Below are 57,671 nucleotides of genomic sequence, written 5' to 3'. Positions count from 1 at the left end.
AGGTATTGAAATAGCGAATTATGGTCGACCAGATATCGATTTATTTCATTAAAGTCTTGAAGCAGTGTTTGCCCCCATTTGAGAAAAGAACTGAAATCATCTTTTTGTTCCAGAGTAACCTTTGAATAAGATGAATAAAGCTCAAAGAGTAATTCAGTATTGGTTGCATATTCTAAACCTGCTATTTCAGCTATAAATTCTTCTATGCTATAAATCTTAGGTGCGAATACAGGAGTATTTAAATAAGAGGATAAGTGTTTATTTAAGAATATAACTGCCCTTTTACTAGGCACGATATAGGTTAATTCTTCTAACCTATCACCATTTTTGTTTAATTGAAAAAGAACATTTTCAAGGAAGCTTTGCATTTCTTAAAAATAAAAAAGCCTCAGCAATTGCTGAGGCTTTTTATAAATATTTGTCTTAAACTTATTTCACTAAGTTGATTTCAACTCTTCTGTTCTGAGTTCTACCAGCTCTAGTGTTGTTTGTTGCGATTGGTTTATCTTCTCCGTATCCAATTGCAGTTAATCTATCTGATCCAATTCCTTTATCGATTAAGAAATCACGAACTGAATTAGCACGTTTTTCAGATAAAGACTGGTTTAGTTTAGCGCTACCAACACTATCAGTATGACCTTCAACTGTAAATTTAGCGTTAGGATACTCACTCAAAATTTGAATGATATCTACCATTACTGAAGTAGATTCAGCTTTTATAGATGCTTTACCAGTGTCAAACAATATAGTTCTAGCGTAATCATTCAACTGCTTCTGTACTTCTTCAGTTACTTCTGGGCAACCATTATTAGCTACAGTACCAGCAACTTGAGGACATTGATCATCTTTATCAAGAACGCCATCACCATCAGCATCTGGCCAAGGACAACCTTTGTTTTCAGCAGGGCCAGCCTCACTAGGACAAGCATCGTCTTTATCAGCTACGCCATCACCATCAGCATCAGGACAACCAGCTAAAGCGGCAATACCAGCTTCATTAGGACAAGCATCATCTTTATCAGCTATACCATCTCCGTCAGAATCAGGACAACCGTTCATTTCTTTAGAACCAGCTGCATTAGGACAACTATCTTTTCCGTCTTCTATTCCATCTCCGTCAGAATCAGGACAACCATTGAATGCTTCAAGACCAGCAACTTCTGGGCAAGCATCGTCTTTGTCATATATACCGTCACCGTCAGTGTCAGTACCACCAAAACGTATATTAAGACCAGCTAAATGTTGAAGATGAGTAACCCCATAATCTTCAAAAGCGTGTTTGTATGTAGACTGGACAGTAATACCAAGATTATCGCTAAACCAATAGTTTAATCCAAGACCACCATTAACGGTACCTGCTCCAATTTCGTCTACCCAAGTATAACCACCTCCGATTTCAACAAAAGGATCTAATTTGGTATTCTTAAGTATATTATATTTAATGGTTCCATCGATAGCATAATGGGACAAATCATCGACACTTGCGTCGCCTAACTGATCTATTCTATTTAATGAACCTCTTGCTCCAAAAGAAAATCCATCACCAATATATCTTGACACAGATACATAAGATATAGAAGGCAAAATATTCCAGTGATCAGTCGCATTGAAGAATTCGTTGCCGAAAGAACTTGTTTGACCCAGGGCTTCAGAAAGTTGGCTTGCACTTGCTGGGTAAGTGTCAATTGCGTTTACTCCAAAACTAACCTGCCATGGATTATTCTCGTCTTGCGCTTGTAGGTTGTTTACTCCTACAAATAGTAAGGCAACAACTAAAAATTTGCTAAGATGTTTCATGCTCAAAATTTTAAGTTTAAGTGTTTATTAGCTGCAAATGTAAGTTGTTAAGAACTATTAACAAAATCAATTACTTATTTTTTTTAACGTATTACATAGAAAAAACCATACCGTTAAACGATGTTTAACTCTTTACCCACTTCGATAAATGCTTTTATGGCATGATCAAGATGTTCTTTTTCATGGGCAGCGGAGAGTTGAACCCTGATTCTCGCTTTGCCTTTGGGTACAACAGGGTAAAAGAAACCGATGACATAAATTCCTTTTTCAAGAAGTTTATCGGCCATTTGTTGTGATAGTTTTGCATCGTATAACATAACAGGAACTATAGCAGAGTCGCCATCAATGATATCAAAACCAGCTTTTTTCATGCCATTTTTGAAATATGCCGTGTTTTTTTCAAGTTTATCACGAAGTGATGTATCATTTTTGAGCATGTCAAAGACCTTTATTGAAGCCCCTACGATTGCCGGAGCCAAAGAATTTGAAAATAAATAGGGTCTTGAGCGTTGTCTTAGGATTTCAATAATTTCTTTTTTGCCAGTGGTATATCCGCCCATGGCTCCGCCAAGAGCTTTCCCTAAGGTTCCGGTTATGATGTCTATTTTGTCCAATACTCCTTTTTCTTCGAGTGTGCCCCGACCTGTTTCCCCAATGAAACCAGCGGAATGGCATTCGTCAATAAGTATCATGGCATCATATTTTTCTGCTAAAACACTGATTTCATCCAATGGGGCCAGTAGCCCATCCATGGAGAAGACACCATCAGTAACAATAATCTTAAATCGCGCGTTATCGTTATTGGCCTGTTGGAGCTGCTTTTCCAAATCCCTCATATCATTATTAGTGTACCGGTAGCGTTTTGCTTTGCATAAACGAACACCGTCTATAATAGAGGCGTGATTCAAAGAATCTGAAATAATGGCATCTTCTGCTGTAAGCAATGGTTCAAAAACCCCTCCGTTAGCATCAAAAGCAGCGGCATATAGAATGGTATCCTCAGTGCCGTAAAACTCAACTATTTTTTGTTCAAGCTCTTTGTGGATATCCTGAGTTCCGCAAATAAACCTTACTGAAGACATTCCAAATCCGTGGGAATCCAAAGTGTCCTTAGCTGCTTGCACAACTTCTGGGTGTGACGATAGCCCTAAATAATTATTTGCGCAAAAATTGATAACCTCTTCTCCTGTTGAGATTTTGATTACTGCCCCTTGGGGCGATGTAATAATACGCTCCTTTTTGTATAATCCTGCTTCTTCTATTTCTTTTAGTTCTTTCTGAAGATGTTCTTTTATTTTTCCGTACATGGGTATTAATTTATATAAAAATTGGCTTCACTGTTTCATTGATATATACGAGAATCATGTCTTCGACAACATAATCCATCCTTCCTAAAACACTAGCATATTCTAACAATTGATTTTTATGTGTTTCATTGGCGCTTCCCGTTTTATAATCTATTATTGAAATACGTTGGTCAGCTACAACTAATCTATCTGGGCGTAACATTTGACCTTCTGGAGTTAACAGTTCTATTTCATTATACACTAACAGATTATCCTTGAAATAAGATGTTAGTTGTGGGTGAAAAACGACTTGTTTTAAAATTTCTTTTAGTTGATGCGCATTAGAAGCCGTAACATCCCCGTCAGTTATAAGTGTTGTAATTGCCGTTTCAACATCATTATAAAAAATAACTTTAGACAAGGCCTTGTGTATAAGATTGCCTGTCTGTATGGCTTCTAGCCTTTCCGTATCCCAAAGCATATTGGCCTTAGCGACTATACCGAAGTTTGAGTTGCTTTTTTGGCTATATATATAAGGTATACTTTGTTCTTTGTTTTGAATATAGGAAGTTATTTTGTTTTCCGTAAAATCACCAAAACTATAATTCAATCTTTCAGAACTCCAAAGATGAAGATCTTTTAGATAATCAATAAATAATTCAGCATAGGTATTGCCTGTATTTTCTTCTGATGAGATTATGAACAAGGCATTTTTAGCTCTGGTCAAGGCTACATACAGTACATTAAATGAATCTAACTCAGATTTTTGAAGTTCATCATTATAAATTTTAGCAGCGGTATCACCATAATTAACCAAATCTTTATTTGAATTGATAAGTAACTCGTTAAAACCTTCATAAGTTGCAGCATCTACAGGGAGCCAAAGTTTTTTGCTTCTATGATCAATTATTTTTGCATCTGCATAAGGAAAGATCACCACTGGAAACTCCAAGCCTTTGGCCTTATGTACTGTCATTATTTGAACGGCGTTAAGACTCTCGGGGGCTTTGACACTGAGCTTATCTTTTTTGCGGTTCCAAAAATTAAGAAAAGAGAAAATACTTGAATCCTCTTTTTGAGAAAAGTCAAAAACCTCATCCATAAATTGCGTCAAGTGCGCATCTGAATTTCCTGCCAGTTGAAAATGGGTAATCGCCAGTTCCAACAAATTATAGGTTGATAATGTTTTTGCAAGCTCAACGTCAAAACCATACGCTTCTTTCAAGAACGATTTAAAGGATGAAAGGTGTTGAATTATAAAATCATGCTCGTATCCTTCATCTTTAAATAAATATACTAGCATCGCATACACCGCTTCTTTGTTTTCAAAATTTTCAATGAACTGCAGCAGCGATACTAAAAACGAGACTTCACTATTATTGGCCAATAGTAATGAATCTGGAGAGATTACGGGAATATCTTGCTTGGTCAAAAAGTCAGCAAGTAGAGTCCCTTTTTTGTTGTCTCTCACTAAAATGCAAATATCCTTTAACTGAAAGCCATTGTTCAAAACTCTTTTTAGAAGCTCTAATGTCTTTTCACAATAGGGATCATTTTCTATGGATACATCTTGTTTTACAAAATCAATTTCTACATAGCCGCCATTTTTTGAATTGGTCTTTTGGCGGTTTCCATCTTCAAATAATTTTTTATAATCTGAATTGTTCAGTTTGCTTGCTGCGAAGTTGAAGAAACTGTTATTAAAAGCAATAATTTCTTCTTGACTACGCCAATTGGTGTCAAGGCTCTCAACTTTTGGTTCGAGAACAAACGGATTTGTTTTTAAACTTAGAAGATTCAAAAATTGTTCGGCCCTTCCGCCCCTCCACCTATATATTGCCTGTTTGGCATCACCTACGAGAAGTAAAGATCCTTTTTCTCCACGTTCATTTTCACTTTCTACCGCATTGCCAATTAAAGGTATAAGGTTTTGCCATTGCATTTGAGAAGTATCTTGAAACTCATCTATAAAATAATGGCGGTATTTTTCTCCTAGTCTTTCATAGATAAAAGGTACAGGCTGATTTTTTATCTCCTCTGAAATTATGGTGTTGAATTCAGAAATAGGCAAAATGTCTTTTTCTTTTTGCAACGCTCTTACTTCTTTAGAAATTTCATTCAAGACAGTTAAGGGCACAATATTGTTATAGCAATTTTTCAAAAAACTTGACCGATGAACCTGTTCTTTTATGTTTGCGAAAAGAATTGAAAATTGAGGATGAAGGCTATCTAATTTTGCTTTTATGGTCTCAGGGCAAGTTTTATTGTAAAGCTTGTTCGAAGCGAAATTTTGTTTCCAATTTGCGGTAAAATCTACTTTAAAGTTGCCATCTGCCAATCCTTTTATGAATTTTGGAAAAGAAGACCTCGTAAAATCTGTAAACTCAAGCTGGTTGGCATTAATAAGTTCCAAAATTTCTTCAGCATATTTTTTTATGGTCTGTTCAGAGGCTTTAGTCTTATTTCTAATGGTTTTTTGTAAATGGGTAAAATCTTTTATTCCTTTATTTGCAATGGCTTTTAAATGGGAATTATGATTTTCTTGAAAAAGTAACTTTCCTATTTCGAAAAGGTCATAGGTAATATTCCAGCTTTTGTCATCTTCAATTTTTTCTAATGAAAAGTCTAGTAACACCTTTGTAAGTTCCTGGTTTTCGCCTGCCCGATTTAGCAGTTTGCCAACTGCTTCTTCAAGCAGGGCATCAGTATCAAGAACAACATCGAAACCCTGTGAAATTTTTAGGTCCCTTGCGAAAGTGCGAATAATTTTATGAGTGAATTTATCAATTGTAGATACTTCAAAGAAGGCGTAATTGTGCAGTAGTTCTTTTAAAACCTGTTTTGACTTTGAGCGCAATTCTACAGGAGCCACATTAAGGCTGTCAAGCATATCGTTAAAGAGCGCAATTTTGTTTTCAGGCACCTTTTCTTGACTAAATGCATAGAGACTTTCTAGAATTCGTTCTTTCATTTCGGCCACTGCCTTATTGGTAAAGGTAATTGCCAGTAATTCACGGTATTTTTGTTTTGAAAGAGGCGCTAGAATAAGTTTGAGATACGCCTTGGTAAGCTGGTAGGTCTTACCCGAACCAGCAGAAGCACTATATATTTTAAAGGCGTTTGTGAGCAAGTGTTTTGCTTGCAAATTACACATTCTTATAGTGTTCTTAACATAAAATTGGATGAATTTTTATGTTAAAACCCTTACTTTTGAAAGACAATAGTAATAACTTAAAAACAAACAATTATGCCTTTTGAACTACCGATTTTACCATATTCGCATGACGCTTTAGAACCACATATCGATGCCCGTACTATGGAAATACACCATGGGAAACACCATAACGGATACACTACAAAATTAAATGCTGCGATTTCAGGAACTGAGCTTGAAGGAAAATCAATAGATGATATTCTTTCTGATTTAGATATGTCTAACGGAGCAGTTAGAAATAATGGAGGAGGATTTTACAACCATTCTCTTTTTTGGAGTGTGATGTCCCCTAACGGAGGAGGAAATCCTTCAGGAGAAGTGGCAAGTGCAATAGATGATGCTTTTGGTTCTTTTGATGCCTTTAAAGAAAAATTCAGTGCAGCAGCAGGAACACGTTTTGGTTCTGGATGGGCTTGGCTTTGTGTACACCAAGGGGGCAAGTTAGAGGTATGTTCTACTCCAAATCAAGACAACCCTTTGATGCCAGGTGTTGGTTGTGGAGGACATCCAATATTAGGATTAGATGTTTGGGAGCACGCTTACTACTTAAATTACCAGAATAGAAGGCCAGATTATGTATCTGCTTTTTTTAACGTAATCAACTGGGATAAAGTGGCTGAGCTATACTCGGCGAACAAGTAAAAGAAATAAGTTTTCTAATTAAAAAAAGCGTGTCTTAGAAAGACACGCTTTTTTTATGGAGTTTCCTCAAATTGGCATAATAGAAAAGGGTGGAGAAGTCTCCACCCTTTTCGTCCCAAATCTTACCATAAACTTAACCTACTTATGCTATGGCGAAACTAAATTACTGGTATTGTGAGAAATAACAAAGGATATTTAACACTTTTTTGATTTTTAAAATAAAGTAAAGGACTGTTTTTTCGAGTAAAGAGAAGATAAAACATTGATGTTCAAATATAAAGAAGGCGGAGTTATCTCCGCCTTCTTTCCCCAAATCTTACCATGAACTTAACCTACTTATGCTATGGTTCTTCAAATGTATGATAGCGTGTTGCATATACAAAAGGTTTTAGATAAGAACCCTTTCTAATGCGTTGAAATGCCTACTTGAATATATGTAGTATAAAAGCTGAAGAAAAAGAGTACAGTGATTTAGAATGAAAGTAGTATAAATAAAAAAGGCGGAGAAGTCTCCACCTTTTTTGCCCCAAATCTTACCATGAACTTAACCTACTTATGCTATGGCAAGTACTAATTTACTTTTTGCCTGTTCCAAACCGACTAAAAAGACGGTGAATTGTTGTTTTCATCGATGAATTACACAAACTATGGGACAAAGTGTAAAAACTAATAGGCACGTTCGTTTTTCCCTTCAAAAAAGTTGATAAAAGCTCGATTTACCACACGATTTCCCCCAGGGGTAGGATAGTTTCCTGTAAAATACCAGTCACCAAGATTTTTAGGACAGGCGGTGTGCAGGTTTTCAATAGTCTGATAAATAATTTCAACTTCTGCGTTAATCGCCTCAGAACTCAAGAGCGCTCCTATTTTTTTAGAAATCTCTTCTGGTGAAAAAGGATTGTAGACCTCCTGCACATAATTTACCACATCTTTATCTTTAGAGTTTACTTGGGTCAAGCACTTTTTGTAGATGTCTTCAATTAAATTCATAGTTCCCCTTTCTTTGTGCAAAGCCAAGGCCGCTTTAAAGGCTATAAAGTCTTCTAATTTTGCCATGTCAATACCATAACAATCAGGGTAGCGAATTTGAGGTGCCGATGACACCACGATAATTTTCTTAGGAGATAACCGATCCAGCATTCTTAGAATACTCTTTTTCAAGGTTGTTCCCCTTACGATACTATCATCTATAATAACTAGGTTATCATTTTTGTTAACAGACCCGTAGGAAATATCATAAACATGCTCGACCAAATCATCTCTACTACTATCTTGGGTAATAAAGGTTCTTAGTTTGGCATCTTTAATAGCTACTTTTTCAATTCTTGGGCGGACTTCTAGAATTTCATGTAGTTGTTCTTTAGTTATACTGGCACCAATATTTAAAATCTGCTTTTCTTTTTTTCTGTTTAAATAATTCTGGGCTTCTTTCACCATACCGAAAAAGGAAGTCTCGGCGGTATTCGGAATATATGAAAAGACGGTATTTTGTATATCGTTCTTTACCGCCTTTAGAATTTGAGGAAAAACCAATTTTCCGAGCTCTTTTCTTTCTTGATAAATCTCTTTATCGCTTCCTCTAGAAAAATAGATACGCTCAAAAGAACATGCCTTACGTTCTGTAGGGGTAAGAATCTCTTCAAAAGACACGGCGCCACTTTTCTTGATAATAATGGCGTGACCTGGGTCCAATTCTTTTACATCATCATACTTTACATTAAATACGGTCTGTATAGCAGGTCTTTCTGATGCGACAACAACAACTTCATCGTCTTTATAGTAGTAACTTGGCCGTATCCCTGCCGGGTCACGCAGCATAAATGCATCACCATGACCAACTAATCCGCCCATTGCATAACCGCCATCCCAGTTTTTTGCCGCTTTGCGCAGTACCTTGGCCAATTTTAAACGTTCTGCAATTAATGGAGAAGCTTCCCTTTTGTTATAGCCTTCCTTTTTTATTTGCTTGTATATTTTGGCAACTGCATCATCTAAAAAGTGACCTATTTTTTCCATGACGGTTACTGTATCCGCCATTTCTTTTGGGTGCTGACCCAACTCCACTAAATTTCCAAAGAGCTCATCAACATTGGTCATATTAAAATTACCGGCTACAATCAGATTACGGTGCATCCAATTGTTCTGCCTTAAAAACGGGTGCACGCTTTCAATACTATTTTTTCCAAAAGTGCCGTAGCGAACATGGCCCAATAAAAGCTCACCTATGTATGGGATTTCTTTTTTCTGACGGGCAACATCCGTCGCTAGCGAAGAATCTTCTGTAATTGCAGCATTTATTCTGCCATTGATTTGCTTGAAAATATCTTGAATAGGCTGTTGCTCAATAGACCTTACGCGGCTCATATAGCGCTCCCCTGGGTTCATATCTAGTTTAATGCTTGCAAAACCGGCTCCGTCTTGACCTCGGTTGTGCTGCTTTTCCATCATCAGGTACATCTTATTTACGCCGTAAAAAGCCGTACCGTATTTTTCTTTGTAGTATTCGAGGGGTTTTAACAATCGAATTAAAGAAATTCCACATTCGTGTTTAATGGCATCACTCATGTTTCCATAAAATAAAAAAGCCCCGATTGTTCAGGGCGTGGGTTATTGTAATTCAATATTAAATTGTGTCAATGCTTTAAATTGATGCAATCTACTATCGACTTCTGTTTTATCTAAAGCCTGCATACGCTCGGTCCCAAACTTCTCTACACTAAAAGAAGCCAGATTTGAACCGTGTATTACGGCATTTTTCATATTCTCAAACGAAATATTCTCCGTTGCTGCTAAATATCCGGCAAAACCACCAGCAAAAGTATCACCTGCCCCAGTAGGATCAAAAACTTCTTCTAAGGGTAAAGCAGGTGCAAAAAAGATATGCTGGTCATGAAACAATAAAGCGCCGTGCTCTCCTTTTTTAATAACAACATATTTGGGCCCCATTGTATGTATTTTCTCTGCTGCCTTAACTAAGGAGTATTCTCCAGTTAACTGCCTAGCTTCCTCGTCATTTATGGTAATAACATCGATTTCTTTTATAACGGCCAACAATTCATCCAAAGTATTGTCCATCCAAAAATTCATGGTGTCTAAAATGATAAGCTTTGGTCGCTTTTTCATTTGATTGATCACACTAAGCTGAACACTTGGGTGTAAGTTGCCCAACATTACTACACCGGCATCTTTGTAATTTTCAGGAACTATAGGATTAAAGTCCGCTAAGGTGTTTAGCTCCGTAATCAGGGTATCACGGGTGTTCATGTCATTATGATACTTACCGCTCCAAAAGAAGGTTTTACCCCCTTTTACGATTTCTACGCCTGAAAGGTCTATGTTTCTTGAAGTAAGTAAATCAAAGTATTCTTGAGGAAAATCGTCACCGACTACGGAAACGATAGCGGCATCGACATCAAATTTTGATGCCGCAAGGCCGATAAAAGTCGCGGCACCACCTAGTATTTTATCTGTTTTCCCAAAAGGAGATTCAATGGCATCGAAGGCTAGGGAGCCTACAATTAAAAGTTTGCCCATTCAATTTGAATTTTGCTGCAAATATATGGCGATTTTCTAGAACTATTTCCTTCCAAAATCAGCAGGAATTTCACCCCAAGCTTTTGTTTCCCATTTAACGATAGGGGTGTTGTAAGAATTTGTTTTCAACCACTTTTCCGCGCGGGCCACAAGTTCAAAAACCGTTTTGTTTTTTACGTTGGGTTTTAGCTTGGTCTTACAAGTCTTTTTTCTTACCCAACCCATTGCAATACGAGAATCGGTGTAGATAATACGATCGCTTTTTTGCTCTTTAAGAAAAGCGAGACCATGTACCAAGGCCAGAAACTCACCTATATTATTAGTGCCCTCTTTAAAAGGGCCTTGCTTGAACAATTTTTTTTTGGTTTTGGTATCTACACCTTGATATTCCATTACACCAGGGTTTCCACTTGAAGCAGCGTCCACTGCAATAGAATGCATATTAGGTTCTCCAATTTTTAATAATTCTTCGGGTGTAAGCGAGGGCTTCCCTTTTTTTGTTCCTTTATATTCCAAGTAGTTTCCGTTAAAAGCTTTCTTGGCTTCGGCAAATGTGGAGAAAGATTTATACTCCGCCCCTTTTATTCCGGTTATCTGTGCTTTACAATCATCCCAAGATTCGAATATACCGGGGTGTTTTCCTTTCCAAACCACGTAAAACTTTTGTTTTTTAGCCATTTTTAAGCAGTATTTTTTCTAATACCTTCGGAAAATGCTCATACTCCAAGGCATGTACTTTTTCAGCTATCTGTTTTGGAGTATCATGAGGTGATATATTTGTTTTGGCTTGGTGAATAATGCCTCCTTCGTCATAATTCTCGTTTACATAATGAATGGTAATTCCGGTTTCGGTCTCACCATTTTCTTTTACTGCCTCATGAACTTTAGCACCGTACATTCCTTTTCCACCATATTTAGGTAGCAACGCCGGATGTATGTTTACAATCTTATTTGGGAAGGCCGCAACCAGTTCTTGAGGTATTTTCCATAGAAAACCGGCCAAAACGATTAAATCTGGGTTTTGTGCTATCAAAAAATCAAAAACAACAGAAGTATCTAAAAAAGCAGTTTTGTTAAAATAAAGCGCAGGTACCTTTAGCTTTTTGCAACGCTCCAAAACATAGGCCGTGTTTTTATTGGTAAGTACGGCCGAAACGGCTACCTGTTCATGTTTGTCGAAATATGTTATGATATTTTCAACATTAGATCCTGATCCAGAGGCGAGTAGTATAATGCGTTTCATCTAGTTCATAACGGGTTAAGGTCAGCGCTTAAAACAAACGCTAAATTAAGTTTGTTGAACTTAAAATCTGTAATTTAAGGCACATTTTATCGACAAATGAGGTATTTAATCCAAAGTTTTATATTTTTGCCCAGATTAAATTTTTTAAAACCAATATAATTATGTCAGACATTGCATCAAGAGTAAAAGCTATCATCGTTGATAAATTAGGTGTTGATGAAAATGAGGTGGTACCTGAAGCAAGTTTTACCAACGATTTAGGTGCAGATTCATTGGACACTGTGGAGCTTATTATGGAATTCGAAAAAGAATTCGATATTCAGATTCCAGATGATCAAGCGGAGAACATTGCAACCGTTGGTCAAGCAATAAGCTATATAGAAGAAGCTAAGTAATTTTATGATATCTTACTAAAGATTGTAAATTATCCATGTGGTAATACCCACATGGATAATTTTTTTTAATTTAAGGCGAAATAGGTTAAAAAAAAGTTAGTTCTATGGAATTAAAGCGAGTTGTCGTTACCGGATTAGGGGCATTAACACCCATCGGAAACAATATACAAACCTATTGGGACGGATTAATAAGCGGAAAAAGCGGTTCGGCCCCTATAACGTATTACGATACGGAAAAGTTCAAAACAAAATTTGCCTGCGAACTTAAAGATTACGACCCATTAAACTTTTTTGATAGAAAGGAAGCTAGAAAGCTAGACCGTTTTGCGCAATATGCATTGGTTTCTTCAGATGAGGCTATTGCAGACTCTGGTCTAGATTTGGACAAGGTCGATAAGTTTAAGGTCGGTGTTGTATGGGGCGCAGGAATCGGCGGACTGGAAACCTTTCAAAATGAGGTGATGAATTTTGCCGCTGGTGATGGTACACCAAGATTCAACCCCTTCTTCATACCAAAAATGATTGCGGATATTGCCCCAGGTAATATTTCAATAAAACATGGCTTCATGGGGCCAAATTATACCACGGTTTCGGCATGTGCCTCATCTGCAAATGCGATGATAGATGCTTTAAACTACATACGTCTAGGGCATTGTAACGTAGTGGTAACAGGCGGTAGTGAAGCAGCTGTAACCATTGCCGGTATGGGTGGGTTTAATGCGATGCATGCTTTATCAACAAGAAATGATAGCCCAGAAACGGCCTCAAGACCTTTTGATGCAACCAGAGATGGCTTTGTATTGGGAGAAGGAGCAGGTGCCTTGATTCTTGAAGAATATGAACATGCCAAAGCAAGAGGCGCAAAAATTTATGCCGAAGTTTTAGGCGGAGGCCTCTCAAGTGATGCCTATCATATGACCGCTCCACACCCAGAGGGTATAGGAGTAGTTAAAGTAATGGAAAACTGTTTGGAAAATGCAGGTTTAAAACCAGAGGATGTAGATGCAATTAATACCCATGGCACCTCCACACCTTTAGGTGATGTTGCCGAATTAAAAGCTATTTCTAAGGTTTTTGGTTCTCATGCACCGAGCATAAATATTAATTCTACAAAGTCTATGACCGGGCATCTATTAGGTGCTGCCGGAGCCATTGAGGCCATAGCCTCTATTTTGGCTATGAAACACAGTTTAGTGCCACCAACGATAAACCATACGACGGTCGACGAAAATATAGACCCCTCATTAAACTTAACGCTCAACAAAGCTCAAGAGAGAGAGGTCAATGTTGCTATGAGCAATACTTTTGGTTTTGGTGGACACAATGCTTGTGTTTTGTTCAAAAAACTGAGTTAATAATACGTATGAAATTTTATTCCAAAATATTTAATTCCCATCCGAATACGGATGGGGATTTTTTTTTGGGAATGAAAGCAATTTTAGGATTTGCACCTAAAAATATCGGATTTTACAAAAAAGCATTTCTCCATAGATCGGTAAATAAAAGAGATGACGATGGAAATCCGATGAATTATGAAAGGTTGGAGTTCTTAGGAGACGCCATGTTGGGAACCATAATTTCAAAACATCTTTACAATGAAGTTCCTGAAGGTGATGAGGGTTATTTGACCAAAATGCGTTCTAAAATTGTGAGCAGAAAACACCTCAACGAACTCGGCAAAGACCTAAATCTTTTAAAATTTGTGGAAAGCCGTATTCCGAAGTCCCACTTTGGCGAAAATATTCATGGAAACGTTTTTGAAGCTCTAGTCGGGGCCATCTATTTGGACAAGGGGTATACCTATTGCGAAAAGTTTATCCAAAGTAGGGTAATAGAACCTTATGTTGATATAGAGCAGTTGGAAGGTAAGGTCATAAGCTATAAAAGCTTGGTTATAGAATGGTGTCAAAAGCAGAAGAAAAATTTTAATTACGATGTGTACGAAGACACAGGTAATGATGCTTTAAAACATTTTGCGGTTAAGCTTAGCATTGGTGAAAAAATTATGGCCAAAGCTAGGGCAACATCTAAAAAGAAAGCAGAAGAAAAAGCTTCGAAAAGAGCCTATTTTGCCTTGCAAGATAAAATAGATAACCCTTAAAAAGGATAAAAAAGAGCAAACTCAAACGTTTTCGTTGGTTTTTCCACCTGTAAAGCTCCACTACAACTAGGCTGATTTATGTTTTAGTTCTATATTTACAATTCGCTTAATTTTAATGGTAACAACGCACAAGATATCGGCAGAACTGTATGACGATTCTTTTAAACTCATTGCTTTGCATTGTGGTTTAGAAAATTACGCAATGGCTTATCATTTAAATAAGTCTGCAAATCTAAAGTTGGTCAGATGCGAGAAAGACCTAGATGTGTCTTCCGCCACTTTTCCAATATATGAGTGGAAGGATAAGCTAAATGATCATTATTGGACTCTGGTATGCAATACAGTGACAGTGGAAAAAGACAGTGAATCTTTAGGTCTTTTCTCTAATGAAAAAGCGATAAATACATTTCACCTTGTAGCTGAACGTAAAGAGGTTGATTACTTTTTAAAAGTGGAAGCAGAAAATAATGCTGTAATAACGGAAGCCGTAAAAAAAATAAATTCGATACCTAAAGTAGTCACTGCCTATAGCCTTGATATTACTTCTTTAAAGTCGAAAAGAAATTTAATTTTCTAAAAAATGCCAACTAAAAAGAAAACAAAAATAGTAGCAACCCTAGGGCCTGCTACGAGCAACAGAAAGGTTTTGAAAAGCATGATGGAAGCTGGTGCAGATGTTTTTCGCATCAATTTTTCCCATGCGAATTATGATGATGTCATCGAACGCATTAAGATGATTCGAGAACTGAATGAAGAAACCGGCAAGCATACCTCTATTTTAGCGGACTTACAGGGTCCAAAACTACGTGTTGGTGTAATGGGAGGAGAAGTTGTGGTTGCACCTGGAGACGAAATTTCATTTGTTACCGGCAAGCCCTTTGAAGGTAATGCCGAGCGAGTGTATATGAACTATGAAAACTTTCCTAAAGATGTAAAGGCGGGGGAGCGGGTTTTGCTAGATGATGGTAAACTAATGTTCGAAGTGGTATCCACCAATGGGAAAGATGAGGTTAAAGCCAAAGTGATACAGGGAGGACCATTAAAATCTAAAAAGGGAGTAAACTTACCTAATACCAATATCTCTTTACCAGCACTGACGGAGAAAGACGTAAAAGATGCCATTTTTGCAATCTCTCAAGAGGTCGATTGGATAGCGCTGTCTTTTGTTCGTTTTAGTCAAGATTTGATTGATCTTCAAAATATCATTAAAGAGCATTCAGAACATAAAATTCCGATTATTGCGAAGATTGAAAAACCGGAGGCGGTTGAGAATATTGAGAAGATTGTTGCCTATTGCGATGGTTTAATGGTAGCCCGTGGAGATTTAGGGGTTGAAGTCCCTGCCCATGAAGTACCATTGATTCAGAAAAAATTGGTGTTGACAGCAAAAAGAGCGAGAATACCCGTAATCATAGCAACCCAGATGATGGAAACTATGATTACCAGTTTAACCCCTACCAGAGCCGAGGTGAACGATGTTGCCAACTCGGTCATGGATGGCGCTGATGCGGTTATGCTCTCAGGGGAAACTTCGGTAGGCAATTATCCAGTGCAGGTTATTGAGAAAATGACCAGTATTTTAAAGAGTGTTGAAGCATCTGATTTAATATCTGTACCACAGAGTCCTCCGCACATTAGAACAAAAAGGTATATTACAAAATCTATTTGTTATCATGCTTCGTTAATGGCCAATGAAATTCAGGCAGAAGCTATTTCTACATTAACAAATAGCGGTTATACAGCTTTTCAGATATCAGCCTGGAGACCTAGTGCACATATTTTGGTTTTTACCTCTAATCGGAGAATTTTGACCCAGTTAAACTTACTTTGGGGTGTTAAAGCGTTTTTCTATGACAAGTTTGTGTCAACAGATGATACTATAGAAGATGTGAACAAGATTGCTATGGACCGCGGGTTTTTGGCTGCAGGTGATATGGTCGTTAGTCTTGCTGCAATGCCAATAAAGGCCAAAGGTATGGTTAATACCTTAAGGGTTACAGAAATAGAGTAGTTTAAGCCACTTCTCTTTCAAAGGCGATGAAGTTTACAACCTTGCCATTAACATCTTTAATGGGAGCTCCCTTTATCCAACAGTTATAGGTTGAACCGTCTTTTCTATAGTTAAGAATAGTAGCTTCAAAAGGTATTTTATTTTGAACGGCTTCTCCAATTTTCCGAGAGGTTTCTTTGCAAGTAAGTGCACCTTGAAACAGTTTTGGCTTTTTGCCAACCAACTCTTTCGTTGTGTACCCATTCATTTTATGAATATTTTGAGAAGTATGCACAATATTCAAAGCCTCATCAGTAACTACGACAACATGGTTTTTGTCTAAAATTTCATTTTTAAATGAAATCGAAGTTTTCCATTTATTCGCCTCGGCTAACTTTGTGAATTGCGTAATGTCGTTCAACCCTTCGCAGGTAGTTTTAAATTGCTCGGCAAACAAATCCCATGTAGTTAAAGGTAGCGCCGTAAAAGTCTGTTTTTGATAAAAATCATGCGCCGCTCTGTCGTAATGTTGTATCTCTTGCATGCTCAATACTATGAAAACTTGGAAACTTGTTAAAATTTAAAGCAATGATTAACGTTTCTGTTCAATTTTTGGCCTGTAAATAGGCATAAACCTGCTGTAAGAATCAACAGAAAAAATGGACTAAAGAGGTAATTCAAAGAGAAAATCAACTATGAAACTGGAGTTTAGGGAAAATAAATTGGATGCTATACTAGGTTTGACCGATGATATAAAAAACAATGAAAAGCGATTTTCTTCGACCGAAAATACTATTAAGTTACTTTGGAATAGAAATGAGGAAGCTGTTCAACTTCAGGTAGATGGTATAAGTTTTGATCTATTGCCGAATCAGATTGTGACAACTACTTATTTACAGCATATTTCCTTTTCACAATCTGAACTACCTATCACCGCTTTTTTATTCAATAGAGAATTTTACTGTATATCTGATCATGACGCCGAAGTTTCTTGTAATGGCATCTTGTTCTTTGGAACTCAAGACCTACCCATAATTACCATTCCAAAAGAACAGCAAAAAAGATTTGATGCCCTGTATGAGATTTTTGTAGAAGAATTTTCTACACCAGATAAGATACAGGGCGATATGCTTCAGATGATGCTTAAAAGACTTATTATTATGAGTACTCGCCTTGCTAAAGAACAGCTTATTGTAAAAGAGCTCAATAATGATCAAATCGATGTTATTCGTAAGTTCAATTATTTAGTAGATATTCATTATAAGACTAAAAGAAAAGTTAGTGATTATGCAGAACTGCTTTTTAAATCGCCTAAAACACTTTCTAATCTCTTTTCCATCTATAACCATAAATCTCCACAACAGATTATTTTAGACCGATTGGCGTTAGAGGCTAAACGGCTTATACATTTTACCGACAAACAAAATCAAGAGATTGCATACGATTTGGGGTTTAATGACCCTGCGCATTTTAGTCGTTTTTTTAAGAAAATGACACTTTTGACTCCCTCTCAATACCGCGAAAAGGCTGAAATAAGCTCTTAAGGGAAATTTGGGCAAGCAGTCGGGAAATACCTGCTAACACCTACCTCTTCATTTGCTACATCTTTGCTGTGTAATTAAAAATCAATAGCGATGAATATAGCACAGAAATCGATTTTCAATCTAATTGAAATATTTAGAAGCTCAAAAAGAGCTGTAATACAAATCGTTTCAAATGAAGCGCATTGTGAACAAAAACATCATCACGATTTTTATTGTGATGCCGAAAAACCATTTGTAGAACAATTTAAATAAATAGTATTATGAGCACATTTAATGTACCTAAAAGAGAAGAAGTAACACGAAATAATCAAGACATTTTTGACAACCTAGAAAAAGCGGTTGGGTTTGTACCCAACTTATTTGCTACCTATGCGCATTCTGAAAATGCCTTAGCGAACTACCTTAACCTTTCAAACGCGAAAACATCATTAAAAACAAAAGAAAAGGAGGTAGTCAATTTAGCTGTAAGTGAAGTAAATAACTGTGTTTATTGTCTTTCTGCACATACAGCGATTAGTAAAATGAACGGATTTACCGATGAGCAAATACTAGAACTAAGAGCGGGCCATGCATCATTTGATGCTAAGTTGGACGCCTTGGCAAAGTTGGCTAAAAACATTACTGAAAATAGAGGAGCCACTGATACAGCCGTATTGGAAAACTTCTTTGAAGCTGGTTGGACAAAAGAAAATCTTATAGACACTATAGTATTGGTCGGTGATAAAACCATATCTAACTACATCAACAATACAACTGAAGTACCAGTTGATTTTCCCGTAGCACAACCCTTGGAAACCGTAATAGCATAATTAAATAACAATAGTAAAAACAAAAAAGATGAAAAAAGTAATAGCAATTTTAGTTCTAGCTGTAGGAAGCGTATTTACAGTAAATGCCCAAGACAAAATGATGAAAGATAAAATGGTTGACAAAGCTGTTAAAACCATTGCCTTAGAACAAACGGAGGGTGAATTTACCCAAAAACAAGTGACAGTATCTGCAGGTACTTATGTGTTCGAAATTGCCAATAATGGCGTTGACCACAATGTAGGTTTTGTATTGGTTGAGAAAGGTAAAGATATAAGCAAGCCCGAAAATCACATTCAAACTGCCTATGTTACGGCGCCGGTGGGGACAAACTCTTCACAGACATCAAAACCTACTACCTTAAGCAAAGGGGAGTATGTTTATTTCTGTCCGTTGAACCCAACAGCTACAGACAATACCTTGATTGTAAAATAAGTAAGTGTTTATTATTTTAAAAAGCCCTATAACCATTAAAGTTATAGGGCTTTTTTAGTTGACCAGCTGCGCTTCGGCAAATAAAGAAGGTGCAAGGCTTTTTGCCAAATGTATAGGCCAATCGTTTTTATGGAGATGAGTTTCAGTTATAGCACTTTCATAAAGTAAATAAATACCGCCAGATATCTTTTCTGTTTCCGCAATAGAGATGTTGGCAATATTATCACCCACAACTTCCCCTAAAAACAACAGTAATTCTTTTTTCTGTCTTTGAATAACGGTAAGAATTTTTTGGTTTTGAGGAGGCAATTCCGAAAGGATTTTAATAGCCCAGCAACCATGAAATTCACCTTCTCGATAACTGTTTCTTAGATAATCGAAAATACTTATCAATTGCGGTCTTCCTTTGTTGGCTTTGTCGGTAAATTCTTTTAGGGCGCCCAAGAATATTTTATGCCTTTGCTCTAAATAAGCAATGCAAATATCTTCTTTAGATTTAAAATGATGGTAAAGTGTCGCTTTTGCAATCTCTGATTTTGCTATGATTTCATTGATACCAGTGGCATTGTAACCTTGGGTATAAAAGAGTTTACTGGCAACATTGACGATATGTTGTTTGATATTGGTTTTTTGCATGATATAAAGATAATAAAGACTAGTCTGTCTAGGAAGAGAATGAATGAATTTACTTATGAAAGAGGGTTTTATAGTATGGTTTAGCGCCTTTAAAACTTTAATCAATTTTTAGGATATTAATTAGCAACTAATGCCATTTTCAAGCGTAGCTTAGCAATAAATTCTTGCTGTGTTTGTAGACCTATTAATGGCCGTGCTTTGGAGTATTTCTCCTTTCGGGGAATCTAAAGTTGGTATTCCCTTTGGTATTGCGAAGGGGGTCAATAGCTATTTGGTTTTAGTGGCATGCTTTCTGGCCAATCTTTTGGTATTTCCCATAATGATGTTCTTTTTAGACTACATCAACCAAATTCTGGTCAAATGGCGGCCCTACAAGAGAGCTGCGGTATGGGTAGCCCAAAGAGCGAAACTGGGGACAAAGGACAAAATCAAAAAATATGGTTTTTTTGGGCTTGTACTTTTTGTAATGATTCCATTGCCGGGCACAGGGGTTTATGCTGGCACCATAGCTTCATATCTATTTAAAATAGAGCGTAAAAAAGCGTTCATGGCCAATGCTCTGGGTATTTTTCTTTCTTCAGTGATTATTTGGTTTTTAACAGTATCGGTAAAAAGCATGTAGCTTTAAAAATCAAACTTCAATTGTACCGATAGCTGCTCCGTTTCTACCTCTTTTTCGGTCTTTTTTTTATCGGTATTTAAATTGGCCAATGAAATGCCTAACAAGCGTACAGAATTTTCAAGACTATCTTGGTACAACAACTCTTTGGCGGTTTCAAGAATAAGTTCTTTATCAGCAATAAAATAAGGTAGGGTTTTGCTTCTGGTCTGTAAGGTAAAATCACTGTACTTGATTTTTAAGGTAATGGTTTTGCCCGCAATCTTTGATTTTAGAAGTCTTCGCTCAAGCTCTATAGCAATATGCTCAAGGCGCTCCAACATAAAAATTTCGCTACTCAGGTTTTCTCTAAAAGTACGTTCTGCTCCGACCGATTTCGGAATGCGGTGCGGTTTTACCTCACTCAGATGAATACCTCTAACAACATTGTAATAGTAACTACCACTTTTACCAAAATTGGCATCAAGAAATTCCAGGGATTTTTGCTTCAAATCCTTGCCGGTGAAAATGCCGAGTTTATACATTTTTTCAGCGGTAACTTTTCCAACACCATAAAATTTACGTATTTCCAGATCTTCTAAAAATGCAAGTACTTCTTCCGGATTTACGGTCTTCTGCCCGTTGGGTTTATTATAATCGCTGGCAACTTTGGCAATGAACTTATTTATTGATATTCCGGCCGAGGCGGTTAATCCGGTTTTAGCTAAAATTTTTTGCCGAATCTCTTGAGCGACTAAGGTCGCCGAAGGGTTTCCGGTTTTGTTTTTGGTGACATCCAAATAAGCTTCATCTAAAGAAAGTGGCTCGACCAAATCTGTATATTCAAAGAAGACAGCTCGTACCTGTTGTGAGACTTCTTTATAACGGTCAAATCTGGGTTTTACAAAAATCAAATCGGGGCAATTACGTTGGGCAATATAACTGCTCATGGCACTCCGAACCCCAAATTTACGGGCTTCATAGCTTGCAGCTGAAACTACACCTCGTTTAGAGCCTCCGCCAACTGCAACAGGTTTTCCCTTTAAATCTGGATTGTCGTGCTGTTCTACCGATGCATAAAAAGCATCCATATCTACATGAATAATCTTTCGAAGTGGAAAATCGAACTCCATACTTCAAATTTAGGCTATATTTAGGTGGATGAAAACAGCAGAAAAAACGGCAATTGTATTAGGTGCTACGGGCTTGGTCGGAGGTATTTTGTTAGACCTTCTTTTGGCCGATACACGCTATAAAAAAGTTATTCTTTTTTCAAGGCGTTCGGTAAATAAAGACAATCCCAAGATAACGGAACATATTTGTGATTTATTAGCCTTAAAAACCAAGAAAGAACACTTTAAGGCCGATGAAGTTTTTTGCTGTTTAGGAAGTACCAATGCAAAAACCCCCAATAAGAAACTTTATAAAGAAATTGATTATGGTATTCCCATAGCTGCTGCGGAACTTTGTAAATCAAATAGAATACCTACTCTAATTGTGGTATCTGCTTTAGGGGCCGATGCTACAAGCAATATTTTTTATAGCCGTATCAAAGGTGAAATGGAAGATGAAGTTTTAGAGATTGATATACCGAAAACCCATATTGTTCAGCCCTCGATGATAGGGGGGCACAGAGATGAAAAAAGACCTCGCGAGTATGTTTCAAAAAAATTGATGTCTGCCTTAAACTTTTTGTTTTTAGGCCCATTAAAAAAGTATCGTGTCATACACCCGAAGACTATCGCGCTTGCAATGCAATGGTTGGCCAATAATGATTTTGATAAAAAGAGGATTCTTTCTGACGAACTTAAAGAAATTGTCAAAATGGATGATACAGAAATAGAAAGGAAGTTTTTGGTCAGCTCCAGCACCTATAAAAATGAGGCTTCTTTACATACTCGAATTGTTCAAGGGTTTTTAAACACGCATCCCGAAAGAACCGTTCGCGTTCGTCTTAAAGGTGACAAAGGCTACCTAACTGTAAAAGGCAAAGGGAATGCTAGCGGAACAACTCGTTTTGAATGGGAACATGAGATGAGCAAAAATGAAGCGGATAATTTATTGAAGTTGTGTGAGCCTGGCATTGTCGAAAAGATACGGTATGAAATACCTGTCGGCAATCATCTTTTTGAAGTTGATGAGTTTTTGGGTGACAATCAAGGTTTGGTAGTCGCAGAAATTGAGTTGCAACATGAAAATGAAACTTTTGAAAAACCAGATTGGTTGGGCGATGAGGTGACAGGTGACGTCAACTATTACAATTCGAGACTAGCGAAACATCCTTTTAAAACGTGGAAATAAAAGGCAATCAAAAAAGTTAATATTTTAATTTTTCGGCAATTAAAGAATCTACCCTTTTGGCCTGATTGTAGGTTTGATCAAATTGTCTTGTAATTTCTTCTTCAACACTTGTAATGAGTATAATATTATTTTTGAATTCAAGTGATTTAAAAATATCGTAGCTAGCAATTTGTAAGCTATTAAAGTCTATTTCTGATTTTAAAGGGGTTATAAAATTTTCAATTTTAATTTCAGCACCTTTCTCTGAGATTTGCTCTAAACTTTTTTGATAATCGTTCAATATAGTGAGCTCTTTGGTAAAGTCAGAATAGTATGAATTGGACAAATTTATGTAATTCGTTAAATTTATTCTAGGGTAAGAGTATGTTGAGGTTTGTAAAGTTTCATCAAGAAAATCTACTAAGAGGTCATTTTTTTCTTCAACGGGTTGACTTGCTAAAAATTGGCTAAAATCCTCCAGAATAGATGGCAGTTCTGTTCTATATTCAATATTGGTTTTCATGGTGTTAAGGTTCACTTTGTTTTCTTCCTCAAGTTTTTGAATTAGAATTTTTTCATTGTCAAGTGCCTTTGCATTCTCACTTTTGTTATTTATCCACAATGCGATAAGAATACCTATAACCACCAAAAGAATTTCGCCTAGTGCATAGAGTAAATAGCTTGTTACTTTTCCTTCTTTAAGCATGTTCTTCCGAATTTTACGAAAAAAGTTAATCATTGCTTTTGAGTTTAATTTCCTCTTCGATGCGAAGAATCATTTTTTCTACATTGTTCTTGGTCTGGTCCATTAAATTTAAACGTTCTTCAATGATTCTCTTTAATTGTAGCAGTGTATTTATATACTGATTATTATCAGATAATGATTCAAAATTTAAAGGGGTAAAAACATCCGTAGCGGCCCCATCAAGTGATTCGAACTTTATACTCATAGGCTTAGTTTTAAACAGCCTATTAGTAAGTGGATAAACACGGTTGTCAATGGTCGTGTTCATTAGATTTTGTCTTGTAATAATATTGGCAAAATCTTTTTCGTACAATTGTAAAACACCATTTAAGATACTGTCATTTGATAGTATTGACGCCAAGCCGTTGCCAATAAGTTTGTAACCAGAATTTGCATTGTTAAAATAACTTTTACGGTGTACTAGGGTTACCAATAAATCAAAAGTAGAATTGTATTCTTTTTTTCGAAGTTTCACCACAACGGTATCCATCGCAGAGCGATTGATTTCAATACGTTCTTTTAGTTCTTCAATCTCTCTTTGATTTTCAACCAAGTCGGACTTCAACTGTTTTAAAAGTGTTATTTCTTGAACTTTCTCTTTTTTATGCTCGTTCCAATTATTGATTTGTAGCGCGATTAGAATACCGATTACAACCAGCAAAATTTCCCCAAAAGCATAAAGTAGATATTTAGAAAATTTGTTTTGCGAAAGTAGATTTTGACGAATTTTTCTGAAGAAATTAATCATACTTTTTAGTTTTCTGCGCCTTGTAGAAATCGAAGGGTCTTAATTATGCTTTAACTCAGCAAGATTCCTCCTTTTGTTGTTATCAAAAGGAGGAAACCTGTTTGAGACTATAAAATTTAGCTTTTGGTCTTATCCGGATAGGCAGGTCTAACCATTTTTTTAGGTGGATTTTCCTTTAATTGTTTCACTACGATTTCTATAGCTTTTTCTAGTTGTGGGTCATGCCCTTTAATTACCATTTCCGGCAGCTGTTCTACTTCAACATCAGGGTGTACTCCTTCGTTTTCGACCCTGAATCCGTTTTCGGTATAAAAAGCAATGTTGGGTGCGGTAACAACTCCACCATCGATAAATTCTGGATAGCCTAAAACACCGACTAGACCACCCCAGGTTCTTTTCCCTACAATGGTGCCCATTTTAAATTTACGGAACATCCAAGGCAAATAATCTCCACCAGAGCCGGCTGTTTCGTCAACAATCATCACTTTTGGACCCTGAATAGATGCGCTTGGTGATTTTAAATCGTTACCATATCTAAAGTTCCAATACGCTTGTTCTGGGCGTTTGAGAATATCAATATAATAATCGGCCAATGAGCCACCGCCATTAAAGCGTTCGTCAATAATGATAGCCTTTTTATTTGCCTGTGGATAAAAATAACGCTTAAAATACTCAAAGCCGGCCACTGAGGTGTTTGGCACATATACGTAAGCAACATCACCGTTTGTAGCTTTATGTACCTTTCTCATATTGCCTTCTACCCAATCTCTGTTTCTAATGGCCCATTCCGTTCTTAGGGGAGTTACCTCATAAGTTCTAGAATTACTTCCGTCTGCAGATGTACTTACTTTTAAATCGACTAATTTTTCTGCCGTATTTTCAAAGAAACTATAAAGATTGTCTGACCCAGATACATTTTTACCATTAACTGAAATAATATAATCACCTTCATTAACCGCAACACCGGGTTCGGTTAAAGGGGACCTTAAACCTGGGGTCCAGTTTAACCCGCCGTAGATTTTGCTTATTTGATAAAGGTCGTTCTCTATTTTATAATCGGCACCTAATAGACCGCCTGAGACTCTATCGGGGTTATTTAATTGATCTCCATCACTCCCGAAACGATGATGCCCAACGGCAAGTTCACTGAACATCCATTGCATCACCCGATATAAATCGTCTTTACAGGAAGCGTGGGCAATGAGCGGTTGGTATTTGACTTTCATGGCATCCCAATCAACACCATGCATGCCAGGATCGTAAAAATAGTCTCTGTTGACCCGCCAAGCTTCATTGAATATATTCTTCCATTCTTCTTTAGGGTCAATTTTAATGGAGATACTGCTTAAATCTAAAGGACTTCCATCAGCCTTTTTGCCTAAATCGGAAACATACCAAGACCTACCGCTATTGTAAAACATTTTTTTACCTCCTGCGGCAATTTCATAGTAATTCAATGGGAATAACTCCTCTGCTTCCTTTTTCTCAAAAGTGAACTTATACATTTTTGCATCACTGGAATGAAAGGAGGAAGAAACATAATATAATTCTCCTTCTTTTACCGATGACAGATTATCAAAAACTCCTTCTTCTACGGGCAAGGCAAGCATTCTATTTTGAATACCTTGCCAATCTATTTTTAGCAGTTTAGGGGCTTCAGGTGTTTTATTTTTGGAATTGTCTTTTTTATCGTCGTCATCTTTTTTCTCAGCGGTACCCTCTTCAACATTGTTCTCTTTTTTTAGGGGAGAAACTACATCTTTTTGAAGGGTAATGGCATATAAAGCAGTAGTCAATTCTTTATCTATGTTAGATTGATCAAACCAATTTACAAGTGGACCAGCATCTGTTGAAGCGGTCAGATAAATGTATTTTCCGCTTGGGTCAAACGTGGGCTGTGTAACATTAGATAGACCATCGGTAAGCTCGTAAGACTTATTTTCTGAAATAGAATACAAAAAGGCTTTCTCAAAATTGGTATCTATTATTTTAGTGTAGGCAATCCAATTAGAATCAAAAGACCAATCACTGAATAAATCCCTAAGGTCACCAGGAAAGAACTGGTCGTCTTGAGCAATCTTAACCGTTTTTTTTGAGCTTACATTGGTCAGATATAGGTTACGACCATTATCTACATAACTTACTTTTTTACTATCGGGTGACCAATGAATATTTCCATAGAAACCTGTTCCACCTGGCTTTATTTGGCGAACGATACCATTGGCAGTTGTTTTCACATGAAGCTGATATTCTCCTGAAGCATCCGAAAAGTAGGCAATGTGTTTTCCGTCAGGCGACCATGATGGAAATTTTTCGTGCACTCCAGTAGTCTGGGTCAGGTTGGCGGCATCACCTTTTTTTGCTGGTAGGGTAACAATATCTCCCCTAAAATCAAGCACCACTCTAGCCCCCGAAGGAGAGATATTGCCCGAGCGCACATACTGTTGCCCAGATACGTAGCGCTCACGCAGTTCTAACAAATCCGTATTAATAGTAAGGGTCAGTTTTTTATCGGTCTCAGAAGTAGTATCATAAATATGTAAGGTGCCGGCATGCTCATAAATGATTGAATTTTTATGTGTTTTAGCATTGATTACCGGAAAATCTTTGTAATCGGTATGCTTTTTAATGGTCTTAGATACTGTGTTATAGCTGAAAAGATTAAACTCACCATCTCTGTCACTTCTAAAAAAGACGTCTTCACCTATCCACTGAGGCTGTGTATCATTACTGCCTCCTTGCGGTTTTGGCACTTCTACAACCTTGTGGTCATCGGTGTTATACACCCAAATGCGGGAGGTACGCCCACCACGATAATGCTTCCACTGGGTAAAAGCGTCAAAAATTGTGGTATAGGCCACATATTGCTTATCACTAGAGTACGCTGCCCAAAAAGCATTGGGTATTGGCAATTGCGTGGTTGCACCACCATTAATGGGAACGGTATACAGCTGAAAATATCTATTGGTATGTGAATTACGCCTTGAAGCGAATAAGATATTTTTTCCATCTGGGGTGAAATCACGGACCAAATCGTTATATGGGTGCCAGGTCAGTCTCTTCGGAATTCCTCCTTTGGTCGGTATTATATAAACGTCTGAATTGCCATCGTACTCCGCATTAAAAGCGATCATACTTCCATCTGGCGAGAATATTGGGCTAGACTCTACTCCTTCATCAATAGTAAGACGTTTTGGGTTAGACCCATCTCTATTGGCCACCCAAAGATCTTGGGCATATACAAAAGCAATGTGTGAGTCGCTCAATGCGGGTTGGTGCATAAGCTTAGTTTCCTTTTGAGCTTTACTACTAAAGCTAAAAAATAATGTAAGTACTATTGTTAAAACAGTAAATAGGGCCTTTTTGAAATTGTGTTCCTTCATTTTTGATTGATGTTTAATACGTTGTTGTAACTAGGTTTATGAAGATACGATTTTAGTATTCTTTTTTTAAGTTTGGATTGTATTTTACTTTTAATGCCCGAGAAGATTTTGGGTGTGGTTTGATCACGGTCAGTTGACATGAGCCATAAACCAAGAAAGGTTTATGACAGTCATATCTTACCGAATAATTGATTTTAGTTTTCAGAATACTACCTGATTAGTTGGTTAATTCAAGTAGAAACGCTGTAAGCTACGCCTTTTATACAGCAAAAACACCTTCCATTTCTAGTAACGGAATGTTTACTAAGTTATTAACTGTAACAGCGCCTTTTTTGAAAACAAAGCGTTTTTCGTACAACTTATTATCGGCATAATAGGTGACATAGAATTCATTGGTCAGACCCAGCACATCTTCTGTTACCATTTCTATTTTCTCGTACCCTTTGGCTTTTACAAGACCAAAAGCATAGCGCATGGTAGATGTCTTTTTATCACCGTCATAACCTTTAGAGACAACAAGTGCCATTTCAATTGGTGTCTTTCTGTTATTGATGATATAGGCATTCCAATCTTTAGAAAGAAATTCTTTGTTCCATTCATGAACAATAACTACGTAAACGTCTTTTGCAACAGGAATTTCAATATCTTTTTTCATAAAGTGGCACTATAATGCACTTTTAAACTGCTCTAGAAAACGCACATCATTTTCGCTTAACAGTCTAATATCTGAAATTTGATGAAGTAATAGGGCAATACGGTCTATACCCATACCAAAGGCAAAACCAGAATAAACCTCAGAATCAATTCCACAATTTTGCAGAACGTTGGGGTCTACCATTCCGCAGCCCATAATCTCTAACCAACCTGTTCCCTTGGTCATTTTATAGTCGGTTTCGGTTTCTAGGCCCCAGTAGACATCTACTTCTGCACTTGGTTCGGTAAATGGAAAGTATGAAGGGCGAAGTCTGATTTTAGATTTTCCAAATAGTTCCGTAGTAAAATATTGTAAAGTCTGTTTTAAATCGGCAAACGAAACATCTTTATCTACATATAAACCCTCTACTTGGTGAAAAAAGCAATGTGATCGAGCCGAAATAGCTTCGTTTCGATACACTCTGCCAGGAGAAATTGTTCGAATAGGAGGTTGGTTATTTTCCATGTAGCGCACTTGTACTGATGAGGTGTGGGTGCGAAGCAAAATATCTGGATCTTTTTGTATAAAGAAGGTATCTTGCATATCACGTGCAGGGTGATATTCTGGTAGATTTAGTGCCGTAAAGTTGTGCCAATCATCTTCAATTTCAGGACCTTCAGAAACATTAAAACCTATTCTTGAAAAGATATCTATAATCTGATTTTTTACAATTGAAATAGGATGTCTTGCTCCAATTTCTACAGGCTCCCCCGGTCGGGTTAAATCACCATACTTGCCCTTTGTCTCAGTTTGATTTTCTAAAGCTGCTTTCAAAGAATTTACCTTATCTGTAGCTGTAGTTTTTAATTGATTGATGACCTGACCAAATTCCTTTTTTTGATCATTAGGAACATTTTTGAATTCGGCAAAGAAATCATTAAGCAAGCCTTTTTTTCCTAAATACTTTATCCGGAAGTTTTCTATTTCATCTTTTGAAGTTGAAGTGAAATTTTCAACTTGGGCCAAATGTTCTTTTATGGTCTCAATCATGGTTGATGGCACTATTAGCGGACAAATTTAGTGAATTGGTTATTTGTTTTGATCTAAAACAATTACTTTTTCAAAATCCCCACATTTTATAACATAATGACTTTTACCCCAACCAAGTGATTGAATTTTATGTTCGTTTTTAAAACTAAAATCAATTACATCACCCGCGTTATAAGAGTTATTCTTTTTAGTATCAACAATAGGAGTTATTTCTATTATAACCTGCGGATTAGATGCACCCCATGATTCTTTAGTTTTGGATATAGATTTATCCGTTGCTATATGCCCCTCTGAACTTAACTGTACATTTCTTTCACTAATATGTACTTCTTCAATATAAGGTTGCCAAGTATCTCTTGGCAAACTGAGTTTTCCTTGTATTTCATACGATATAATGGAGTGACTATTGAACATACTTAACTTACTTTCTACAATAGTTACTTTCAAATCTGTGATGCTTAAAGCTTTTTGATTGCTCCACCAACCTACTTTAAAAGTTACGGGAACTTCTGTTCTTACTTGTCTTGTATTAAAACCTAAACCAATACCTAAAAAGTATATTACACCTATAATTGCTGTTATACTTAAAATTAGACCAAATATTAATCTTTTCTTCATAAGCTTTAAAAATCGATATAATTCAAAAGCTATGCTATCGGTTTTATTTTTAAAGTTGCAATTTCATAAAAACCTATACAAAACTTAAAGAAGATTAAAAGTTAGAAAATACCATCCACTACTCCCTTGTTTTACTAAAATCCATGAAGCTAGTTTTCATCTCTAATATTTTCTTGTACCCATTGCAGGCAAGTGTGAAAGTTTTTAAAAATATGTTCTTCTGGAATAAGGTCTGGAATAATATCTATACGCTCCATCATAAGTCTTGGCTGTTCTAAAACAGCAACAAACAATACTTTAATGCCTTTTTTAACAAGATCTTGAAGCACATCATCCATAGTGTAAAGCCCAGATTGGTCTAAATACTCCATTTTATCTATTCTAATAATAACGGTGTTTGCGGTATCAGGAATTTGTGCTGCCAGAATTTGAAATTCATTATTAGAACCAAAAAACAAGGGACCGTTTACGTGTTTAATAAAAACTTCTTCTTTTAATTTAGAAGGAAATTCTTTTTCATCTGCCCATGGAATTTCTTTCAGTAATTTTAAGCCAGATTGTTTTGCCGTAAGGTCTCCAATTTTTTTCATAAACAATAAGGAAGCTAATATCAACCCTATTCCCACAGCGTAAACCAAATTCCAAACCGAAGAAAGTACCATTACAACAAGCATAATAATTACTTCTGAACTTAACTTTAGTGGACCCAATTTTATGTCTTTTGGCATGTAGGGGATTGCTTTTAGCCCCTTATAATCCATAACACCGATACCTACAGTGATTAGAATACCTGCTAAAACTGCCGCAGGTATTTGCGAGGCAATAGGGCCTAAAGCCAATAGCACTATCAGTAGTAATACACCTGCTATCATCCCTGAAAGTTTTGTTTTACCCCCAGAATTTATATTTACCACTGTACGTATAGTGGCACCAGCACCTGGAATTCCTCCAAAAAGCGCAGCAATGCTATTACCAATACCTTGCCCTACCAGTTCTTTATTCGGTTTGTGTTTGGTTTGTGTCATATTATCAGCAATTACCGAGGTTAATAAAGAGTCTATAGCTCCTAATAGCGCAAGGGTTAGTGCAGTAAAAAAATAGGGTGTAATGGCACCTAGACTAAAAGAAGTAAATATTTGCAAATTAGGTACGGGTAGTCCACTGGGAATTTCTTCTATAGGGCGGTAATTTAAACCAAAACCATATGCAATTGCTGATACCAAAACCAGTGCCACCAAAGTGCTTGGTACTGCGGTGGTAATACGTTTAAATCCGTAAATGATAATAATAGTGGCAAGCGCCAAGGCAAATTCTAACCAATTAATATTTTTTAATGCACGGCCTAGTACTTTAAAAGTACCCAAAACCCCTGAAGCATTATTTGCTGCTATGGTTTTGGCTTCTTTAAGAACATCAGCTTCTGTAGTACTTTCTGCTCGGATTATGGTTTTTTCAAAATTCTCTAAAACTAAAGCACCCTCTTTACGCTCATCACTTAAAATATTTTCTAGAATTTTTTCTTCGGCAACAGCGCTATACTGTGAAACATAGTCCATATCCTCTTTTGGATAATATCCTACAGCCGGTAGTATTTGAGTGACCAATATAATGATGCCAATAGCGGTCATAAAACCAGATACAACAGGGTAAGGAATGTATTTAATATACGTTCCTAAGCCTAAAATTCCAAGACCTATTTGCATTAGTCCCGCTAATAAAAAAACAGTTAGAATTGCGGGTAAAGCAGTAGCCACATCACCATCGTTTGCGGCGATAATCCCTGCAATGACTAACATACTTACAGCTGTCATTGGGGCTGTTGGACCAGATATTTGTGTATTTGTACCCCCGAATAAAGCCGCGAAAAATGCTATGAATATGGCTCCATACAATCCAGCACTTGGCCCTAGACCAGAGCTTACCCCAAAGGCTAAGGCCAATGGTAATGCAACAATTCCTGCAGTTATTCCTCCGAAAAGATCTCCTTTTAAATGTTTGAACATGAGTAAGTTTTTGTAAGAAATATGTTTTATGCTACTAATTTAGAAAAAAACAAAGGGCAATGATAATCAAACCAATGCCCCTAAATTTTAAGTGATGAATCTTTTACATAAAATGCACTTTGCCATCGGCAATATCGTACATAGCACCAACAATGGCAATTTCACCGTTGTCTTCCATATCTTTTAAAACAGGGCTTAAGCTTCGTATATCTTCAATGGTGAGCTGAACATTTTTCTCGGCGACCTTATTTACAAATTCAATATTTTTTGAGTTTCTTGACTCCTCATCAGTTGGGTTGCTTACCGCGCGGACCGCAGCTTTAATTTTATGTAGTAAAATAGTAAGATTACCTAATTTCGCATCATCACAAGCCCCTTTTACTGCCCCACAGCTTGTATGGCCTAGTACGACAATAACCTTTGTGCCCGCTAATTTACAGGCAAACTCCATACTGCCTAAAATATCTTCATTAACGATATTCCCGGCAACCCGTGCACTGAAAATGTCTCCTACACCTTGGTCAAAAACCAATTCAGCCGACACACGTGAATCAATGCAACTTAAAATGGTAGCAAATGGATATTGACCAGAAGTAGTCTGTTTAACCTGTGCTAGCAAATCTCTATCTGCTTTTTTGTTTTCGATAAAACGACTATTGCCTTCTTTTAATAATGCGATAGCATTATTTGGGCTTAATGCATCTTGTGTTTCTTTTGTTTGTGTTATCATAATCTATACGGATGTTTTTGGTCTTAGTTTAAAAAATTCAATATAACTAGGTGGATTTTCCACAATACCTCGCTCAGAAATCAACTTTATGTTGATATTCTTGTTTTTGGCTTTGGTCGAAAAATCTTCCAAAATTTCAATGATGTCATTATCAAGGTATCTTGTTTTTGTCACATCAAGTTCGAGATATGAATTTTCTGGAAGTTTATCCAATTCTTTTAAAATTGCACCTTTGTTAAAAAAGGTTACTTCTTCGGCCAATGTCATTTTAATTTTCCCATCATCAACATCCTCTCCTTCAATATGTAAGAAATGAGAGTTTTGGTAGCTTTTTATTAATATTACAGCTATGCCAACGGCAAGGCCAATACCGATTCCCCAAAGCAAATCTTTGAATACAATGACCAATACGGTTGTAATAAATGGTAAAAATTGTTTCCAACCAAGCTGGTACATTGTTTTAAAAAGTTTTGGTTTTGCAAGTTTATAACCTACTATAAACAGTATTGCGGCCAAAACAGAAAGAGGAATCATATTCAGTAATCTTGGAATGAGCATTACTGAAATCAATAAAAAGAATCCATGAATAATTGCGGAAGCTTTTGTTTTACCTCCAGATTGAATGTTTGCTGAACTGCGCACAATTACCTGTGTTATAGGAATGCCTCCTATAAGACCAGAAACGATGTTTCCGGTACCTTGTGCTAAAAGTTCTCGATTTGTTGGTGTTACCCGTTTTTCCGGATCTAATTTATCCGTTGCCTCCACACAAAGTAATGTCTCTAAACTGGCCACTAAAGCAATTGTGAATGCCGTTAACCAGACAGCTGGGTTTGTGATTGCCGCAAAATTTGGAAAACTAAATTGGGCTAGAAAGGAACTTGCATCTTCTGGAACTGGAACATTCACTAAATGATCTGCAGATATCGCAAGTGTTTCATTGTTTTTAGTGAAAACATAAAACAATATTCCAATTACTACGGCTACAAGTGGCCCTTGAACAAGCTGGAAAAATTTACCTTTTTTTGATAGTACATTGCTCCATAATAATAGAATGCCCAGTCCGATTAAAGCTATTAAGGTTGCCCCAGGACTTATATTGTTTACAGTTTCTAAAATTTCAGAGAATGTATTTTTTCCATCCACTTGAAAAAAGGCAAAATCACCTTCTGGATCAGGATCGTAACCAAAAAAATGTGGGATTTGTTTCAGTATTATAATGATACCAATACCTGTCAACATACCTTTAATCACTGATGAAGGAAAATAGTAACCAATAATACCCAAGCGCAGTATTCCAAATAGTAATTGGATGGCACCGCCCAAAACTACTGCCACTAAAAAATTTTCATAACCTAAGGTAGCTATTGCGGCCAATACAATAGCGGCAAGTCCAGCAGCAGGGCCACTGACCCCAATTTGTGAACCACTTAAAGCACCGACCATAATACCGCCTACAATACCGGCAATTAAACCAGAAAATAGTGGGGCACCACTGGCCAAGGCAATACCCAGACAGAGCGGTAAAGCCACAAAAAAGACTACAATACTTGCAGGCAAGTCGTTTTTAATATACTTAAACATAAAAAATGGTTTTTAGCCTTCTAAGTTGTTTTGGTTTTCGAAGACAATTTAAAAATAGATTTAAAAAAGGGATGATTTAAATCAAATCTTGTGGAGGAGGGAGGACTATCTCAACCGAGAAATCGGAATAAGATACCAATGTTGTTTGAATAATGGCAATTTCTTGTGAGAAATTGATACTTCTACTCTCAATAGAATCTGTGAAGAAAAGTTCTTTTTGATCAAACTTTTGCTCGGTTTCTTGTTTGTTATTTTCTTCTTCATTTAAATCCATTACCAGAAAGTTGTCATAACTAGATTTGCATAAAACCTCAATGGAGGGAGCAAGAATAGAAATAACCAACATTATCGAAAGCAATGAAAATGTGAACGATTTAAGCATCTAATAACTTCAGAAAATTAAAGATAATAGTAAAGCTATTGAAATTTTGTTAATACTGCGCTAAAAAATCTTTAGCAGTTTTAAATTTTCTGAAGGAACCCATCCGGTTTGTCCGTCTGCAATCTTAATTTTCATCCAGTCGTTGAGCTCTTCTAGCACATTTACTTTAGTGCCTTCATGCAGGGTGAATATGCGTTCACTTCGTTGATTGGGCTCTGAGGTAATGGCCACCTCGCGTTCAAAAATAATTGCCGGATTGTTCGAGTTAAAAGCGTCATACTGCATGTAAGCAAAGCTTATAGAAACAACACATAGTAATATCGCTGCCATGCTTACGATAAAAGAGATTCGTTTTTTAAGTGCACTATTAAAGAGATAATAGGCCAAATAGGCCAGTACAAATAGGATAGTCATACTTACCCCAAAATAAGCCCATTGGTCAAAAGAAAACTTACCGATTATAGCATTATAAAAACGCTCCATGGCACTCTCGGGCATTTTATCAATAGCGTCTAACCTCATATTTTGAGCGTAGCCAAGGTTGTTGAGTATTTCAGGGTCATTGGGTTTCAGTAATAGGGCCTTTTCGTAGTAATAAATACTTGGGCCAATTTCATCGCGTTTATAGTGGGCATTGGCCATATTAAAATAGAGTTCGGCAGAATGCTTGCCGTTATCTATGATCTTTTGGTAGTACTCGATAGCTTTTCCAAAATCCCCATCATTATACGAATCCGTGGCACGGCTAAATAAGACTTCGTTCTGCGCGTTTAGGGCGGTAACAAACAAAAAAACTAAAATGACAATGCAATCTTTTATCATAACTGTTTGTCTATTTGAGAAATTACTTCGCTAGCCCTATCATAATCTTGTTGCATTTGCACGTTCGTGAAAGGACTATAACGTGCTAGTTCACAGTTTTTAAGTAAATCGATAAAATTATTTGTAGTATCCAAATCTACTTTTTTACTTGTTAGCAAAGAAGTGATTTTCTCCTTACTAAACTCTGAAGTTTCAATTTTAAGTTTGGCCTTTAAATAGTTGTGCAAAGCTTTTTCCAATGCGATATAAAAATTGGCTTCGTTGCCTAATTCTTTTTTGGCCGTTGACAAATACTTTCTAGCAAGCCTATTCGCTTTTTTAACTTTATTGCCAACTACGTCTTGTTCTTTTTCTTTTCGCTTTCTGTACAATAAAATTACTAAAGGAATTAGAAGAAGAGGTCCAAAAAGCAAAAGGTAAAATGTATTGGAACCAAGAAAATAGTTTGCTCTAATTGCGCTTAAATTGGGGTTTACCTTAATAAAATGAAATTGTTTCCCGGTTGGTACAATTAGTTTTTTATTAGAGGAGTTGGCAGCAATACCGGCATTTGCATCCTCAGGACCTTCCATAACGTTTATGGTTATCTCATCAGAATTGAGGGTGTTGTATTTTCCTGTTTTGGGATTAAAATAACTAAACGAAATACTTGGTATTGGATACTTGCCGCGATAAGAGGGCACTACGGTATAATTGTTGGCAACCTTACCCTCCATTCCAGTAGTAGTCGTTCTTACGCTCTCATCAAATTCAGGTTCATAAACCTCAAGTGCGCTGGGCAGTTCAGGTTTAGGAAGTTGAAAGAGCTTTAAATTTCCTTTTCCGGTAACTTCGACGCGCGCCTGTAAAGATTCTGAAGCGTTCAAGGAGCTTTTGCTTGTTGTTACAGAGAAGTCAAAATCGCCAACTGCGCCACCGAAACCTTCTGGTTTTCCTGCCTCAGGTAAGTTCTTCACATTTAATGTTCTTCTACCGGCAGAGACTGTTTTTTTAGCTTGTTTGAAGATTTTTCCACCAAAAAAGTCTCTTCTGTTGGTCGGTACATCAACATAAATCTCAAGGGCTAATGGTTCTATAGTTAATTTACCGGCTTTTTGAGGGTAAAGTACCACTCGTTTTAAAATTACGCTTCTGAAAGGTTTACCATCATAAGTAGCATTTTGAGTGTCATAACGTTTAACCGGAATGTCTTGACTCCAGAAATTATTATACTTAGGGCTATCAATAGGCCTAAAATTGGTTACACTTACAGATGGGCTTATATAGAGCTTATAAACTACCGTGACCGCCTCATTTAAAAATGGACTGGTTTTGGATACCTCCGCCACCAAATGTAAATTTTCATCTGCAATATCGTTGGCAGTTTTAGGAGCATTAGGATTTGCTACGGCTGCTGTTATCTGAACTTTTTTCGGAACCGTTTTAAAGGTTTTACCATCTATTTCTATCGTAGCTTGACCTATTTCAAAATTACCAGTTGCCGTTGGGGTAAGAATATAACCATATGATTTTGAAAAACTTCTTTTGCCGTTTACCCAAGAAGAACTTATTGATTGCGATGGCCCCATGACCACTTTAAAACCTTTAAAGTTTGGAGGGTTAAAATTATCGCCATCTTTATTCATGATAAACTCTACACGTAGACGCTCGTTGACACCGAGCTTATCTTTACTGAGTTTCATTTCAAAAGTTATCTCTTCTTGAGCATGCAAAAGGTTACCAATTAGAAAAACTGGTAGTAGTAAAAATAGATATGTGAAGAATAGCCTTCGCATTACCAATCTTTTTCGTTCTTAATTTTAGCGCCCCTTACTTTTTTGGCATCGATTTTTTCCTGCACCTTTTTTTCTTCGTTTTGCATAGCTTCTAACAGGTTTTGAACCTGTTGTTTGGAGAGCTGATTTGGTCGGGGTTTCTTTTTCTGTTCCGGCTTATCACCTTCATTAGGTTTCTGCTTTTGTTCTTTTTTTTCATCGCCGTCACCTTCTTTGTTTTCTTCAGGCTTTTTCTCGCCTTTATCTCCATCATCACCTTCATCTTTATTTTTATCGTCTTTCTGGTCGCCTTCCTGATCTTCTTTATTATCTCCCTCTTTGTTTTCGTCTTTATTTTCTTCCTCTTTTTTGTCCTTATCGTTTTTATCGTCCTTGTTTTGGTCGTTTTTCTGTTCGTCTTGCTGTTTTTTAAGCATTTCTTTTGCTAGTGCAAGGTTATATCGGGTTTCTTCATCAGTAGGGTTTGCACGTAGAGCTTCTTTGTAAGCTTCAACAGCTTTTTCGTATTCTTTGTTGTTCATAAACACATTGCCCATATTGTGATAGGCCTTGTGTTTTTCGCTTTTAGAAGAGGCCTTTTCACCTGCTTGTTTAAACTTTCCAAAAGCTTCTGAATAACTTTCCCTATTGTAGTATGCACGCCCTAAATTATAGGGTGCAGCAATATTTTCAGGACTTTTAGATATCGCTCTTCTGTAGTCTGCTTCTGCATTTATAAAATCGTTTTGGGTTAGATTTTCGTTTGCCTCGTAGGTGATATTTTTTGATTCGCGTAGAGCCTTTTCTGCTTCACGTTGTGCTTTTTTGTCTTCTTCTTGGGCTTGAACTGCATAGAAAGACAACAGTGTAATTGTCAAAACTAGTTTTATCCTACTCATCGTCATGTTCATTAAAAAGATTCAATTTTTTCAGCCACTTAGTTTTTCTATCCAAAAGAAAAATATCTAAAAATAAAAATAAAAGTCCGATAGCAAGAAACCATTGAAATTGGTCTTTGTATTCTGCAAATTGCTTGGCCTCGAATTCTTTTTTATCCATTTGGTTCAGCTGTTCCTTGATAAATTCTACGGCTTCTTCGGTATTCGATCCGTTGATATATTGTCCGTTACCTTCTTGGGCTATTGCATCAAGAACAGTTTCATTCAATTTTGTAATAACCACTTCGCCTTGCGAATTTTTCTTTAGACTTTCAACAACTCCTCTTCTTTTAATGGGAATAGGAGCACCTTTGGGCTTACCAACACCAATAGTGAAAATTCGAATACCATTTTCCGTTGCTTTTTCAACGGCATCTATTGTTGTGCCCTCAGAGTGGTCTTCACCATCAGAAATGATAAATAGCACCCGATTGGTCTGTTCTGCATCGTCATAAAAAGTAGTCGCCAGTTCTATGGCAGAATTTATTGCGGTGCCCTGTGAAGAAAGCATATCGGTATTCATGCTCTGCAAAAACATTTTTGCGGCCCCATAATCTGTTGTAATGGGTAATTGCGGGTAGGCTTGACCAGCATAAGCAATAATACCAATGCGGTCACTGGCCAATTGGTTAATGATTTCTGAAACCAATCGCTTTGATTTTTCAATACGATTTGGTGCGATATCTTCGGCCAACATACTTTTAGAAACATCTACGGCGAAAACGATATCTACCCCCTCGCGTTTTACGGTCTCTAATTTTGTGCCGATTTTTGGATTTACCAAACCAAGGGTCAAGAAGGTTAGCCCCAGTAAAAGAAAAATAAGCTTTAAGGTGGATTTAAAAGTAGATTTTTCAGGTGCTAAGCGCTTAAGGAGCTGGGTATCTGCAAACTCTCGTTGCTTACTTTTTTTCCATACCTGCAACATAAGAAAAAGCAATACCAATACCGGAACAATGCCCAGTAAATAGAAGTATAATTTTTCGTCGAATTGCACCATTTTTAAATAAAACTTTTAAATATTGTTGCTCTTAAAATCCATTCTAATAGTAACAAAATTCCGGCCAAAAACACCCATGGCCTGAACTTTTCTTCGTATTTCGTATACTTGAATTCTTCTATTTCGGTCTTTTCTAACTTATTTATTTCATCATAAATTTCTTCAAGCTTGTCATTGTCGGTTGCCCTAAAGTACTTTCCGCCCGTGAGGTCCGCAATATCTTGCAACAAACCTTCATCGATTTCTACTTGTCGCATTCCGAACTGGAACGTACCATCACGTTTATAAGCGATAGGTGTAAGTGCGTTTCCGTTAGTTCCTAGCCCTATCGTATACGTCTTAATATCGTATTCGACAGCTAGGTCTGCAGCAGTTTGGGGTTCTATAAAACCAGCATTGTTTACACCATCGGTCAAAAGAATAATCACTTTACTTATTGCCTTACTCTCTTTGAGTCTATTGACCGAAGTAGCTAGACCCATACCAATTGCAGTGCCGTCTTCAAGCTGACCATAATCGATATCTCTTAACGCGGCTAAAACAATGGATTTATCACTTGTGATGGGTGTTTTTGTATAGCTTTCGCCCGCATAGGCCACAAGACCTATTCTATCGTTTGGGCGTTTTCTGATAAAGTCTTCCGCAACATCTTTAAGGGCATCTAACCTATTAGGCTTTAAATCTCTGGCCAGCATACTTGAAGAAACATCTATAGCCATTACAATGTCAATACCCTTTGTAGTTTTCGTTCTAGTAGAAACTTCTTTGGTTTGAGGCCTGGCCAAGGCGGTAATCACCGCGGCAAGCGCTAAAAGTCGCAGCACGAAAAGCAAGGGTTTGAGCTTGGAAAGAAAATTTGAAGTTCTAAATCCTTTGGTACTTGATATTTTTAAGGAAGCTACTTGACTTTTGCGTGTAAGAACGTACCACAATATTGCTAAAGGCAGCAGTAACAGCAGCCAAAACAATCCGGGATTTGCAAACTCTATATTCTCTAACATTAAGCCTGCGTTTTTACATCGACCGAAGCCAATATTCGTTCAACAATTTTTTCCGCATAGTCATCACCATCTTCCCAAGTCATTAGTACTTGTTGCATGAAACCCTTACCGCCGAAAAGTACAATGGCGTATTTAATTTTCTTTTTGTCTTTTGATAAGGGGTCTTGGTATTGCCCAGAGCCATAAGTCTTTATGCCCTGTACACCAGATTTTGAAACAAATTCTTCTTGTTTTGGAATGATATTTCTAATTCCCTGAGCTTCAAAAGTAGCCAGTGCGTTCCCGATAGCTCCTTCAAAATTGGCCTCTTTTTGTTCTTTGAAAGTGGCTGAACTGGCGGTAACGGAAAAGACACCGAGTGTACTGCCAGAAGAGAATATCTGAATGCTTTGTAAGGCCTCACGAACTTCATCGGGCAACTCTTGGTCTTGTCTTATTAAAACTTCTGGGGTTTTTATATCTATTGGGGGATAGCCATAAGAACTATTTACCCATTCTCCCTCTAATAAATCTTTTGTGGGATAGCCGAAAACAGTGTCTTTAACAGTTTTAAAACCATAGTAAGCAAGGGAAGCTCCACCACCAAGTAATACTAAACCACCAAAAACGGCCGCAGCAATATAGATGCGCTTGCGTTGTTTTTTCTTTTCGAGTTCTTCTAAATACGCTTCATTTTGAAGCAATTCTTCTTCTGTGGGTTCAGGGAGTGCTTCTTTGGTTTTAACAACAATATTTTCAACTAAAATGCGGTCTTGTTCGGCTACCGATGTAGGCGGCTTTGATTTCGCGAACTTTACCAAATCTGCTGTTTGTAAAACTTTTTTGAATTGCGTTAAAGTTTCATCTTCAATGGCCAGTTCTCCAGCATCTTTTAAAAGTTCTAACTTTTCAATAAGTTGGTCGGTAGTACTTTCTAGGGCCGATACGTGGGCATCTTCCTCTAAGTAAGAACGCACGATATCGGTAAGTTCCGAATAGTATTTTTTGTATTCATCTTGAATTAAATACCGCGAATTTTCTAACTCTTTCAACTGTAAAAGTGCACGATCAAATGGCGGTAGCAGGGCTACTTTTTCTTCTTCTGTTAATGGTTTTTTTCTCAAGAAAAACCAGTAGACCAAAGCACCGAGCATAAACACTCCCAATAAAATAAAAAAGGCAATTATCCAGAGTTTGGCGTTGCTTTTCTCCACTTCAATGAGCGGTTTAATATCGTATAACTTCTGCTTAGTGGTATCTACTGCTACGTCTCCGACCCTAATTCTAAAAGAATCGGTAAAAAATGGTTCTTCGTTTATGGCAATACGTTGGGGTGGAATAGTATAGGCTCCGCTGTCAAATTGTGTAAGGGCATAAATTCGTTGCAAAGTAACCCTGTCTTTATTTTTTGTGGTATCTATTTTCAGTGCCTCAACCATTTCTACAGGAGAAAAAGTTTGGTCTTCGGGGAAATAAACAAGGTTTAAAGAGTCTGTTTCTACAGTTATTTTGTACTGTATCTGTTCTCCTATCTTAATTGTGGTAGTATCTATCTCAGCTGAAACTCTTGAGTCTTGGGCATAATTAGAAAGAGAAGAAATTAAAAAGCAAAACGTAATAGCCTTGCAAACGACCCTTGCAAAACATTGAACATTAAACTTTAAATTTTGAACTCTCATGTATTAACCTCTTCGTTTAAAATAGCCCAACAACTTTTTCACATAGCTTTCATCTACGCGGCAATCAATAACACCGCTTCCAGACTTTGTAAATGCAGTATTAAAATAATCCACTTTTTCTAAATGGTAACGCCAATATTCATGGCGCACTTTTTTTGAGCTAGTATTTACTAATTTGACCCCACCAGTTTCGGTGTCCTGCACCTGAATCATTCCTAGATTCGGGATATATTCTTCTTTCTCATCGTAAACTCGTATGCCCGTAACATCATGTTTATTTCCTACAATGCGAAGTGTATTGTCGTAAGCATCAGCAATAAAATCTGAGAGAACAAAAACGATTGCCTTTTTCTTCATCACATTGGTAAGAAACTTAAGTGCTTCGGCTATATTGGTTTCTTTACTTTGAGGCTTAAACTCTAGTAGTTCACGAATAATTCTAAGCACATGACTTTTTCCTTTTTTTGGAGGAATAAAAAGCTCTACTTCGTTGGAGAATAAAATAAGACCTACTTTATCATTGTTCTGCATTGCCGAGAAAGCCAGGGTGGCCGATATTTCGGTAAGCACGTCTTTCTTAAACTGATTGGTAGTTGCAAAAAGTTCAGAGCCACTAACATCTACCATGAGCATCATGGTCAGCTCACGCTCTTCTTCAAATACTTTAACGTATGGTTCGTTATAGCGTGCGGTAACATTCCAGTCTATCGAACGCACATCATCGCCAAATTGGTACTGCCTAACCTCACTAAACGTCATACCCCGCCCCTTAAAGGTAGAGTGGTACTCTCCTCCAAAGATATGATCGGACAACCGTCGTGTCTTGATCTCAATCTTCCGTACTTTCTTAAGTAACTCTTTTGTATTCATTTAGTTCAGTAAACAGGGATTAGTATGCAGCGGTCAATGCTTGTAATGCAGCTTTAAGCACTTTTTGCCGTTTCACTGACAACTGATTTAAGGCACTTCAACCTCGTTTACAATCTTGTTTATGATTTCTTCTGAAGTAATATTCTCTGCTTCGGCCTCGTATGTAATTCCAATTCTATGACGAAGAACGTCATGTACGACGGCACGAACATCTTCGGGTATTACATATCCTCTTCGTTTAATAAATGCATAGCACTTAGAAGCATTGGCAAGGTTGATACTTCCTCTCGGGGAAGCCCCAAAACTAATTAGGGGTTTTAAATTTTCAAGGTTATATTTTTCTGGATATCGAGTAGCAAAAACAATATCAAGAATATATTTTTCAATTTTCTCATCCATATAAACCTCGCGAACTGCCTTTTGGGCACTAAGAATCTGTTTAACGGTAATTACCGGCTTAATGGCCTCACCTCCTCCGTTGAGGTTTTGGCGTATGATCAATTGTTCTTCGTTCAGTTTTGGATAATCTATTACCGTTTTCAGCATAAAACGGTCGACCTGGGCTTCTGGCAAAGGGTAAGTTCCTTCTTGTTCAACAGGGTTTTGCGTGGCCATTACCAAGAATGGAGGCGTTAGTTTAAAAGTTTCATCACCAATGGTAACCTGCTTTTCTTGCATCGCCTCTAGTAGCGCAGATTGTACTTTTGCGGGCGCACGGTTGATTTCATCTGCCAATACAAAGTTGGCAAAAATGGGTCCTTTTTTAATCGAGAAATCGTTCTCTTTTATATTGTAGATCATCGTACCTACAACATCTGCAGGTAAAAGATCAGGGGTAAACTGAATTCTACTAAAACTACCTTTGACAGCCTTTGCCAAGGTATTAATGGCCAATGTTTTTGCTAAACCCGGCACACCTTCCAGTAAAATATGACCTTGCCCTAACAGCCCTATGAGCAGTCGCTCGATCATATGGTTTTGCCCAACAATGGCTTTATTCATTTCCAGTGTAAGTAGGTCTATAAAAGCACTTTCTTGAGCAATTTTCTCGTTTACGGCGCTTATGTCTATCGTAGTATTTTCTTCCATAGGAAATTATGTGATTGCTTATATTTTAATTCAGAATTTTAACAGAGTGCAAAATGAAAATTTATTTAAAATTCACCTGTTAATTATTGGTTAAAAAAACTTTGAAACCCCAAGTTTTATGAAGAGTTTAAGGGATTAATTTTATAAATTCACTGCATATGCAAGAAACTAATTTATACTCAAAAATTATTGCCGGAACCATGACCTGGGGAAGTTGGGGAAAACGGCTTTCAATATCCGAAATAACAGATGTGATGAATTACTGTGTCGAAGTTGGAATTACCACTTTTGACCATGCCGATATTTATGGCGATTATGAAAATGAAACGGGCTTTGGAAAGGCTTATGCCAAAAGCGGCTTAGACCGGTCAAAAATTCAATTGATAAGTAAGTGTGGTATACAAATGACAAGCGGTCGAAACAACAAAGTAGCCCATTACCAATATGATGCCGATTATATTATTTGGTCAGCGGAACAATCATTAAAAAAGTTACAAACAGATTACCTAGACTTATTACTCTTGCATAGACCAAGCCCGTTAATGCAACCCGATGAAATCGCCGAGGGTATTCAAAAACTTATGGCGGATGGTAAGATAAAAGCTTTTGGGGTTTCTAATTTCTCACCTTCACAGATAGCAATGCTAGAAACCAGATTATCGGTTACGGGCAATCAAGTGGAATTCTCGTTGACCCATGACCAACCCATGTATGATGGCACTTTTGATGATTGTATTGCTAAAAATAGAATGGCAATGTCTTGGAGTCCACTGGGAAACTATTTTAGAGAAGAAAATGAGCAGAACTCCCGCATAAAAGCAGTGATGGAAGCCTTAAAGGAAAAGTATAACGCAGATGAAAGTCAGTTGCTTTTGGCCTTTATTTTAAAACATCCTGTAGGAATTTATCCCGTAGTGGGCACGGCAACAAAGGAACGTTTAAAAGCTTCAATGGAAGCGGTTTCCATAGCACTAGAATTAGAAGATTGGTTCGTATTGCTTGAAGCGAGCAAGGGGGAACAAGTACCATAAAAAATTACACATAATGAAAACTTCATTGATTACTGGGGCTACAAGTGGAATAGGAAAAGCTACCGCTGAACTTTTTGCCAAAAACGGCTTTCGATTGATTCTCTGCGGACGTCGACAAGAACGGCTTGACCAATTAAAAAAGAAACTGGGAAACCTTACGGAAGTAACAACATTGAATTTTGATGTTCGTGATAAAAATCTTGTATTCAAACAGATAGAATCTTTAAAAGAACCATTTTCCAAAATAGACATTTTAATTAACAATGCCGGAAACGCTCATGGCTTGGATAAAGTTGATGAAGGAAGCCTTGATGATTGGGATGCTATGTTAGACATCAACGTTAAGGGGCTTTTGTATGTGTCAAAGGCTGTTATGCCGCAGATGGTTGCACGTAAAGCGGGGCATATCATAAACATCGGTTCTACGGCCGGCAAAGAAGTTTACCCTAAAGGTAATGTGTATTGTGCCTCAAAACATGCCGTTGACGCCATCAACCAAGGTATGCGATTAGATTTAAATGATTACGGCATTCGGGTAGGAGCCATAAACCCTGGTTTGGTAGAAACCGAATTTAGTGAAGTTCGGTTTAAGGGAGATTCAGAAAGGGCAGAAAAAGTGTATCAAGGCTTTGAAGCACTAAGACCTGAAGATATTGCCGATATTATACACTTTGTGGTTACAAGGCCATACCACGTGAACATTGCCGATTTGGTTGTTATGTGTACCGCTCAGGCAAGTAGCATTATCGTGAAAAGAAAATAGTTTCGAGTTGGGAGGAACAAACGAATCAGGGATAGTGGTCAAAATATAGTTATATGTCAGTTCGAGTGATTTTGAGGTACGAAAAATAGTATCGAGAACTAGTTTAGGTGGAAAATTCTTGTTCTCGATACAAAATTTACTCATTTACTATCGCAAATTTCACTCGAACTGACGAATATCATCAAATTAAATAACAGTTTTGTTTTAGCTATGATCAACAAACGTCTTCTTGTAAAAAACCTTCTCGCTCATAACGATGAGAATAGTTTTTATGACAAGAAACGTTTTATCGCTATAGGCGAAAAAGAAGGCAAGGCTAAATTCTTAAAGCATGTCTGTGCCTTGGCAAACAGTAACCCTAAAAACAATTCGTTTATTGTAATTGGAGTTGAGGATGAAGACAACAAGATTGTAGGGGTAGACTTTTTTGATGATAGCAAAATTCAGAATCTGGTCAACGCATATCTAGATAATCCTCCAAAAATTGCCTACGAGAATATTCCTTTTCCGCATTTGCCCGAAGGTAAGGTGGTAGGTTTGGTTACCATTACCTCGAGCGGTAAAGTTTGTGCACTACGAAAGAATATATGGAAGTATTATGGTGGTGCGGTTTTTTTTAGGGAAGGTAGTATCAGCTTACCAAAAGCCTTTGATGTCAAGCTAGAGGACATTAATTCTGAAAAAGTAGCGACCATTGAGCAGCACGCGCGTAATAATATTGAACTGACGCTAGACGGAGTTATCGATTTTATAAATAATCGCCATGCCGATTTAACGAGCAATTACAAGGTTTTTAAGGAACAATTTGTGGTCTGTTGGGCTGGAAATCAAAAAAAGGTGGGAGACGATATGTACTATTCCCGGGTTGACATCGAGCTTATTAATGAACAGGTAAAACTATTTTACTCCGCTCTTGATGAGATTACCATTTCTTATGATGAAGACTCCTTTACAACACTAGAATATGTGCAGCTAGGTCTGGGAAAGCAACAAAAATATTACCCTTTGGAAGAGGTGACAATAACTTTTTCGGAAAATGGAAAATATACAATAAATAGCAACTTAGTTTTTGATCCACCACAATATGATAAAAAGACGCTCCATCATATTTTAAATACGAATAATGCCTTAATAAAAAAATTGGAAAAGGGAATTCAACTAAATTCCTCTGAACTTGAGGATTTAAACCACTTGCCAGACACGTATTTAATTTGCTATTTAAATGGCTTTGAAGAAGCCAAAGATCAAATGGAAAAAGCTAGGGTTATTTTAAAGAAGATTGATAAAAGGGTACACCTATCATTAAAAGAGGCCCTGCGTGTGTTAAGAAAAGTGAGGTATAGTTAGTTAAATAGTTACACGTCTTAAGTTTGATTTTGATTATTTTACTTGTATAAATCAGAAATAACAAAAGACTTGTTTTTTACCTCTGTTCTTTGTTGGCGGTAGTTATTTATTTCGTTCAATTAGTTTTCTAAGTTTATAGGGTTTAATTTTTTAATTACTTCTGAGCTTACCCAATAAAAATTTGATAATTCATTTTCTTCGTTATATCTACTAAATAATAAATATTTACCGTCGGGAGTTAAACTTGGACAAGTCTCGTCATAAGTTGTATTTATTCTTGTCCCTAAATTTATTGGAATTGTCCATTTACCGTTCTCCTCCTTAAAGCAAACATAAATGTCATTGTCCTTTCTGCCTTTGTTTTCTTTATTTCGAGCATTTAACAATAAGTAATCTTGTTCTGGTGAAATGAATCCGTGAATACCAAATTCAATCCGACTATCTTTAACTTCATCGAGTTTTTCATTCCCCTTAGACGCATAGAATATTTTAAATTTCGAAATGTTCGTATAAAAGAAATCTCCATTATTGGACTGATTTAAGTAAAAGACTTCATCATCATTAATTGGAGAATTTAATTTTTCGGCATCACTCCATGAATTTTCTAAACGATTCACGTACCAAATTTTTGTGTCGGTATAGTCCGTATTGTGAGCTGTGAAGTATATTTTATCATTTTTCAAGTCAACAAATGGATGCATTTCGGCATCTTTTATTCCTTTTGTGAAACTTATTTTCGCGGGCGATGTCCATTTTCCATTTTCGAGTTCAGAGAAGTAGATAACAGGTAAAGAATCATTTTTACTTGCCGAGAAATAGAGTTCATCTAAACTTGGTGAAAAGGAAATTCCATATTCGTTTCTTCCATTTATTGAAACAATATTAGGTGCAAAAATCACAGGTTCCATATTAGGAGGACTTTGGCCAAAGTATGAAACAACATTCGTTTGGATTTCAGATTTCTTTGACTTTTCCTTTTTCAAATTACAAGAACTAAAAAGGATTAAAAGTAAGATGTATGTTATGAAATTAATTCGCATGTTTAATTATTAACTCTAATTACCGCCAACGCTCGGGCTAAGCGTAGTGCGGTTTTAGAGATGCGATTCCTTTTGCGCCATACTCCGAAGCTAAAGCTTATTGTTTAGTTTTATTTTTTCTTGTCCAAAGCTAAATCCATAAGATTTAGCGACTTCATAAATATACACAGACCTTTCGGTTTTGCCCTAAAGTCCGCATTACGTTTAGGTTTTGTTGTGCTTTCGTTATTCTTTTGTAGTTTTTAATTCAGAGTCAATTAATTTTATTAGAGCATTGACCTTTTCATTAAGACCCATCTGACTTTCTTCAATCTCCCAATAAAATTGGTTTCTAAGACTTCGAAGAAAATACATAAACTCTTTATCCATTTTTAGTTGACTATAATTATTGGGTATCATTTCAATCTCTAAGTCGTCAAAGATTTTTGTCTCTCGATACTTTTCGTAATTCCCATTCCACATAGCGTTAAATCGCGAATTAAAAAGAGTTGAATTTGCATCTTCAATTCTTTGAACGTATTGAGCTATTTGTTTATCAAATGCATTGTTCGACCATGAATAATAACTGACTAATCCATCCCTTAAATCATCATTAGATATTAGATTTAAATCATTTGATTTTAGAGCTTCAAAGACTTCAGTATTTATTTTAGGTATCCAAGTCTGTGTAGTGTTTGCAAAATGGTAATTCAAGGAATCATGATATGGTAAATCTTGCTCAAGATGATTTAATAAAATGGAAATGGATTCTTTATTGGACATATATTTGTTAAATCTGAAATCATTGTATTTTATATCCTCATTTAGACTTTGTTTGAAGTTTTTTAGAAACTTGATTTCTTCCACTTTTAGCTTTTCCCTTTCGTTCCAATTACTAATACTTAGAGCAATTAATATTCCGATTACAACAAGTACTATTTCTCCAATCGCATATATCAGATACTTGCTGAATTTATTTTCAGAGAGTAGTTTTTGTCTAATTTTTCTAAAGAATTTTATCATTGTTTAGTGGTTTCTGATAATGAAGCACAACGACCTGCTAAACGCAGTTCGGTGATTTCTACGGAAATATAGCAAAATCAAATCAACTATGTAGCGGATATTAGTCATCCTTATAGATTCGCTATATAGTTCGTCAAGTAGTTCGCGTTAGCGAACGTACCCTTGTTGATTTTGCGTTATTGGGAGTATAAATTACCGTGCCAAATTGCTTTTAGCTTATGTTATTGCACGTTAGCCGCTTGAGCGGACAGCTAGGAGCTGTTTGTAGTAAAAGTGATTAAGCAATTTGGTTTAGCAGGTCGTTAGAGCACATTTCTTTTTGGGCGGGAGTGCCATGGCACGGAGCAAAAAAAGTCAGCTTCAGCTGAATGTGCTCTAACGGTTCGGCTATGGCAAGTAGGGCAGGCAAGGAAACTTTTCGTTTCCGTCTGGTCTGCGAGCCAGAGCTTTTTGTTTTGTAATTAATTTTTCTTTTTTAATTGCCAAATCCAAAAGATTTGGCGGACTTAGTAAACAAGCCCAAACCTTTAAATATGGCACTTTATGCCCTATTTGCTATAGCATCTATGAAAAAGCAGTAAGTCGAGTATCTTAAAGGTTAGCAAAAAACTTAAGATATGGACACTCAAATTACTGCAACACCTAAGTTATACATTGGCATTGACATCCACAAACGGAGCTGGAAGGTACATTGTGCCACTGATATCGGAATGGGCAAGACCTTTTCCATGGTTCCGGACGCTTATCAATTGGAGAGCTACGTGAACAAGTACTATGGTGGCCACCATGTCAGCACTGTCTATGAGGCGGGCTGCTGCGGTTATTCCGCCCACCGTTGTTTTGAGTCCTATGGTTGGGATTCAATGGTAGTGAACCCGGCGGATGTTTTCCGCCGTGGCAAGGAGCGCCATACCAAGACCGATAGCATAGATGCGCAACTATTGGCAAGGGAGCTCAAGGACGGCAGGTTGGCCGGTATCGAGGTACCGGATCCCAAGCGTGAGCAGCTTCGCAGCCTGTTCCGAAGGAGGAACGACCTTGTGAAGGACATGCGCCAGATAAAGAGCTACATCAAGATGCAGTTGCTCTATTATGGTATCAAGGTGCCCGAACAGTACGACAACGACCACTGGAGCCATGGTTTCAGGCATTGGTTGGATGCCCTGGACTTTGAGTTCCAAACGGGCAAGGAGTCATTGGAGAGCCGCATGCGGAGCTTTAGGTTCATCGACCGGGAGTTCAGGGACGTTTCCACACAACTGCGCAAATGGACCAAGAAACATTACAAAGAAGATTATATGCTCCTGCGCAGTATCCCGGGAATCGGCCCCATAGTTGCCAGTGGCATCTTGAGCGAGCTGGGGGACCTGCGAAGGTTCAGGAACATCAAACAGCTGGCGGGCTATGTTGGTCTCTCCCCTGGCATTTACCAAAGCGGGGACACTCTAAAACATACGGGAATGGCCATGCGTGCGCACCGTTTGGTGCGCAGTTATTTCATTGAGGCATCATGGCAGGCGATACGTGCCGACCCCATTATGCAGCGGTATTACAGGAAACACCAAGGAAAGAACGTTAAAAAAGTAATCGTTAAAGTGGCCAGAAAGCTATTGAGCCGGACATTGGCCGTTATCAAAACAAGGACGCCCTATGAAATAGGGGTAGTAGAATAAAAACAATGATAGCCAAGCTCATTTAAAGGCAAACGTTCAAAGCACATAACAATGTAGGTGAGGCCCGTATTCAGGTCATCACATCGGTTAGCAAGTGATTGAACGTATTATAGCTTATAATCATACAGATGCTGGTGACGACTTTAAAGACGATCACATATAGGATGCTGAGCAAGTTATACTAAAAAGAAAAAAGTGGTTTAAGATAAAAATTACATATTAACTATCTTTGGGACACTGGACTATGGCTTTTCATAGGAGCCATTGTTATGCTCTGTTTTTTTCATTTCTATTCATCAAAAAGGTCTGATTTAGAAATCTGTCTTGAAATATCTTCTAATTCATTCCAAACTCCATTTTCATCTGCAGTTCCAAAAAATGCTATTACTAAATTTCGCGAAGGTGAAATGAAAAGTCCTTGACCACTAAAACCACCTTTATAAAAATCTCCATCTTCCATTACTTTGTCCCATTGATAGGTGTTGTGATGTACTTTCTCATTGTTAAGCATATATTTATCCGAACCGTATGCAGTTATTAATTGAGGACGACCTTGATTTTGAATTTTATCAAAATATTCTTTGGAAACGAAAGCGTTTTCTTTTGTACGATTGTCGGTTAAAAACATATATCCAAAACGAGCTAAATCTCGAAGTGTAGAACTGATTCCAGCGTGAGAAACACTTGTACCATTGGTTTGCGTAATAAACGCATCAGATTCCGCACCAATTTTTTGCCAAATTTCACGTTCAATATTTTCCGCATATGAAAGTCCAGTTAATCTCTCAATTAAGCAAGAAAGGACAAACGTGTTTGCTGAAGTGTATTCAAATATCTTTCCCGAAGCTTTTGCAGACGACAAGGATTTAATGTGTGCAAAAGCATTTTCTGCGGTCTTTTCAGTGCGTTTTAAAAATCCAAGAGAAGCTTCAAATTGATAATAACAAGTTTCTGGATTCTCGAAAGCACCATCAACCCATTCACGACAATCAATTCCAGAAGCCATATCAAGAATATCAATAATAGGCACGTTTTCCCATCCTGAACCTTTAAGTTCCGTCAGGTAAAGGTCAATTGGTTTTGTTACATCAAGTTGCTTTCTGTCTTCCAGAATTGCAATAATAGTTGAAGCAAATACTTTAGATACTGACCAATAAAGATGTCTGTCATTTGGAAGCATTCTTGGGTAGGCTTCATATATAATTCCGTCACCTTGTAATATAATCATACCATCCACTTTCTCACTATTTTTCACATAGTCTTGAAGTGTCATTTCGCCCAATTGAGAATTAATCTTAAGTTCTGCAATTTCTTTTCGATAATCTTCTTTTAAACTTTTAATATACCCAGTTCCCCTGATTGTAGCGTGAGTCCAAAATTCAGGCATATTTAAAAATATGTAACGAGAAATTTCACCACCATCATCCCAATTATCCAAATTCCATTTATTTATTATAGACTGTCTTTCTTCATTAGAGAAATCCTTATATGTTTGTGCTAACGCACTAGAAAATGGAAAAATTAATAAAAGAAGCAGTAGTCTGTAATAGTTCATCTTTAATACGTTCGGTTTTTAGAAATTGAGCATAACGCACGAATAAACAAACTAGTTTGTTTATTTCTATTTTATAGTAATTTAATGAAATCCATTGAAATAGTATTGTTTATAGGGTTTTAGAAGTATAGTATGCATTTACAAACGACTTTTATACTCCTAATCCATTTTTCTAGCCCATACTAATTGATAAGGCTTAATTTCTAGAAACCCACTATTCAATTTGGTCTTTTTAGCAGTTATCAAATCTTTAAATTCTTTGTTTTTAAGATAACCTAGTTTTTCTAGAAACCCTCCATCTATTACTTCTCTGGTATTATTAAAATTACAAATGACTAAAACCCCGTCTTTTTTCTCTCCTTTTCTTTCAAAAATTAGAATATGATTGTTATTGGTACGGTGAAGTTCAATATTGTTCTCATCAGCAAAGAATGGATGCTTTTTACGCAGCGCAATCATGTTTTTTAAAGCAAAAAACACTTTAGTCTGTGGCGTGTCTTTTTTATCTAAATCAGCAATAATATTCCAATTTTGATAGGGGCGATTTACCCATCTATTATCATCTTTTCTATCTTTATCTTTTAGAAAAGAATAATCATTTAACGTAGCAATTTCATCACCTGCATAAATTAATGGGATTCCACCAAAAGCTAAAATAATACCATGCAGCATAATAATTTTAGCTACAGATTCCCTTATCAAAGTAGTATCATTCTCTTCAATACCTTTTTCTAAGCCTAACAATGACGCGGCACTACCTGTAATTCTGCCATCGCCCGTTTTTGGGTTGTACATAAAGAGCAATCCTTTTGCGGGTGACCAATCTAGTTTTTGGCAATAATAGTCGAGCAGAAATTTTCGATGATCTTGCGGATTCCAACCCATTTCATGTATAAAGCGGTCATCTAAGCCAAGCCCTATATCGTCATGACATCGTATATAATTTATCCAAGTGCAGTATTTGGGCTTTTGCGGAATAGTGGTCAAACTTTTTTGTAAAAGAACTGTTTCTTTTGTAGCAATGGAATTCCATAATAAAGCCATTAATGAAGCATTATAGGCAACTTCACATTCGTTGCCAGTTTTGTTACCCTCACCAAAGTATTTAATGATATCGGTTGGGGCTACAATAGCTTCTGCCAATAGAATACTTCCTGGGGCAACAATCTGCAAACACATTCTAAAAAGTGAAGTAAGTACATGTGCTTCAGGAAGGTTTTGAGAGATGGTTCCCTTTTTTTTCCAAAGAAAGGCCAAAGCATCGAACCGAACGACGTCAACACCAAGATTTACTAGGTTTACCAAATTAGTTAGCATTTCTAGAAAAACTTCAGGATTGGTATAATTTAAATCCCATTGGTAATTATTGAAGCAAGTCATGACCCACTTATTCATCTCTGGCACGAAAGTGTAATTGCCAGGTGCGGTTTCAGGAAAGATTTCTGGTAGGTTGTGTTCGAACTCATCAGGAACTTCACGATCCGTATAAGTGTAATAATATTCTTGATATTTTTTATTACCGGCCATTGCCTTTTTGGCCCAAGGATATTCGTTAGAAGTATGGTTTACCACGAAATCTAGCATTAGGTACATTTCTTTATCTCGTAGCGCTGCAGTTAGTTTTTCGAAATCTTTTTGGGTTCCGTACTTTTTATCGATTTGGTCATAACTATTTACGGCATAACCTCCATCATTTTCTCCCTCAGGTCTTGTGGTAAGGGGCATAAGATGCAAAAAGTTTATGCCTAATTCTTCAAAATAAGAAAGCTTTTTGTGCAGGCCTTTAATGTCTTTGTTAAAGTGGTCCACATAGAGTTGTGTGCCAACCAATTTTTCAGATTGATACCAATTGCCTTTTTTTAAACGAACAATATCAAGCTGTTTTAGATTTTCTGGTCTGGTTTTAAAAAGCTCGTGGAGCTGTTTTAAGAGTTTTTCAAATGTTGGCCTGTAATGTTCTTCTGGATATAGGGAAAAAAATAAGTCTTTTATTAAAGTAAGGTTAGTGCTAAAACGTAATTCGAATAGCTCATTTAAACTTTGACCTTCTTTTTTAGAAGAAAGTAGTTTGTGTAATGCGGCTTGATTCATTTAGGCCTCTAGTTGGGTTAAACTGGGTAGCGCTACAATGGCGCCAAACTTGGTTGCGGTAATAGCTCCGGCTTTATTGGCTTTCTCGACCATTTTCAATAGTGCTTGATCATCATTGAACAGAGCTTCGATACTGGGTAAAAGGCTAATTTGATAAAGAAGGCAGCCAATAAATGCATCTCCCGCGCCAGTGGTATCTACTGCTGAAACAGCTATGCTTGGTACGGTTTTTTGAAGTGTTTTGGTGCTGACAAAAGTTCCTTCCTTTCCTAAGGTAACTGTGATTATTTCTGCCCCTATCTCATGTAAAAAAGCGCAGGCTTCTTCAACGGTATCTTTGCCTGATAATAGCAAGGCCTCCTCCAAACTAAATTTACACAGGTGCGATTTTTCAATATAGGGCATACACTTTTTTGTAAATGTAGCTTCATCATCGCCCCAAAGGTCACTTCTAAAATTTGGGTCAAAAGCGATAAAAGATTCATTGCAAAGCCCATCAAAAAGATAATGTCCGTAAGCTTTTTCAAGAGGCCCGCCAAGTAAGGCAGTAGCCGCGCCAAAGTGCAATATATTTTTTTTGAATTCAGTTTTTATAGAAGAATCGTATTTCAATTGCTCATCGGCACCTCTATTAAAAACAAAATCACGTTCGCCGTCTTCTGCAATAGAGACAAAGGCCAAAGTCGTAAAGATATTTGAACGTTGGGCCATAGAAATATCCACACCTTCATTTTTCAAAACATCCAATAAAAAACTTCCAAAGGAATCTTTGCCCACACAGCCTATAAAAGAACTTTTTCCGCCGAGTTTGGCAATGGCACAAGCCACATTGGCCGGTGCACCACCCGCTTTTTTGGTAAAATTCATTGCTTTTGAAAGATTACTGCCTTGGTTTTCGGCCACAAAATCAATCAATAATTCACCTATACAAAAGACTCGAGTCATGCCTTCATGATATTTTAATAACACAAGGTACACAGAAAACGTACTTATGACCAAAAAAACAGGGGAAGAGGTGTTTTTTGCGGACAAATTTTACCTTAAGTTTTCAGCACTAAATTTATTTGTGGCTATTATTGTCTAAATATTTGAATATGCGAAGACTTGTAATCGGGGATGTACATTCAGGTAAAAAAGCAATACCCCAACTATTACAGCGGGCCAAGGTGACCAAAAAAGATCACTTGATTTTTTTGGGAGATTATGTAGACTCGTGGAGTGAGGCCTTTGAAACTGTTGCGTATTTAATCGAACTACAGCAAACCCATAACTGTCTTTTTATACGAGGAAACCATGATGAACTTTGCTATGAGTGGATGCTAAGCGGGGAAGAAAATCCGCAGTGGCTTGCCCATGGCGGAACCGCAACAAGAGATTCGTATCTAAAAGCTGGGAAGGAAAATTGGGGTCCGCACCTTAACTTTTACAAGAATTTGAGAAACAACTATTTAGATAAGGATCAGCGCCTCTATCTTCATGCCGGTTTTACAAATTTGAAAGGAATAGAATATGAATATTTTGATCAATTGTTCTATTGGGATAGAACGCTCTGGGAATTGGCACGCGCCCTAAACCCTAAATTAAAACAAACTGATAAAGACTTTCCAAAACGATTAACGCATTATAAAGAGATATTTATTGGGCATACCCCAATTTCAAAAACAGGCGTTGCCGTGCCCCAACAAGGAGGAAATGTGTGGAATGTTGACACCGGGGCTGCTTTTAAAGGACCATTGACCATTATGGATGTTGAAACAAAAGCTTTCTGGCAAAGTGACCCTGTTCATTTGCTCTATCCAAACGAAAAAGGAAGAAACTAGAAACTTCAACATATTTTTCAAATAATTATAGAGACCTTTGTAAAAATTCCAAAGATGTCCGAAAAGAATATAAGGTTAGAGGTGATGCAAGCTGTAGAGCCACAGGTTGAAGGTTTTATGGAAGATTTTTTGGTAGCCCCAGAAAAAATATGGCAACCGACCGATTTCTTGCCCGATTCTCAAAAAGACACTTTTTTTGATGAGGTCGAGCAAATTAGGGAAGAATCTAAGGAGTTGGGATATGACTTTTGGGTAACCTTAGTCGCCGACACAATTACAGAAGAAGCATTGCCGACCTATGAATCTTGGTTAATGGATGTAGAAGGAGTAGACCAACATTCTGGCAAGCAAAATGGATGGTCAAAATGGGTTAGGGCATGGACTGCTGAAGAAAATAGGCATGGAGACGTGCTTAATAAATATTTATACTTGTCTGGTAGGGTAAATATGCGCGAAATTGAGATTACTACGCAACACTTGATTGCTGATGGTTTTGATATCGGTACAGATAGAGACCCCTATAAAAACTTCGTCTACACTACTTTTCAAGAATTGGCAACAAATATCTCCCACAAACGTGTTGGTAAAATGGCCAAACAAAAAGGGAACAGTTTGTTAGGTAAAATGTGTACCATAATCGCGGGCGATGAAATGCGACATCATTTGGCTTACAGAGAATTCGTTAAAACGATTTTAGGCCAAGACCCAAATGGAATGTTGTTGGCTTTTGCAGATATGATGAAAAAGAAGATTGTTATGCCGGCCCATTTTTTAAGGGAATCGGGGGGTGAAATAGGTACGGCTTTTGAGCTTTTTTCAAATTGTGCACAACGACTAGGGGTGTATACCGCACAAGATTATATAGATATTCTCAAAAAACTGAATGACTATTGGGCTATTGGTAACCTAGGACAACTTTCAGATCAAGCTGAAAAAGCCAGGGACTACTTGATGAAATTGCCCGACCGATTACAAAGAATATCTGAACGTATGATTTTTGAACAAGATCAATACAAGTTCAAGTGGGTAGAAGCTAACGGAATGTTATAAAAAAACCGGTCTTGTTAAAGACCGGTTTTTTTGTTGATTATTTAGTATTTGGATAATTATAACTTACCTCCTTTATGTTCATCTTGCCATTTAGCAAGTTTTTTCCAGTCTCCTTTGTAGGCCATTTTCGCTTGCAGCGGCCATGAAGCTGGGTCATGAATGCGATAGCGCTCACCGCCAGAATTTAAAACCTCTTGACATTTAGCGACAGAAGCTTCCGATAAGGCCTTCCAGGTCTTAATATCAAAATTGTGGAAAAGACCTTCTATTTTCGGTCCGATACCTTCAACAACTTTAAGGTCGTCTTGCTTAACGCGCTTGCCAAAGGCGGCTTTGGCGGCATTTGCATCAAAAGCGGCGGCCGCAATGGAAGCTGGCGCAACTTTAGCTTTAGGGGTAGCCTTTTTCTTAGGGGCTACTGCGGCAGGAGCTACGGTCAACTTCTTGTTGCAGGCATCTAAGTCTGCTTTTAATTGTGCATTTTTATCCTCTAAGACTTTAAGTTCTGCAGAGTTATCTATTACTTCACTGTTTCCCTTGCCCCAGTAATAGCCTATAATTCCACAAATTAAACCAGTTAAAAGCGGAATTAACCAGCACCAGATGTTCATATTTTCAAAATCCATTTTTATATGTTTTAGTATTGTGTTATTTAATTTAGTGTTACAACAGTTCTTCTGTTTTTAGACCTGCCTTCTTCGGTTGCATTGGTCGCAATAGGAGAATCAGGGCCTTTTGAACTAGTCTTGATTTTTGATGCGGTGATTCCGTTTTTTATAAGGTATGCC

At 37.1% G+C, this 57,671-nt stretch carries 54 protein-coding genes and 1 pseudogene (2 of these 55 cut by a window edge); 19 read left to right on the top strand and 36 right to left on the bottom strand.

The genetic code is table 11. From position 1 onward, the window contains the following. The 4 genes from ACZ1GR_RS09295 to ACZ1GR_RS09280 form a co-directional block, all read right to left on the bottom strand. A protein-coding gene (locus ACZ1GR_RS09295; protein WP_472608719.1) for a PD-(D/E)XK nuclease family protein crosses the window boundary here: on the bottom strand, positions 1-368 show its start. It extends 2,377 nt beyond the left edge of the window; only the first 368 of its 2,745 coding nucleotides appear in the window; its start codon is at positions 366-368; the stop codon falls past the left edge of the window. A 61-nt stretch (positions 369-429) separates the two neighbouring features. Beyond that, a complete protein-coding gene (locus ACZ1GR_RS09290) occupies positions 430-1,797 on the bottom strand; it encodes an OmpA family protein (protein ID WP_472608718.1) in 1,368 nt (455 codons plus the stop codon). A gap of 113 nt (positions 1,798-1,910) precedes the next feature. Beyond that, positions 1,911-3,104: a glycine C-acetyltransferase gene (gene kbl, locus ACZ1GR_RS09285; RefSeq protein WP_472608717.1), complete on the bottom strand. Its 1,194-nt coding sequence runs from the start codon at positions 3,102-3,104 to the stop codon at positions 1,911-1,913. Positions 3,105-3,114: 10 nt separating this feature from the next. Beyond that, positions 3,115-6,237, bottom strand: coding sequence for a UvrD-helicase domain-containing protein (locus tag ACZ1GR_RS09280; protein ID WP_472608716.1), 3,123 nt, complete (start codon positions 6,235-6,237; stop codon positions 3,115-3,117). 93 nt (positions 6,238-6,330) lie between these two features. Here ACZ1GR_RS09280 and ACZ1GR_RS09275 point away from each other — a divergent pair, with 93 nt between their 5' ends. Beyond that, complete coding sequence (locus tag ACZ1GR_RS09275; protein WP_472608715.1) at positions 6,331-6,939, top strand: superoxide dismutase; 609 nt, start codon at positions 6,331-6,333, stop codon at positions 6,937-6,939. A gap of 666 nt (positions 6,940-7,605) precedes the next feature. Here ACZ1GR_RS09275 and ACZ1GR_RS09270 read toward each other — a convergent pair. The 4 genes from ACZ1GR_RS09270 to purN are packed head-to-tail and all read right to left on the bottom strand — an operon-like array spanning position 7,606 to position 11,716. Continuing rightward, on the bottom strand, positions 7,606-9,504 hold the full coding sequence (locus ACZ1GR_RS09270; protein ID WP_472608714.1) for an amidophosphoribosyltransferase: 1,899 nt from the start codon (positions 9,502-9,504) through the stop codon (positions 7,606-7,608). 42 nt (positions 9,505-9,546) lie between these two features. Further along, the gene (locus ACZ1GR_RS09265) at positions 9,547-10,473 is read right to left on the bottom strand and encodes a PfkB family carbohydrate kinase (protein ID WP_472608713.1); all 927 of its coding nucleotides are present in this window, start codon (positions 10,471-10,473) and stop codon (positions 9,547-9,549) included. A 42-nt stretch (positions 10,474-10,515) separates the two neighbouring features. After that, entirely contained in the window at positions 10,516-11,151 is a 636-nt protein-coding gene (locus ACZ1GR_RS09260; RefSeq protein ID WP_472608712.1) for a ribonuclease H1 domain-containing protein, read from the bottom strand. Beyond that, positions 11,144-11,716: a phosphoribosylglycinamide formyltransferase gene (gene purN / locus ACZ1GR_RS09255; RefSeq protein WP_472608711.1), complete on the bottom strand. Its 573-nt coding sequence runs from the start codon at positions 11,714-11,716 to the stop codon at positions 11,144-11,146. Before purN ends, ACZ1GR_RS09260 begins: the two co-directional genes overlap by 8 nt. Positions 11,717-11,877: 161 nt before the next feature. Here purN and ACZ1GR_RS09250 point away from each other — a divergent pair, with 161 nt between their 5' ends. From ACZ1GR_RS09250 to pyk, 5 genes are all read left to right on the top strand, one after another. Further along, positions 11,878-12,111, top strand: coding sequence for an acyl carrier protein (locus tag ACZ1GR_RS09250; RefSeq protein ID WP_010519573.1), 234 nt, complete (start codon positions 11,878-11,880; stop codon positions 12,109-12,111). Between the two features lie 104 nt (positions 12,112-12,215). Beyond that, positions 12,216-13,466, top strand: coding sequence for a beta-ketoacyl-ACP synthase II (gene fabF, locus ACZ1GR_RS09245; RefSeq protein WP_472608710.1), 1,251 nt, complete (start codon positions 12,216-12,218; stop codon positions 13,464-13,466). An 8-nt stretch (positions 13,467-13,474) separates the two neighbouring features. Beyond that, on the top strand, positions 13,475-14,212 hold the full coding sequence (rnc, locus tag ACZ1GR_RS09240; RefSeq protein ID WP_472608709.1) for a ribonuclease III: 738 nt from the start codon (positions 13,475-13,477) through the stop codon (positions 14,210-14,212). Positions 14,213-14,327: 115 nt separating this feature from the next. After that, on the top strand, positions 14,328-14,789 hold the full coding sequence (locus ACZ1GR_RS09235) for an IPExxxVDY family protein (RefSeq protein ID WP_472608708.1): 462 nt from the start codon (positions 14,328-14,330) through the stop codon (positions 14,787-14,789). A gap of 3 nt (positions 14,790-14,792) precedes the next feature. Further along, complete coding sequence (gene pyk, locus ACZ1GR_RS09230) at positions 14,793-16,223, top strand: pyruvate kinase (RefSeq protein ID WP_377767095.1); 1,431 nt, start codon at positions 14,793-14,795, stop codon at positions 16,221-16,223. Position 16,224: 1 nt separating this feature from the next. Here pyk and ACZ1GR_RS09225 read toward each other — a convergent pair whose 3' ends face one another. Beyond that, a complete protein-coding gene (locus ACZ1GR_RS09225; RefSeq protein WP_472608707.1) occupies positions 16,225-16,746 on the bottom strand; it encodes a PAS domain-containing protein in 522 nt (173 codons plus the stop codon). Between the two features lie 151 nt (positions 16,747-16,897). On the opposite strand from ACZ1GR_RS09225, the gene ACZ1GR_RS09220 reads away from it, so the two are divergent. The 4 genes from ACZ1GR_RS09220 to ACZ1GR_RS09205 all read left to right on the top strand — a co-directional run bounded on the left by ACZ1GR_RS09220 (position 16,898) and on the right by ACZ1GR_RS09205 (position 18,988). After that, positions 16,898-17,746 carry a helix-turn-helix domain-containing protein gene (locus ACZ1GR_RS09220; RefSeq protein WP_472608706.1) on the top strand — a complete coding sequence of 283 codons (849 nt, stop codon included), beginning with the start codon at positions 16,898-16,900 and terminating at the stop codon, positions 17,744-17,746. A gap of 90 nt (positions 17,747-17,836) precedes the next feature. Continuing rightward, positions 17,837-17,998, top strand: coding sequence for a hypothetical protein (locus ACZ1GR_RS09215; RefSeq protein WP_472608705.1), 162 nt, complete (start codon positions 17,837-17,839; stop codon positions 17,996-17,998). Between the two features lie 8 nt (positions 17,999-18,006). Next, positions 18,007-18,555, top strand: coding sequence for a carboxymuconolactone decarboxylase family protein (locus ACZ1GR_RS09210; RefSeq protein ID WP_472608704.1), 549 nt, complete (start codon positions 18,007-18,009; stop codon positions 18,553-18,555). Between the two features lie 28 nt (positions 18,556-18,583). After that, positions 18,584-18,988 carry a plastocyanin/azurin family copper-binding protein gene (locus ACZ1GR_RS09205; protein ID WP_377766239.1) on the top strand — a complete coding sequence of 135 codons (405 nt, stop codon included), beginning with the start codon at positions 18,584-18,586 and terminating at the stop codon, positions 18,986-18,988. A gap of 54 nt (positions 18,989-19,042) precedes the next feature. Here the strand turns inward: ACZ1GR_RS09205 and ACZ1GR_RS09200 are convergent, their stop codons facing one another. After that, positions 19,043-19,624, bottom strand: a complete 582-nt coding sequence (locus ACZ1GR_RS09200) for a TetR/AcrR family transcriptional regulator (RefSeq protein ID WP_472608703.1) — start codon at positions 19,622-19,624, stop codon at positions 19,043-19,045. 169 nt (positions 19,625-19,793) lie between these two features. Here ACZ1GR_RS09200 and ACZ1GR_RS09195 point away from each other — a divergent pair, with 169 nt between their 5' ends. Continuing rightward, a complete protein-coding gene (locus ACZ1GR_RS09195; protein ID WP_472608702.1) occupies positions 19,794-20,246 on the top strand; it encodes a COG2426 family protein in 453 nt (150 codons plus the stop codon). A gap of 2 nt (positions 20,247-20,248) precedes the next feature. Here the strand turns inward: ACZ1GR_RS09195 and dinB are convergent, their stop codons facing one another. Then, complete coding sequence (gene dinB, locus ACZ1GR_RS09190; protein ID WP_472608701.1) at positions 20,249-21,355, bottom strand: DNA polymerase IV; 1,107 nt, start codon at positions 21,353-21,355, stop codon at positions 20,249-20,251. Between the two features lie 28 nt (positions 21,356-21,383). Here dinB and ACZ1GR_RS09185 point away from each other — a divergent pair. Both ACZ1GR_RS09185 and ACZ1GR_RS09180 read left to right on the top strand, forming a co-directional pair. Then, positions 21,384-21,719, top strand: a pseudogene (locus ACZ1GR_RS09185) (NAD-dependent epimerase/dehydratase family protein); the annotation flags it as partial. Positions 21,720-22,046: 327 nt separating this feature from the next. Then, complete coding sequence (locus ACZ1GR_RS09180; RefSeq protein WP_377766234.1) at positions 22,047-22,523, top strand: CYTH domain-containing protein; 477 nt, start codon at positions 22,047-22,049, stop codon at positions 22,521-22,523. Between the two features lie 16 nt (positions 22,524-22,539). On the opposite strand, the gene ACZ1GR_RS09175 is transcribed toward ACZ1GR_RS09180, so the two are convergent. The 18 genes from ACZ1GR_RS09175 to ACZ1GR_RS09090 all read right to left on the bottom strand — a co-directional run bounded on the left by ACZ1GR_RS09175 (position 22,540) and on the right by ACZ1GR_RS09090 (position 43,511). Next, positions 22,540-23,241, bottom strand: a complete 702-nt coding sequence (locus tag ACZ1GR_RS09175; protein WP_472608700.1) for a hypothetical protein — start codon at positions 23,239-23,241, stop codon at positions 22,540-22,542. After that, on the bottom strand, positions 23,234-23,995 hold the full coding sequence (locus ACZ1GR_RS09170) for a DUF6090 family protein (protein WP_472608699.1): 762 nt from the start codon (positions 23,993-23,995) through the stop codon (positions 23,234-23,236). Before ACZ1GR_RS09170 ends, ACZ1GR_RS09175 begins: the two co-directional genes overlap by 8 nt. A 116-nt stretch (positions 23,996-24,111) precedes the next feature. Continuing rightward, on the bottom strand, positions 24,112-27,378 hold the full coding sequence (locus ACZ1GR_RS09165; protein WP_472608698.1) for a S41 family peptidase: 3,267 nt from the start codon (positions 27,376-27,378) through the stop codon (positions 24,112-24,114). Between the two features lie 259 nt (positions 27,379-27,637). Beyond that, positions 27,638-28,033 (bottom strand): hypothetical protein, encoded by a 396-nt coding sequence (locus ACZ1GR_RS09160; protein ID WP_472608697.1) that lies wholly within the window; start codon positions 28,031-28,033, stop codon positions 27,638-27,640. 9 nt (positions 28,034-28,042) lie between these two features. Then, positions 28,043-29,062, bottom strand: coding sequence for a phenylalanine--tRNA ligase subunit alpha (pheS, locus tag ACZ1GR_RS09155; protein ID WP_472608696.1), 1,020 nt, complete (start codon positions 29,060-29,062; stop codon positions 28,043-28,045). A gap of 39 nt (positions 29,063-29,101) precedes the next feature. After that, complete coding sequence (locus tag ACZ1GR_RS09150; protein WP_472608695.1) at positions 29,102-29,680, bottom strand: hypothetical protein; 579 nt, start codon at positions 29,678-29,680, stop codon at positions 29,102-29,104. 149 nt (positions 29,681-29,829) lie between these two features. Then, the gene (locus ACZ1GR_RS09145) at positions 29,830-31,683 is read right to left on the bottom strand and encodes a SulP family inorganic anion transporter (protein ID WP_472608694.1); all 1,854 of its coding nucleotides are present in this window, start codon (positions 31,681-31,683) and stop codon (positions 29,830-29,832) included. Between the two features lie 103 nt (positions 31,684-31,786). Continuing rightward, positions 31,787-32,413 (bottom strand): carbonic anhydrase family protein, encoded by a 627-nt coding sequence (locus tag ACZ1GR_RS09140; protein ID WP_472608693.1) that lies wholly within the window; start codon positions 32,411-32,413, stop codon positions 31,787-31,789. Positions 32,414-32,416: 3 nt separating this feature from the next. Continuing rightward, positions 32,417-33,997, bottom strand: coding sequence for a SulP family inorganic anion transporter (locus ACZ1GR_RS09135; protein ID WP_377766226.1), 1,581 nt, complete (start codon positions 33,995-33,997; stop codon positions 32,417-32,419). Between the two features lie 76 nt (positions 33,998-34,073). Then, positions 34,074-34,379: a hypothetical protein gene (locus ACZ1GR_RS09130; RefSeq protein ID WP_472608692.1), complete on the bottom strand. Its 306-nt coding sequence runs from the start codon at positions 34,377-34,379 to the stop codon at positions 34,074-34,076. A 60-nt stretch (positions 34,380-34,439) separates the two neighbouring features. Next, positions 34,440-35,201, bottom strand: a complete 762-nt coding sequence (locus ACZ1GR_RS09125) for an SH3 domain-containing protein (protein ID WP_472608691.1) — start codon at positions 35,199-35,201, stop codon at positions 34,440-34,442. Beyond that, entirely contained in the window at positions 35,198-36,976 is a 1,779-nt protein-coding gene (locus ACZ1GR_RS09120; protein ID WP_472608690.1) for a BatD family protein, read from the bottom strand. Before ACZ1GR_RS09120 ends, ACZ1GR_RS09125 begins: the two co-directional genes overlap by 4 nt. Then, the gene (locus tag ACZ1GR_RS09115) at positions 36,976-37,854 is read right to left on the bottom strand and encodes a tetratricopeptide repeat protein (protein WP_472608689.1); all 879 of its coding nucleotides are present in this window, start codon (positions 37,852-37,854) and stop codon (positions 36,976-36,978) included. Before ACZ1GR_RS09115 ends, ACZ1GR_RS09120 begins: the two co-directional genes overlap by 1 nt. Further along, complete coding sequence (locus tag ACZ1GR_RS09110) at positions 37,847-38,893, bottom strand: VWA domain-containing protein (RefSeq protein WP_472608688.1); 1,047 nt, start codon at positions 38,891-38,893, stop codon at positions 37,847-37,849. Before ACZ1GR_RS09110 ends, ACZ1GR_RS09115 begins: the two co-directional genes overlap by 8 nt. A gap of 2 nt (positions 38,894-38,895) precedes the next feature. Beyond that, positions 38,896-39,894 (bottom strand): vWA domain-containing protein, encoded by a 999-nt coding sequence (locus ACZ1GR_RS09105; RefSeq protein ID WP_472608687.1) that lies wholly within the window; start codon positions 39,892-39,894, stop codon positions 38,896-38,898. Continuing rightward, a complete protein-coding gene (locus ACZ1GR_RS09100) occupies positions 39,894-41,552 on the bottom strand; it encodes a hypothetical protein (RefSeq protein ID WP_472608686.1) in 1,659 nt (552 codons plus the stop codon). Before ACZ1GR_RS09100 ends, ACZ1GR_RS09105 begins: the two co-directional genes overlap by 1 nt. Before the next feature lie 3 nt (positions 41,553-41,555). Next, on the bottom strand, positions 41,556-42,422 hold the full coding sequence (locus tag ACZ1GR_RS09095; protein ID WP_472608685.1) for a DUF58 domain-containing protein: 867 nt from the start codon (positions 42,420-42,422) through the stop codon (positions 41,556-41,558). 87 nt (positions 42,423-42,509) lie between these two features. Continuing rightward, positions 42,510-43,511, bottom strand: coding sequence for an AAA family ATPase (locus ACZ1GR_RS09090; RefSeq protein ID WP_377766218.1), 1,002 nt, complete (start codon positions 43,509-43,511; stop codon positions 42,510-42,512). 158 nt (positions 43,512-43,669) lie between these two features. Between ACZ1GR_RS09090 and ACZ1GR_RS09085 the strand changes: the two genes are divergently transcribed. The 3 genes from ACZ1GR_RS09085 to ACZ1GR_RS09075 all read left to right on the top strand — a co-directional run bounded on the left by ACZ1GR_RS09085 (position 43,670) and on the right by ACZ1GR_RS09075 (position 46,652). Continuing rightward, the gene (locus ACZ1GR_RS09085) at positions 43,670-44,542 is read left to right on the top strand and encodes an aldo/keto reductase (RefSeq protein WP_472608684.1); all 873 of its coding nucleotides are present in this window, start codon (positions 43,670-43,672) and stop codon (positions 44,540-44,542) included. Positions 44,543-44,555: 13 nt separating this feature from the next. Then, entirely contained in the window at positions 44,556-45,305 is a 750-nt protein-coding gene (locus ACZ1GR_RS09080; protein WP_472608683.1) for an SDR family NAD(P)-dependent oxidoreductase, read from the top strand. 210 nt (positions 45,306-45,515) lie between these two features. Continuing rightward, positions 45,516-46,652 (top strand): DUF5929 domain-containing protein, encoded by a 1,137-nt coding sequence (locus ACZ1GR_RS09075; RefSeq protein ID WP_472608682.1) that lies wholly within the window; start codon positions 45,516-45,518, stop codon positions 46,650-46,652. A 119-nt stretch (positions 46,653-46,771) separates the two neighbouring features. On the opposite strand, the gene ACZ1GR_RS09070 is transcribed toward ACZ1GR_RS09075, so the two are convergent. Then, the gene (locus ACZ1GR_RS09070) at positions 46,772-47,635 is read right to left on the bottom strand and encodes a hypothetical protein (protein WP_472608681.1); all 864 of its coding nucleotides are present in this window, start codon (positions 47,633-47,635) and stop codon (positions 46,772-46,774) included. 282 nt (positions 47,636-47,917) lie between these two features. Beyond that, complete coding sequence (locus tag ACZ1GR_RS09065; RefSeq protein ID WP_472608680.1) at positions 47,918-48,694, bottom strand: DUF6090 family protein; 777 nt, start codon at positions 48,692-48,694, stop codon at positions 47,918-47,920. A 617-nt stretch (positions 48,695-49,311) separates the two neighbouring features. Here ACZ1GR_RS09065 and ACZ1GR_RS09060 point away from each other — a divergent pair. After that, positions 49,312-50,367 carry an IS110 family RNA-guided transposase gene (locus ACZ1GR_RS09060; protein ID WP_472608679.1) on the top strand — a complete coding sequence of 352 codons (1,056 nt, stop codon included), beginning with the start codon at positions 49,312-49,314 and terminating at the stop codon, positions 50,365-50,367. Positions 50,368-50,656: 289 nt separating this feature from the next. Here ACZ1GR_RS09060 and ACZ1GR_RS09055 read toward each other — a convergent pair whose 3' ends face one another. The 3 genes from ACZ1GR_RS09055 to ACZ1GR_RS09045 form a co-directional block, all read right to left on the bottom strand. Beyond that, on the bottom strand, positions 50,657-51,922 hold the full coding sequence (locus ACZ1GR_RS09055) for a serine hydrolase domain-containing protein (protein WP_472608678.1): 1,266 nt from the start codon (positions 51,920-51,922) through the stop codon (positions 50,657-50,659). 159 nt (positions 51,923-52,081) lie between these two features. Further along, positions 52,082-54,013, bottom strand: a complete 1,932-nt coding sequence (locus ACZ1GR_RS09050) for an alpha-amylase family protein (protein ID WP_472608677.1) — start codon at positions 54,011-54,013, stop codon at positions 52,082-52,084. Beyond that, entirely contained in the window at positions 54,014-54,958 is a 945-nt protein-coding gene (locus ACZ1GR_RS09045) for a carbohydrate kinase family protein (RefSeq protein WP_472608676.1), read from the bottom strand. 149 nt (positions 54,959-55,107) lie between these two features. Here ACZ1GR_RS09045 and ACZ1GR_RS09040 point away from each other — a divergent pair, with 149 nt between their 5' ends. Next, positions 55,108-55,833, top strand: coding sequence for a metallophosphoesterase (locus ACZ1GR_RS09040; RefSeq protein WP_472608675.1), 726 nt, complete (start codon positions 55,108-55,110; stop codon positions 55,831-55,833). 54 nt (positions 55,834-55,887) lie between these two features. Next, the gene (locus ACZ1GR_RS09035) at positions 55,888-56,883 is read left to right on the top strand and encodes an acyl-ACP desaturase (protein ID WP_377766211.1); all 996 of its coding nucleotides are present in this window, start codon (positions 55,888-55,890) and stop codon (positions 56,881-56,883) included. Positions 56,884-56,939: 56 nt separating this feature from the next. Here the strand turns inward: ACZ1GR_RS09035 and ACZ1GR_RS09030 are convergent, their stop codons facing one another. Together ACZ1GR_RS09030 and ACZ1GR_RS09025 are read right to left on the bottom strand one after the other, a co-directional pair. Next, entirely contained in the window at positions 56,940-57,509 is a 570-nt protein-coding gene (locus ACZ1GR_RS09030) for a hypothetical protein (protein ID WP_472608674.1), read from the bottom strand. A 26-nt stretch (positions 57,510-57,535) separates the two neighbouring features. Continuing rightward, positions 57,536-57,671, bottom strand: the 3' portion of a protein-coding gene (locus tag ACZ1GR_RS09025; protein WP_472608673.1) for an OmpA family protein. The gene runs 752 nt beyond the window's last position; 136 of the gene's 888 nt are visible here — the last part of the coding sequence; the start codon falls outside the window, past its right edge; its stop codon occupies positions 57,536-57,538.

This window comes from Croceitalea sp. W27, from assembly GCF_055693185.1.
Note: the sequence above shows the minus strand (reverse complement) of the source record. Positions and strands in the feature narration are given on the sequence as shown.

What these genes read in the sequence shown, in the direction of transcription:
- ACZ1GR_RS09290 (WP_472608718.1), bottom strand. Translation starts at nt 1,797, where the DNA reads ATGAAACATCTTAGCAAATTTTTAGTTGTTGCCTTACTATTTGTAGGA.
- kbl (WP_472608717.1), bottom strand. Translation starts at nt 3,104, where the DNA reads ATGTACGGAAAAATAAAAGAACATCTTCAGAAAGAACTAAAAGAAATA.
- ACZ1GR_RS09280 (WP_472608716.1), bottom strand. Translation starts at nt 6,237, where the DNA reads ATGTGTAATTTGCAAGCAAAACACTTGCTCACAAACGCCTTTAAAATA.
- ACZ1GR_RS09275 (WP_472608715.1), top strand. Translation starts at nt 6,331, where the DNA reads ATGCCTTTTGAACTACCGATTTTACCATATTCGCATGACGCTTTAGAA.
- ACZ1GR_RS09270 (WP_472608714.1), bottom strand. Translation starts at nt 9,504, where the DNA reads ATGAGTGATGCCATTAAACACGAATGTGGAATTTCTTTAATTCGATTG.
- ACZ1GR_RS09265 (WP_472608713.1), bottom strand. Translation starts at nt 10,473, where the DNA reads ATGGGCAAACTTTTAATTGTAGGCTCCCTAGCCTTCGATGCCATTGAA.
- ACZ1GR_RS09260 (WP_472608712.1), bottom strand. Translation starts at nt 11,151, where the DNA reads ATGGCTAAAAAACAAAAGTTTTACGTGGTTTGGAAAGGAAAACACCCC.
- purN (WP_472608711.1), bottom strand. Translation starts at nt 11,716, where the DNA reads ATGAAACGCATTATACTACTCGCCTCTGGATCAGGATCTAATGTTGAA.
- ACZ1GR_RS09250 (WP_010519573.1), top strand. Translation starts at nt 11,878, where the DNA reads ATGTCAGACATTGCATCAAGAGTAAAAGCTATCATCGTTGATAAATTA.
- fabF (WP_472608710.1), top strand. Translation starts at nt 12,216, where the DNA reads ATGGAATTAAAGCGAGTTGTCGTTACCGGATTAGGGGCATTAACACCC.
- rnc (WP_472608709.1), top strand. Translation starts at nt 13,475, where the DNA reads ATGAAATTTTATTCCAAAATATTTAATTCCCATCCGAATACGGATGGG.
- ACZ1GR_RS09235 (WP_472608708.1), top strand. Translation starts at nt 14,328, where the DNA reads ATGGTAACAACGCACAAGATATCGGCAGAACTGTATGACGATTCTTTT.
- pyk (WP_377767095.1), top strand. Translation starts at nt 14,793, where the DNA reads ATGCCAACTAAAAAGAAAACAAAAATAGTAGCAACCCTAGGGCCTGCT.
- ACZ1GR_RS09225 (WP_472608707.1), bottom strand. Translation starts at nt 16,746, where the DNA reads ATGCAAGAGATACAACATTACGACAGAGCGGCGCATGATTTTTATCAA.
- ACZ1GR_RS09220 (WP_472608706.1), top strand. Translation starts at nt 16,898, where the DNA reads ATGAAACTGGAGTTTAGGGAAAATAAATTGGATGCTATACTAGGTTTG.
- ACZ1GR_RS09215 (WP_472608705.1), top strand. Translation starts at nt 17,837, where the DNA reads ATGAATATAGCACAGAAATCGATTTTCAATCTAATTGAAATATTTAGA.
- ACZ1GR_RS09210 (WP_472608704.1), top strand. Translation starts at nt 18,007, where the DNA reads ATGAGCACATTTAATGTACCTAAAAGAGAAGAAGTAACACGAAATAAT.
- ACZ1GR_RS09205 (WP_377766239.1), top strand. Translation starts at nt 18,584, where the DNA reads ATGAAAAAAGTAATAGCAATTTTAGTTCTAGCTGTAGGAAGCGTATTT.
- ACZ1GR_RS09200 (WP_472608703.1), bottom strand. Translation starts at nt 19,624, where the DNA reads ATGCAAAAAACCAATATCAAACAACATATCGTCAATGTTGCCAGTAAA.
- dinB (WP_472608701.1), bottom strand. Translation starts at nt 21,355, where the DNA reads ATGGAGTTCGATTTTCCACTTCGAAAGATTATTCATGTAGATATGGAT.
- ACZ1GR_RS09180 (WP_377766234.1), top strand. Translation starts at nt 22,047, where the DNA reads ATGGATGATACAGAAATAGAAAGGAAGTTTTTGGTCAGCTCCAGCACC.
- ACZ1GR_RS09175 (WP_472608700.1), bottom strand. Translation starts at nt 23,241, where the DNA reads ATGATTAACTTTTTTCGTAAAATTCGGAAGAACATGCTTAAAGAAGGA.
- ACZ1GR_RS09170 (WP_472608699.1), bottom strand. Translation starts at nt 23,995, where the DNA reads ATGATTAATTTCTTCAGAAAAATTCGTCAAAATCTACTTTCGCAAAAC.
- ACZ1GR_RS09165 (WP_472608698.1), bottom strand. Translation starts at nt 27,378, where the DNA reads ATGAAGGAACACAATTTCAAAAAGGCCCTATTTACTGTTTTAACAATA.
- ACZ1GR_RS09160 (WP_472608697.1), bottom strand. Translation starts at nt 28,033, where the DNA reads ATGAAAAAAGATATTGAAATTCCTGTTGCAAAAGACGTTTACGTAGTT.
- pheS (WP_472608696.1), bottom strand. Translation starts at nt 29,062, where the DNA reads ATGATTGAGACCATAAAAGAACATTTGGCCCAAGTTGAAAATTTCACT.
- ACZ1GR_RS09150 (WP_472608695.1), bottom strand. Translation starts at nt 29,680, where the DNA reads ATGAAGAAAAGATTAATATTTGGTCTAATTTTAAGTATAACAGCAATT.
- ACZ1GR_RS09145 (WP_472608694.1), bottom strand. Translation starts at nt 31,683, where the DNA reads ATGTTCAAACATTTAAAAGGAGATCTTTTCGGAGGAATAACTGCAGGA.
- ACZ1GR_RS09140 (WP_472608693.1), bottom strand. Translation starts at nt 32,413, where the DNA reads ATGATAACACAAACAAAAGAAACACAAGATGCATTAAGCCCAAATAAT.
- ACZ1GR_RS09135 (WP_377766226.1), bottom strand. Translation starts at nt 33,997, where the DNA reads ATGTTTAAGTATATTAAAAACGACTTGCCTGCAAGTATTGTAGTCTTT.
- ACZ1GR_RS09130 (WP_472608692.1), bottom strand. Translation starts at nt 34,379, where the DNA reads ATGCTTAAATCGTTCACATTTTCATTGCTTTCGATAATGTTGGTTATT.
- ACZ1GR_RS09125 (WP_472608691.1), bottom strand. Translation starts at nt 35,201, where the DNA reads ATGATAAAAGATTGCATTGTCATTTTAGTTTTTTTGTTTGTTACCGCC.
- ACZ1GR_RS09120 (WP_472608690.1), bottom strand. Translation starts at nt 36,976, where the DNA reads ATGCGAAGGCTATTCTTCACATATCTATTTTTACTACTACCAGTTTTT.
- ACZ1GR_RS09115 (WP_472608689.1), bottom strand. Translation starts at nt 37,854, where the DNA reads ATGAGTAGGATAAAACTAGTTTTGACAATTACACTGTTGTCTTTCTAT.
- ACZ1GR_RS09110 (WP_472608688.1), bottom strand. Translation starts at nt 38,893, where the DNA reads ATGGTGCAATTCGACGAAAAATTATACTTCTATTTACTGGGCATTGTT.
- ACZ1GR_RS09105 (WP_472608687.1), bottom strand. Translation starts at nt 39,894, where the DNA reads ATGTTAGAGAATATAGAGTTTGCAAATCCCGGATTGTTTTGGCTGCTG.
- ACZ1GR_RS09100 (WP_472608686.1), bottom strand. Translation starts at nt 41,552, where the DNA reads ATGAGAGTTCAAAATTTAAAGTTTAATGTTCAATGTTTTGCAAGGGTC.
- ACZ1GR_RS09095 (WP_472608685.1), bottom strand. Translation starts at nt 42,422, where the DNA reads ATGAATACAAAAGAGTTACTTAAGAAAGTACGGAAGATTGAGATCAAG.
- ACZ1GR_RS09090 (WP_377766218.1), bottom strand. Translation starts at nt 43,511, where the DNA reads ATGGAAGAAAATACTACGATAGACATAAGCGCCGTAAACGAGAAAATT.
- ACZ1GR_RS09085 (WP_472608684.1), top strand. Translation starts at nt 43,670, where the DNA reads ATGCAAGAAACTAATTTATACTCAAAAATTATTGCCGGAACCATGACC.
- ACZ1GR_RS09080 (WP_472608683.1), top strand. Translation starts at nt 44,556, where the DNA reads ATGAAAACTTCATTGATTACTGGGGCTACAAGTGGAATAGGAAAAGCT.
- ACZ1GR_RS09075 (WP_472608682.1), top strand. Translation starts at nt 45,516, where the DNA reads ATGATCAACAAACGTCTTCTTGTAAAAAACCTTCTCGCTCATAACGAT.
- ACZ1GR_RS09065 (WP_472608680.1), bottom strand. Translation starts at nt 48,694, where the DNA reads ATGATAAAATTCTTTAGAAAAATTAGACAAAAACTACTCTCTGAAAAT.
- ACZ1GR_RS09060 (WP_472608679.1), top strand. Translation starts at nt 49,312, where the DNA reads ATGGACACTCAAATTACTGCAACACCTAAGTTATACATTGGCATTGAC.
- ACZ1GR_RS09055 (WP_472608678.1), bottom strand. Translation starts at nt 51,922, where the DNA reads ATGAACTATTACAGACTACTGCTTCTTTTATTAATTTTTCCATTTTCT.
- ACZ1GR_RS09050 (WP_472608677.1), bottom strand. Translation starts at nt 54,013, where the DNA reads ATGAATCAAGCCGCATTACACAAACTACTTTCTTCTAAAAAAGAAGGT.
- ACZ1GR_RS09045 (WP_472608676.1), bottom strand. Translation starts at nt 54,958, where the DNA reads ATGACTCGAGTCTTTTGTATAGGTGAATTATTGATTGATTTTGTGGCC.
- ACZ1GR_RS09040 (WP_472608675.1), top strand. Translation starts at nt 55,108, where the DNA reads ATGCGAAGACTTGTAATCGGGGATGTACATTCAGGTAAAAAAGCAATA.
- ACZ1GR_RS09035 (WP_377766211.1), top strand. Translation starts at nt 55,888, where the DNA reads ATGTCCGAAAAGAATATAAGGTTAGAGGTGATGCAAGCTGTAGAGCCA.
- ACZ1GR_RS09030 (WP_472608674.1), bottom strand. Translation starts at nt 57,509, where the DNA reads ATGGATTTTGAAAATATGAACATCTGGTGCTGGTTAATTCCGCTTTTA.